At 58.1% G+C, this 57,671-nt stretch carries 51 protein-coding genes and 1 pseudogene (1 of these 52 running past the window's edge); 17 read left to right on the top strand and 35 right to left on the bottom strand.

Annotated features, from left to right (window positions below):
- Nucleotides 1-733: 733 nt before the first annotated feature.
- The 8 genes from K9U38_RS19280 to K9U38_RS19315 form a co-directional block, all read right to left on the bottom strand.
- Nucleotides 734-1,702, bottom strand: a complete 969-nt coding sequence (locus K9U38_RS19280; RefSeq protein WP_224495980.1) for a quinone oxidoreductase family protein — start codon at nt 1,700-1,702, stop codon at nt 734-736.
- 50 nt (nt 1,703-1,752) lie between these two features.
- On the bottom strand, nt 1,753-2,319 hold the full coding sequence (locus tag K9U38_RS19285) for a TetR/AcrR family transcriptional regulator (protein WP_224495981.1): 567 nt from the start codon (nt 2,317-2,319) through the stop codon (nt 1,753-1,755).
- 152 nt (nt 2,320-2,471) lie between these two features.
- Nucleotides 2,472-3,251 (bottom strand): alpha/beta fold hydrolase, encoded by a 780-nt coding sequence (locus K9U38_RS19290; RefSeq protein WP_224495982.1) that lies wholly within the window; start codon nt 3,249-3,251, stop codon nt 2,472-2,474.
- 72 nt (nt 3,252-3,323) lie between these two features.
- Nucleotides 3,324-4,160 carry an oxidoreductase gene (locus K9U38_RS19295; RefSeq protein WP_224495983.1) on the bottom strand — a complete coding sequence of 279 codons (837 nt, stop codon included), beginning with the start codon at nt 4,158-4,160 and terminating at the stop codon, nt 3,324-3,326.
- Nucleotides 4,161-4,193: 33 nt separating this feature from the next.
- Nucleotides 4,194-4,703, bottom strand: a complete 510-nt coding sequence (locus K9U38_RS19300) for a cytochrome P460 family protein (protein WP_224495984.1) — start codon at nt 4,701-4,703, stop codon at nt 4,194-4,196.
- Nucleotides 4,700-5,779 carry an alpha/beta fold hydrolase gene (locus K9U38_RS19305; RefSeq protein WP_224495985.1) on the bottom strand — a complete coding sequence of 360 codons (1,080 nt, stop codon included), beginning with the start codon at nt 5,777-5,779 and terminating at the stop codon, nt 4,700-4,702. The genes K9U38_RS19300 and K9U38_RS19305 overlap by 4 nt, the downstream gene beginning before the upstream one ends.
- Nucleotides 5,780-5,803: 24 nt before the next feature.
- Nucleotides 5,804-6,244, bottom strand: coding sequence for an organic hydroperoxide resistance protein (locus tag K9U38_RS19310; protein ID WP_224495986.1), 441 nt, complete (start codon nt 6,242-6,244; stop codon nt 5,804-5,806).
- 28 nt (nt 6,245-6,272) lie between these two features.
- On the bottom strand, nt 6,273-7,547 hold the full coding sequence (locus K9U38_RS19315) for an epoxide hydrolase family protein (protein ID WP_224495987.1): 1,275 nt from the start codon (nt 7,545-7,547) through the stop codon (nt 6,273-6,275).
- Between the two features lie 113 nt (nt 7,548-7,660).
- On the opposite strand from K9U38_RS19315, the gene K9U38_RS19320 reads away from it, so the two are divergent.
- The 3 genes from K9U38_RS19320 (at nt 7,661) to K9U38_RS19330 (ending at nt 11,430) form a co-directional block, all read left to right on the top strand.
- Entirely contained in the window at nt 7,661-10,519 is a 2,859-nt protein-coding gene (locus tag K9U38_RS19320) for an ATP-binding protein (RefSeq protein WP_224496055.1), read from the top strand.
- A gap of 63 nt (nt 10,520-10,582) precedes the next feature.
- Nucleotides 10,583-10,765: a hypothetical protein gene (locus tag K9U38_RS19325; protein ID WP_224495988.1), complete on the top strand. Its 183-nt coding sequence runs from the start codon at nt 10,583-10,585 to the stop codon at nt 10,763-10,765.
- 443 nt (nt 10,766-11,208) lie between these two features.
- Entirely contained in the window at nt 11,209-11,430 is a 222-nt protein-coding gene (locus tag K9U38_RS19330) for a hypothetical protein (protein WP_224495989.1), read from the top strand.
- 90 nt (nt 11,431-11,520) lie between these two features.
- Here the strand turns inward: K9U38_RS19330 and K9U38_RS19335 are convergent, their stop codons facing one another.
- From K9U38_RS19335 to K9U38_RS19345, 3 genes are all read right to left on the bottom strand, one after another.
- Complete coding sequence (locus tag K9U38_RS19335) at nt 11,521-12,006, bottom strand: Xre family toxin-antitoxin system antitoxin (RefSeq protein WP_224495990.1); 486 nt, start codon at nt 12,004-12,006, stop codon at nt 11,521-11,523.
- A gap of 108 nt (nt 12,007-12,114) precedes the next feature.
- A complete protein-coding gene (locus K9U38_RS19340; RefSeq protein ID WP_224495991.1) occupies nt 12,115-14,682 on the bottom strand; it encodes an AAA family ATPase in 2,568 nt (855 codons plus the stop codon).
- 32 nt (nt 14,683-14,714) lie between these two features.
- Complete coding sequence (locus K9U38_RS19345; RefSeq protein WP_224495992.1) at nt 14,715-15,062, bottom strand: DUF6634 family protein; 348 nt, start codon at nt 15,060-15,062, stop codon at nt 14,715-14,717.
- Nucleotides 15,063-15,185: 123 nt separating this feature from the next.
- Between K9U38_RS19345 and K9U38_RS19350 the strand changes: the two genes are divergently transcribed.
- Nucleotides 15,186-15,593, top strand: coding sequence for a helix-turn-helix domain-containing protein (locus K9U38_RS19350; RefSeq protein ID WP_224495993.1), 408 nt, complete (start codon nt 15,186-15,188; stop codon nt 15,591-15,593).
- 274 nt (nt 15,594-15,867) lie between these two features.
- Here the strand turns inward: K9U38_RS19350 and K9U38_RS22050 are convergent, their stop codons facing one another.
- Nucleotides 15,868-15,996, bottom strand: coding sequence for a hypothetical protein (locus K9U38_RS22050; RefSeq protein ID WP_255607434.1), 129 nt, complete (start codon nt 15,994-15,996; stop codon nt 15,868-15,870).
- Between the two features lie 39 nt (nt 15,997-16,035).
- Between K9U38_RS22050 and K9U38_RS19355 the strand changes: the two are divergent.
- Nucleotides 16,036-17,337: pseudogene (locus K9U38_RS19355) on the top strand (YifB family Mg chelatase-like AAA ATPase); the annotation flags it as partial.
- 143 nt (nt 17,338-17,480) lie between these two features.
- Here K9U38_RS19355 and K9U38_RS19360 read toward each other — a convergent pair.
- The 8 genes from K9U38_RS19360 to dnaK all read right to left on the bottom strand — a co-directional run bounded on the left by K9U38_RS19360 (nt 17,481) and on the right by dnaK (nt 25,887).
- Nucleotides 17,481-18,095 carry a transglutaminase-like cysteine peptidase gene (locus tag K9U38_RS19360; protein ID WP_370632014.1) on the bottom strand — a complete coding sequence of 205 codons (615 nt, stop codon included), beginning with the start codon at nt 18,093-18,095 and terminating at the stop codon, nt 17,481-17,483.
- Between the two features lie 335 nt (nt 18,096-18,430).
- Entirely contained in the window at nt 18,431-19,708 is a 1,278-nt protein-coding gene (locus tag K9U38_RS19365; RefSeq protein ID WP_224495995.1) for a polyhydroxyalkanoate depolymerase, read from the bottom strand.
- Between the two features lie 189 nt (nt 19,709-19,897).
- Entirely contained in the window at nt 19,898-20,185 is a 288-nt protein-coding gene (locus K9U38_RS19370; RefSeq protein ID WP_224495996.1) for a DUF1330 domain-containing protein, read from the bottom strand.
- A gap of 130 nt (nt 20,186-20,315) precedes the next feature.
- Nucleotides 20,316-21,014 (bottom strand): orotidine-5'-phosphate decarboxylase, encoded by a 699-nt coding sequence (gene pyrF / locus K9U38_RS19375; protein ID WP_224495997.1) that lies wholly within the window; start codon nt 21,012-21,014, stop codon nt 20,316-20,318.
- A gap of 92 nt (nt 21,015-21,106) precedes the next feature.
- Nucleotides 21,107-21,691, bottom strand: coding sequence for an NADPH-dependent FMN reductase (locus K9U38_RS19380; protein ID WP_224495998.1), 585 nt, complete (start codon nt 21,689-21,691; stop codon nt 21,107-21,109).
- Between the two features lie 46 nt (nt 21,692-21,737).
- Nucleotides 21,738-22,334, bottom strand: coding sequence for a phospholipid N-methyltransferase PmtA (gene pmtA / locus K9U38_RS19385; protein ID WP_224495999.1), 597 nt, complete (start codon nt 22,332-22,334; stop codon nt 21,738-21,740).
- An 83-nt stretch (nt 22,335-22,417) separates the two neighbouring features.
- Nucleotides 22,418-23,545, bottom strand: a complete 1,128-nt coding sequence (gene dnaJ / locus K9U38_RS19390; protein ID WP_224496000.1) for a molecular chaperone DnaJ — start codon at nt 23,543-23,545, stop codon at nt 22,418-22,420.
- 422 nt (nt 23,546-23,967) lie between these two features.
- On the bottom strand, nt 23,968-25,887 hold the full coding sequence (gene dnaK / locus K9U38_RS19395; protein ID WP_224496001.1) for a molecular chaperone DnaK: 1,920 nt from the start codon (nt 25,885-25,887) through the stop codon (nt 23,968-23,970).
- 226 nt (nt 25,888-26,113) lie between these two features.
- Between dnaK and K9U38_RS19400 the strand changes: the two genes are divergently transcribed.
- Nucleotides 26,114-27,274: a zinc metalloprotease HtpX gene (locus K9U38_RS19400; protein WP_224496002.1), complete on the top strand. Its 1,161-nt coding sequence runs from the start codon at nt 26,114-26,116 to the stop codon at nt 27,272-27,274.
- Between the two features lies 1 nt (nt 27,275).
- Here the strand turns inward: K9U38_RS19400 and K9U38_RS19405 are convergent, their stop codons facing one another.
- Nucleotides 27,276-28,262, bottom strand: coding sequence for a Gfo/Idh/MocA family protein (locus K9U38_RS19405; RefSeq protein ID WP_224496003.1), 987 nt, complete (start codon nt 28,260-28,262; stop codon nt 27,276-27,278).
- A gap of 301 nt (nt 28,263-28,563) precedes the next feature.
- Here K9U38_RS19405 and K9U38_RS19410 point away from each other — a divergent pair, with 301 nt between their 5' ends.
- A complete protein-coding gene (locus tag K9U38_RS19410; RefSeq protein ID WP_224496004.1) occupies nt 28,564-29,376 on the top strand; it encodes an aspartyl/asparaginyl beta-hydroxylase domain-containing protein in 813 nt (270 codons plus the stop codon).
- Between the two features lie 93 nt (nt 29,377-29,469).
- Here the strand turns inward: K9U38_RS19410 and pheT are convergent, their stop codons facing one another.
- From pheT to infC, 7 genes are all read right to left on the bottom strand, one after another.
- Nucleotides 29,470-31,884, bottom strand: coding sequence for a phenylalanine--tRNA ligase subunit beta (gene pheT / locus K9U38_RS19415; protein WP_224496005.1), 2,415 nt, complete (start codon nt 31,882-31,884; stop codon nt 29,470-29,472).
- Between the two features lie 20 nt (nt 31,885-31,904).
- Nucleotides 31,905-32,315, bottom strand: coding sequence for an ASCH domain-containing protein (locus K9U38_RS19420; RefSeq protein WP_224496006.1), 411 nt, complete (start codon nt 32,313-32,315; stop codon nt 31,905-31,907).
- Nucleotides 32,312-33,394, bottom strand: a complete 1,083-nt coding sequence (gene pheS / locus K9U38_RS19425) for a phenylalanine--tRNA ligase subunit alpha (protein ID WP_224496007.1) — start codon at nt 33,392-33,394, stop codon at nt 32,312-32,314. The genes K9U38_RS19420 and pheS overlap by 4 nt, the downstream gene beginning before the upstream one ends.
- A gap of 117 nt (nt 33,395-33,511) precedes the next feature.
- Complete coding sequence (gene rplT, locus K9U38_RS19430) at nt 33,512-33,913, bottom strand: 50S ribosomal protein L20 (protein ID WP_224496008.1); 402 nt, start codon at nt 33,911-33,913, stop codon at nt 33,512-33,514.
- A 77-nt stretch (nt 33,914-33,990) separates the two neighbouring features.
- Entirely contained in the window at nt 33,991-34,191 is a 201-nt protein-coding gene (rpmI, locus tag K9U38_RS19435; RefSeq protein WP_106713409.1) for a 50S ribosomal protein L35, read from the bottom strand.
- A gap of 192 nt (nt 34,192-34,383) precedes the next feature.
- Nucleotides 34,384-35,001, bottom strand: a complete 618-nt coding sequence (locus K9U38_RS19440) for a methyltransferase family protein (protein WP_224496057.1) — start codon at nt 34,999-35,001, stop codon at nt 34,384-34,386.
- Nucleotides 35,002-35,076: 75 nt separating this feature from the next.
- On the bottom strand, nt 35,077-35,613 hold the full coding sequence (gene infC / locus K9U38_RS19445; protein ID WP_100000798.1) for a translation initiation factor IF-3: 537 nt from the start codon (nt 35,611-35,613) through the stop codon (nt 35,077-35,079).
- 228 nt (nt 35,614-35,841) lie between these two features.
- Here infC and K9U38_RS19450 point away from each other — a divergent pair, with 228 nt between their 5' ends.
- The 10 genes from K9U38_RS19450 to K9U38_RS19495 all read left to right on the top strand — a co-directional run bounded on the left by K9U38_RS19450 (nt 35,842) and on the right by K9U38_RS19495 (nt 45,109).
- Nucleotides 35,842-36,633, top strand: a complete 792-nt coding sequence (locus tag K9U38_RS19450) for an alpha/beta hydrolase (protein ID WP_224496009.1) — start codon at nt 35,842-35,844, stop codon at nt 36,631-36,633.
- Nucleotides 36,634-36,654: 21 nt separating this feature from the next.
- Complete coding sequence (locus K9U38_RS19455) at nt 36,655-37,800, top strand: benzoate/H(+) symporter BenE family transporter (protein WP_224496010.1); 1,146 nt, start codon at nt 36,655-36,657, stop codon at nt 37,798-37,800.
- Nucleotides 37,801-37,916: 116 nt separating this feature from the next.
- The gene (locus K9U38_RS19460; RefSeq protein WP_224496011.1) at nt 37,917-38,369 is read left to right on the top strand and encodes a DUF2852 domain-containing protein; all 453 of its coding nucleotides are present in this window, start codon (nt 37,917-37,919) and stop codon (nt 38,367-38,369) included.
- Nucleotides 38,370-38,489: 120 nt separating this feature from the next.
- Nucleotides 38,490-39,248, top strand: a complete 759-nt coding sequence (locus tag K9U38_RS19465) for a M48 family metallopeptidase (protein ID WP_224496012.1) — start codon at nt 38,490-38,492, stop codon at nt 39,246-39,248.
- Nucleotides 39,249-39,264: 16 nt separating this feature from the next.
- Nucleotides 39,265-39,906 (top strand): YdcF family protein, encoded by a 642-nt coding sequence (locus K9U38_RS19470; protein WP_224496013.1) that lies wholly within the window; start codon nt 39,265-39,267, stop codon nt 39,904-39,906.
- A 58-nt stretch (nt 39,907-39,964) separates the two neighbouring features.
- Entirely contained in the window at nt 39,965-40,624 is a 660-nt protein-coding gene (locus K9U38_RS19475; protein WP_224496014.1) for a phosphoribosylanthranilate isomerase, read from the top strand.
- Between the two features lie 54 nt (nt 40,625-40,678).
- Nucleotides 40,679-41,929: a tryptophan synthase subunit beta gene (trpB, locus tag K9U38_RS19480; protein WP_224496015.1), complete on the top strand. Its 1,251-nt coding sequence runs from the start codon at nt 40,679-40,681 to the stop codon at nt 41,927-41,929.
- Nucleotides 41,930-41,931: 2 nt separating this feature from the next.
- Nucleotides 41,932-42,771: a tryptophan synthase subunit alpha gene (trpA, locus tag K9U38_RS19485; RefSeq protein ID WP_224496016.1), complete on the top strand. Its 840-nt coding sequence runs from the start codon at nt 41,932-41,934 to the stop codon at nt 42,769-42,771.
- Between the two features lie 45 nt (nt 42,772-42,816).
- The gene (gene accD, locus K9U38_RS19490) at nt 42,817-43,740 is read left to right on the top strand and encodes an acetyl-CoA carboxylase, carboxyltransferase subunit beta (protein WP_224496017.1); all 924 of its coding nucleotides are present in this window, start codon (nt 42,817-42,819) and stop codon (nt 43,738-43,740) included.
- A 76-nt stretch (nt 43,741-43,816) separates the two neighbouring features.
- Nucleotides 43,817-45,109, top strand: coding sequence for a bifunctional folylpolyglutamate synthase/dihydrofolate synthase (locus K9U38_RS19495; RefSeq protein WP_224496018.1), 1,293 nt, complete (start codon nt 43,817-43,819; stop codon nt 45,107-45,109).
- 52 nt (nt 45,110-45,161) lie between these two features.
- On the opposite strand, the gene trxA is transcribed toward K9U38_RS19495, so the two are convergent.
- From trxA to ahcY, 7 genes are all read right to left on the bottom strand, one after another.
- Nucleotides 45,162-45,485: a thioredoxin gene (gene trxA, locus K9U38_RS19500; RefSeq protein ID WP_224496019.1), complete on the bottom strand. Its 324-nt coding sequence runs from the start codon at nt 45,483-45,485 to the stop codon at nt 45,162-45,164.
- A 77-nt stretch (nt 45,486-45,562) separates the two neighbouring features.
- On the bottom strand, nt 45,563-49,066 hold the full coding sequence (gene addA / locus K9U38_RS19505) for a double-strand break repair helicase AddA (RefSeq protein WP_224496020.1): 3,504 nt from the start codon (nt 49,064-49,066) through the stop codon (nt 45,563-45,565).
- Complete coding sequence (gene addB / locus K9U38_RS19510; protein WP_224496021.1) at nt 49,063-52,212, bottom strand: double-strand break repair protein AddB; 3,150 nt, start codon at nt 52,210-52,212, stop codon at nt 49,063-49,065. The genes addA and addB overlap by 4 nt, the downstream gene beginning before the upstream one ends.
- Nucleotides 52,213-52,295: 83 nt before the next feature.
- Nucleotides 52,296-53,027 carry a nucleotidyltransferase family protein gene (locus K9U38_RS19515; protein ID WP_224496022.1) on the bottom strand — a complete coding sequence of 244 codons (732 nt, stop codon included), beginning with the start codon at nt 53,025-53,027 and terminating at the stop codon, nt 52,296-52,298.
- A 4-nt stretch (nt 53,028-53,031) separates the two neighbouring features.
- The gene (tsaE, locus tag K9U38_RS19520) at nt 53,032-54,540 is read right to left on the bottom strand and encodes a tRNA (adenosine(37)-N6)-threonylcarbamoyltransferase complex ATPase subunit type 1 TsaE (RefSeq protein ID WP_224496023.1); all 1,509 of its coding nucleotides are present in this window, start codon (nt 54,538-54,540) and stop codon (nt 53,032-53,034) included.
- Between the two features lie 15 nt (nt 54,541-54,555).
- Nucleotides 54,556-57,033, bottom strand: coding sequence for a sensor histidine kinase (locus K9U38_RS19525; protein WP_370632019.1), 2,478 nt, complete (start codon nt 57,031-57,033; stop codon nt 54,556-54,558).
- 273 nt (nt 57,034-57,306) lie between these two features.
- Nucleotides 57,307-57,671, bottom strand: the end of a protein-coding gene (ahcY, locus tag K9U38_RS19530; RefSeq protein WP_224496024.1) for an adenosylhomocysteinase. It continues 1,036 nt past the right edge of the window; 365 of the gene's 1,401 nt are visible here — the last part of the coding sequence; its start codon lies off the right edge, out of view; it ends in the stop codon at nt 57,307-57,309.

Raw genomic sequence — 57,671 nt, forward strand, 5'->3', positions numbered from 1 at the left:
GGCAACGTCTCACGGCAGTAACGGTTCCGTGGCTGCAGTAGTGGCCCTAGCGCTGATCATCGCGAACATTTTATCTAGGATGTAGAAGTGGTGCCTGAGGGCCACGGCGGAAGTTTTTAAGCGTGGAAGCCGCAACCCCGACTTCACCGAAAAAATGCAAACTGGGCATAAGCTTCCAGTGATTGACCAACACTTTCAAGAGCTCTTAAACAGGCTGGAAGAAGCAGAGGAAAATCAGTCTAAGAAATAAAGAGAGGCGCCCGCTAGCCTACTTCACCAGCAATGAACTTTGCAGCGCGGTTGCCAGCGATCTGGCGCTCGCAAAAACCTGTACTCTGTCGCGGTTTGGGCAGATTAGGACTCGCTCCAAATTTGGTTTAGAGGCCGATAGATTCTGCCGCTGCCGCTGCCGACGCGAACCGCTTGCGGAGCGAAGCCTTGCGCGCTTAATGCGGCACGTGGCTCGTCAAGATGTTCGTGAGCCCCTGTGCCGAGTCTGCCGCCGCTCCGTGCTTCGAAAATCGCATAATGCCTCATTTGGAACTGCAGGTTGTGGGTCACAGTTTCGCCATTGGGTCAGGCGGGCTGTCTGGATGCCAGCCACGCCGTTCTTGTCGAACTCGAACACAAAGTTGCTGCCGCATGGACAGCTACGGCGATTTGTCCACATCGGGAACGACGCTCTTCGGATTGATCGAAGACCAAAGCCGACCGTGGACCTGTTTATCGTCCATTATGGAATCAACAGCAGCTTGCCGGTTGTGGCCCGGCTTTCCATGTCGGTATGCGCCCGAGCGGCTTCAGCAAGCGCATAGACGCCACCGATCTTCAACGTCAGCGAACCGTCTTCGATCCAGCCAAAAAGCCGCTGCACGCGGGCGCGAAAGAGTTCGGGCGTGTGGATGTGGTCGAAAAAGGTCGCGTAGCCGATCTTGATGCTTTTGGGCAGGCTCATGATGTCCAGTGGACCGGGGCCACCGAGCACCGGCCCGTACCAGCAGAACGTACCGGAGCGGCGCAGCGAATCGAGTGAGCCCTGGAACGTTCTGGGGCCCGAACCGTCATAGACAACATTAACGCCTTCCCCCCCGGTCAGGTGGAGGACGTCCTCTGCGAACTGGCCCCCGGTATCGACGATAAGGTGATCGGCACCAGCTTCCTTTGCTGCCGCTATCTTGTCTTCCGAAGAGACCCGTCCGATCACGCGTCCGCCCCTCAACTTTATGATCTGGGTCAGTAGAAGGCCTAACCCACCGGCAGCCGCATGAACGAGAGCGATGTCCCCCGGCCTCACAGGATAGAAGTCGGTGGCAAAGTGACTGGCGGTCAGACCCTGCATCATGACTGATGCGGCCGTACGATCGTCGATGGCGTCGGGAATTCTAACAAGTGAATCTGCCAAAATTGAATGGCGCTCGGCATAGCTTCCGGGTGCGTAGACCCAGGCAACCCGATCTCCGACTGCAAACCCGTCGACCCCATTGCCGACGGATAACACGCGCCCCGCGCCTTCAACGCCGAGAATTTTCGGATTCGTCATCTCAGTCCACGCCATGCCTTGGCGCACCCCAATGTCCATAAAGTTCACACCGGCGGCGGCGACTTCGACGACGGCATGTCCCGGCATCACCACCGGATCTGGGCGATCGACGAATTCCATCACGTCGGTGCTTCCGACTTTTTTCATAACCACGGCTTTCATGACTTCTCCTTTTCTTGACTGATTGTTCCAAAATTGGCCAAAATTTTTACCTATTCAATCGCGCGAAGCGCCAGGCGTTCGAGGGATTTCAACTGCTTCCGGCTTGCCCCGCTGCGTGCGGCGATGCGGATGCCCGCGACGCTAGCAAAAAGGAAATCTGCCATCTCGTCGGAGGACAACGTTCCGGTTACATCGCCTGCGGCTTGAGCCTCGTCCAAGCGCTCGCGCGTGGCGTGTGTCAGACGTCGGTCCGCGGTTTGATAAATGTGTGTGAGTTCTGCTCGGCTTTGGCCGAACTCGCAAATCGAACTGATGCCGAGGCAGGCTTGCTCCGCCGTTTCTACCACGCGGTCCATCATCGCCTGGATACTATCGACTGCGCGCGGTTCCTTGCGCAGCATTACGAGGTGTGCATTGGTTTCCTCTGTCGAATAGCGCTCCACGGCGAGGCAGTAAAGCTTCCACTTGTCGCCGAAAGTGTCATAGAGGCTCTGCCTCCCGATCTTCATGGCGCGCACAAGCATGTCCGTGGATGTGCCGTCGAAGCCATGCTCGCGAAACACGCCGATTGCCGCGTCCAGCGCCATTTCTTTATCGAATTCCTTAGTCCGTGCCATACTCTTATCTAGAAATAATGGAACGATGTGTCAAGAATGACTCTGTGAAGTAAATTAGTCCGGCATGGAAACGCCGCATGGCCCATCATCAGGCAAGCAGAAGGAAGCATCACGATGCTGCCCTTCTGAGATGGTTCGCGCCGGGACGTCAGCTATTTGCCAACGGCTGCGCTTTCTATCAGCCGCGCAACTGGTTCTGGATTTGAGACCATCACCACATGCGAAGCACCTTTGACGATGACGGTATGGTGCGAATGCGCCCGCTCTGCCATGAATGCCAGCGACTGCGGCGGTATATTCTTGTCTTTGTCGCCGTAGACGAACCACGAGGAAATATGTTTCCAGGCTGGATCGCCCGATGCCTCATTCAGGGCGGCTTCTGTAACCGGCCGCTGTGTTGCGGCCATTAGTTTGGCATCGGCCTGGGGGACGTCCGCTGCAAATTGATCGTGGAACTTGTCCTGCTGTATGTAGAGATCGGTCCCACCGCCAGAGAGCTTGACGGGCGGCGCGAGTGTCGGACCGAGCGTGCTCCCTGGAAACTTACCTGTCAGGCCAACGGCGGTTTCGCCCGCTTCCGGCGCAAACGCGCTGACATAGACGAGGGCTTTCACGTTGTCATGGCTGTTTGCCGCCGAGCTGACGACACTGCCACCGTAGGAATGGCCCACCAGAACCACCGGGGAGTTTATACCGGACACGATATTGCCGATATATTCCGCATCGTTCGCGACACCGCGCAGGGGATTGGCGGCCGCCACGACCGGGTAGCCATCTTTTTCTAGTATTTTGATGACGCCGTTCCAGCTCGATGTATCCGCGAACGCACCATGCACAAGGACGATAGTGGGTTTGGCAGGCTGCTGTGCCTGTGCCTGCAAACCGCTCAATAGGACGCTCGCGGACGCGAGCGCCGCCAATAAAAGTTTCATCCGAATTTTCCTTTCTGACATTTTTATCGAGCCGCTTCAGTTTGTGAACGCTTGGTCGGCCGTGGATCAGCCTCATGCTTTCTGCAGATAGTCGGTGGATACACTAAGGGTCCGCCAGTGTTCCAGTTCTTCCAGCTTCGTCCGATCAGCCTGCTCGATGGCGGCCACAGCATCGCTGCCGAGCGGCAGCCGCAATGGCGGCCGGTCCATTGCGGCGACCTCAAGTATGACTTGGGCGGCGCGTGACGGATCGCCCGGCTGCCGTCCGTTTAGTTCACGCTGCACGCGCGCGGCCTGAGCGACGACGGCCTCGTATTCGGGCCGGCCTTCATTCAGTTCGGTTGAGGACCCAGCGAAATCGGTGCGGAAACCTCCGGGCTCAACGATAGTGACCTTGACGCCGATGAGCGCCATCTCCCGGGCGAGAACTTCAGAGAAGCCCTCGACACCCCATTTGGCAGCGGAGTAGGGGCCTCGGCCCGGCGCACCAATCCGGCCGCCCACCGACGAGAACTGGATGATATGACCGGAACGCTGCTCCCGCATTAAAGGAATAGCGGCTTTGGTAACGATGATGGTTCCGAACAAGTTGGTTTCGATCTGCCTGCGAAAATCATCAAGGTCGGTATCTTCGACAGAATTGATGTTGCCGTATCCGGCATTGTTCACCAGGACATCAATTCCGCCGAAATTATCACGGGCGATGCGCATGGCCTCTTCAGCGGCGACCGGATCCGTCACATCAAGCGCGACCGTTTTAACAGCATCACCATAACGCTCTTCGAGGTCAGCTAGCAGCTTCGTTTCCCGCGCGCTGGCGACGAGGCGATGACCGGCGTTGAGCACAGCTTCCGACAGGGCCCGGCCGATACCGCGCGAGCTGCCCGTTATAAACCACCGTTGCGACATGAATCCTTCTCCTCAAATAAACGCTTTGCGTCACTAAGGTGCAAACCGCGTAAAGACGAAGTCGTGATCTTTTACGCGGGCCTCATGGCAGGCGAAGCACGTTTCGTGCTGGGCTGCGTCTACTGGTTTGCCATCCACAAACCGGCCAAATCCCCAGCCGCCGGTGGCCGGGTATTTCTTTGTATCCTTCACCATGATCTGGACCGTCGTCGCAGCGCCGGGAATGGAGGCCGGTTCGAATTCGGGCGACTGAACATGCTTCCAGGCGAGCTTCGTCAGGATGGTTCCGTCGGGGAAAGGAAGTTTCCCTTCGCGATACGCATTCACCGCAATCGTGTTCCCGAGGACCGCCCGAAGCTCATTGAGAGGTTCGCCTTCCTGGGCCGGTGCGATCAAATCCCATTGCCGATAACCTTCGGGAATGGTGACGCCGTAGATCGGCGACGCTGCCCGCGCATTGGGATCGCCGTCGGCGGCGGCCGCAACTGCCGCGATTCCTGATCCCGCTGCGACGGCAAGAAACACCAGATGACCAGCTTTCATGGGGCACGCTCCTCAAAACCGTCGACGTCGATGATAGCCTCGGCGAACGCGCGAGGCGCTTCTTGAGGCAGGTTGTGGCCGATGCCGCCCTTTATCACGCGGTGTGCATACTCGCCGGAAAACTTCTTGGAATAGGTGCTGGCGTCGGGATGGGGTGCCCCGTTGGCATCGCCCTCGAGGGTTATGGTTGGCACCGTAATGATTGGACCTTGGGCCAGGCGCTTTTCAAGATCGTCATACTTGGATTCGCCTTCAGCCAGGCCGAGCCGCCAGCGATAATTGTGAATTACGATGGCGACATGATCCGGATTGTCAAAGGCGGCAGCGCTGCGGTCAAAGACGGCATCGTCGAACTTCCACCGCGGCGATGCAAGCCGCCAGATAAGCTTGGCAAAATCCCGCGTGTATTTCTCGTAACCGGCCCTGCCGCGCTCGGTGGCGAAGTAGAACTGATACCACCATGCGAGCTCGGCTTCGGGCGGCAGTGGCATCTTGTTGGCTTCCTGGCTCCCGATGAGATAACCACTGACGGAGACCATGGCCTTGCAGCGCTCGGGCCAAAGCGCCGCGACGATGTTGGCCGTCCGTGCGCCCCAATCGTAGCCGCCGATCACCGCTTTTTTAATCGCGAGTGCATCCATCAGGGCGATGACATCGGCCGCGATCACCGCTTGCTGGCCGTTCCGGACCGTTTCAGCCGATAGAAAGTGTGTGGTGCCATGGCCGCGCAAGTGGGGGACGATGACCCGGTACCCGGCCGACGCCAGGATTGGAACGACATCGACGTAGCTGTGGATGTCGTATGGCCAGCCATGCAAAAGAATGACCGGAGATCCGTCGGCGGGACCTTCTTCGGCATATCCCACGTTCAAATCGCCTGCATCGATCTGTTTCAGCGAGCGGAAAGACGTGCGCGGCGCAGGGACGGTAGCTGAGAGCTTTGGCGGTGTCTTCTCGGCCTGGGCGTTTGCAGTCCCGGTGATAGCGAGTTCGGCAACGGCAAAAGCTGCGGCCGCTGTTCCAAAAAAGCGGCGGCGAGTGTGATTGATAGGTTCAGAGGTTTTGCTGGTGGCCATATCAGGATTTCCTTCAAGTATGCATCAGGCTTGATGGGGGGTAATTTTGACCAGATTGATTGCGACATCTATGTTGCCGCGCGTAGCCTTGGAATACGGGCAAGTCTGATGGGCGGCATTCAGCAAGGCGCGGGCGACGTCGTCCTCGACGCCAGGCAGGCTGACGTTCAGGCGGACACGGAGAAAATAAGCGCCGCCCGAGACATTCAAATCCACCTCGGCGTCAATCGCCAGGTCTGCCGGAAGTGCGACGTTCGTTCGCTTGGCTTCAATCTGAATCGCCCCTTCGAAACAAGCCGACCAGCCGGCGGCAAACAGCTGTTCGGGATTGGTGCCGCTGCCTGGGATGCCGGGCACCGAAAGCCTGATGTCGAGTCGGCCATCAGAACTGCGGGACTTGCCGTTTTCACGCCCGCCGGTGGTGCGGACCCTAGCGGTATAGAGCAACGTCTCATGCCGGCTCATCATATGATTTCCTCAGAGATACCGTTCATCAGCGCAGCGACCTGAACGCGTTCCGCACCTCTTGGGTGAAGAGCTGTGGCTGCTCCCAAGCGGCAAAATGACCGCCGTCTTCGACTTCATTGAAATAGACTAGGTTGTGGTAACACCGCTCAGCCCAGGTCCGCGGCGCGCAATAAATCTCTCCAGGAAAGACGCTCACTGCCACGGGCATCGTCGCGATGTCGACGGCGTTGAAATTGTTGGAATGGTCTTCCCAATAGATTTGCGCCGCAGAGGCTCCGGTACCCGTCAGCCAATAAAGCGAGATATCATCGAGCATTTCGTCGCGGGTCAATACCTTCTCCGGATTCCCGTCGCTGTAAGTCCATGTCGCGAACTTCTCATACATCCATGCAGCGAGGCCGGCGGGTGAATCCACCAGCGAGTAACCGATTGTCTGCGGCCGCGTTACCATCATGGCGGCATAGCCGGAGCTGTCTTTGTAAAAGGTATCAAGCGCCTTGAAAGCCGCTTTTTCCTTTTCGCTCAGATTGTCTGGAGCCGGTGCACCTGCAGAAAGGATGGACGCAATCTCTTTCGGGACAGTCCCGGGCATATTGACGTGAATGCCAATCAGGCCCGGTACATTCTGCAGCGCCATGCGATGCGAGATGACCGAGCCGCAGTCACCGCCCTGTGACACGTAGCGGTCATATCCCAACCGCTGCATGAGCGTCGCCCACGCATGGCCAATATGGTCTGAGCCCCAACCCGTCGCAGTTGGTTTTCCGGAGAATCCGAAGCCGGGGATCGAGGGCACGACAAGATGGAACGCGTCGTCGGCGCTGCCGCCATGCGCTGTTGGGTCAGTGAGTGGCCCGATCACCTTAATCATCTCCAGGATCGACCCGGGCCAGCCGTGCGTCATAATCATCGGCAGGGCGTTCTCATGGGGGGAACGGACGTGGATGAAGTGAATGTCGAGGCCATCGATTTCGGTTACGAACATGGGGAGGGCGTTGAGCTTTGCCTCGACCTTCCGCCAGTCGTAATCCGTCGCCCAGTGGTGCAGCAGCTCCTGAAGCTTGGCGAGTTGCACGCCCTGGGACTGGTCGATGACGGTCTCCCGGGCAGGGAAGCGCGTCATCACCAGTCGCTGGCGCAGATCGGCAAGCGCTTGATCCGGAACGTCGACCCGGAAAGGACGGATCGCATCGCTTTCGACCGATGCACGCACGCGCGTCGGAAGAATGCTCAGGGCACCCGCGGCGGCAGAGCCGATCAGAAAATGACGCCGCGTCGGCAATAATGATGTTACGGGCATGACGATACTCCTCGAAAAAAGCGACTTCTGTGGGCATATTTAGATTGAGAGCGCAGGAAACGCCCGTTATGCGCTGTTATGTTCTGTTAGCTGCCGCGAGCGCGAGGAATGGCATGAGAGACGAGACGGTGACAGCCGGGGATGAAATAGTATTTGGCCCATTCGTCCTGGCCCCAAGGAAACGGCTCCTGTCGAGCGAAGGGGTCCCGGTCGAGCTTGGCGCGCGAGCCCTCGATATCCTGATCGCTTTGACCGCCAAGCCCAACCAGATTATCAGTAAAAAAGACCTGTTAGCCCGCGCATGGCCCGACATCACGGTGGAGGAAGGAAGCCTGCGGTTTCATATGGCCAATCTGCGCAAAGCGCTGGCTGACGGAAAGGAGGGTGCCCGGTATATCGCAACCCTGACAGGACGCGGCTACTGTTTCGTTGCACCTATTTCGCGTCCAAGCGACCAGAGCGCAATACGCGGTGAGGGTCGCGCTGATTTTACTCATGCCAACTTACCAAGCCGATTAATACGAATGGTGGGGCGGGATGATGTGACCTGTACCCTGTCCGCTCAACTGCTGGCTACGCGTTTTGTCACAATACTGGGCGCTGGCGGCGTCGGCAAAACCACGGTTGCGGTGGCCTTGGGCCATGATTTGATCGAAGCCTTTGCGGGTGCTGTCCAATTTATTGATCTTGGCGCGCTCAGTGACCCACGTCTGGTGGCGACGACGATAGCTTCCATATTGGGGCTGTCGGTGCAGTCCGATGACGCGATACCGGGTTTATGTGCCTACCTGGCGGACAAGCGGATCCTGCTTATTCTCGATACCTGCGAGCATGTCATAGAGGCGGCAGCCGCATTGGCGTCACGCATCTACACCGCTGCACCCCAAGTTCACATTTTGGCAACAAGTCGTGAAGCGCTGAGAGTCGAAGGAGAGCACGTCCACAAATTGACGACGCTCGCCTGCCCACCGGACGATCCGCTGCTCACCACAGCGGTTGCCGAAACGTTCGCTGCAACGCAGTTGTTTGTGGAAAGGGCGAATTCCAGCGGTGCGCAGCTCAAGCTTCGCGACGCGGAGGCTGCAATCGTGGCAAGCATCTGTCGGAAGCTCGATGGGGTGCCGCTGGCGATTGAACTAGCCGCTGCGCGGGTCGGCGGCCTTGGCCTTGAAAGAACGGCCGCGCTTCTCGACCATCGCCTGACATTGTCGTGGCAGGGACAGCGGACCGCACCTCAACGCCAGCAAACCCTGCAGGCCGCGATCGACTGGAGTTATCAGCTCCTCTCCCAATTGGAGCGTATAGTGCTTCACCGCCTTGCTGTGTTCGTAGGGCATTTTACGATCGAGGCTGCCCTGGCGGTCGTGACAAGTCCGAGCATAGATCAAACGCTGGTTTTTGGCATCATCGACAGCCTTGTGGCCAAGTCGATGGTCGCGACTGCGCCGGTTGGGGCTACGATAAGGTACCGTCTCCTGGACACAACGCGGGCCTACGCCCTCGAAACAGGTACTGACGAGACAGAACTGTCGGACTTGGTAGAACGTCACGCGACTTACTACCTTGGGTGGCTGGAAGAAACCGGGGACGAGTGGCCGAGTTTGGAAAGCGCGGCACAGCGGGCGCTGCATCTGGCAGGTCTCGCCAACGCGCGAGCGGCACTCGAATCTTGCTTTGATTCCGGCGGCAGCACTGAAATCGCGGTACGTTTAGCAGTTGCAGCCGCTCCGGTTTTTCTGTCGATGTCTCTACTGACCGAATGTCATCGCTGGTCAGAGCGGGCGCTTCTGGCCTTGGACTGCACCGTTGGCCACGAACGAGACGCGATGCATCTTCTTGCAGCCTCAGGAGTATCCCTGATGTTCACACTTGGGGGAAAGGATGCAGCGCGTGTTGCCCTGAAACGGAGCTTCGCGATCGCCGAAGAATACGGCGGGCCGCTTGATCAGCTTCAGGTACTCGGTCCGCTTCAGATGTTTCACTTACGCACTGGAGAATTTAAAGCCGCACTGAACTATGCGAAACACTGCTCGACCGTGGCTAGAGCGCTTGAGGACACAGTGTCTGTTACCCTGGCTCATTCCCTGATGGGGATATCCCTTCATCTTGGCGGACAGCTTGACGCGGCCCACACAGAGCTTGAGTCGGCACTGGTTCCTGGTCCGCTCATTCGACACAACACCACCCTCTATCTTGGCTTCGATAGTAAAGTTCTGGCAGGTGCTATTCTTGCAAGGAACCTGTGGCTGCAAGGTTTTGCCGATCAGGCACTGGAGCGGGTGAACCTGACGCTCTCAGAGGCTGCAAACAAGGACCATCCGTTGACGCTATCAATAGCTTTGATATGGGCTGCTTCGTTGTTGCTGTGGACGGGAGACCTCGACGGTGCAGATCAATACATTGATTGGCTCTTGTCTCGAGCCGAACCTCACTCACTCGGACCATATCTTGCTGTCGCACGTGGCTTAAAGGGGGAACTAGCGGTCCGGCGCGGCCACGCAAGGGATGGTATAGGAGCTCTGCAGGAGGCGTTGGAGAAACTCCACGCAGCGCCGTATGAACTTCTGACCACCCCCCTCAACATCGCACTCGTTCAGGGCCTTGCTGCCACGAATCGATTTGATGAAGCCTTCTCGCTGATAGACACAACAATCGAATTGGTGGAGTCACGAGGCGATCTTTGCTACATGCCTGAGTTATTGCGCGTGAGGGGCAATCTTTCTCTGAAAACTCCGCAAGCCAGCGTGGATGAAGCGGAGCGGTGTATCCAGTCATCAATCAAACTAAGCCAGCGTCAGGGTGCACGCGCGTGGGAACTGCGTGCCGGAACCGATTTGGCTCAGCTTTACGTTGACCGTGGCCAGACAGACCATGCGCAAGCGTTGTTGCAGCTGTTGTGCGAACAAGTTGTTGATGGTCTCTCCACTGCTGATGTTAGAGCGGCGACCGACCTTTTGGCTACACTGCGCTAATAGGGAGAATTTCAGGCAACAATCGCTATCGCCGCCAGCGACACCTTCTGGCTGGGCATCGGCATGGGTGGCCGTGTCATTGACTGGCTGGACCAGGTTCTGTCTGATAACACCGGCAAGGTCAGCCTTGCAATCAGCGATATCGACACTCTGCTGGCGAGCCTTTCGATCTCGGTGCGAGCCGGCGATGCCAGGGCGCCGGACCTCGGAGTTTGCCTTGCCGGCTTCAAGGGGCGTCGGCGGTAGACTTGTTTTCTTGGCTGACCCAGCCGCGATCACGTTCTGGCCGACCAAGACAAACGGCAGCTTTGGGAAAATTGCCAGAGCGATCTGAACGTCCGGTATGAAGGCGCAAAGCGGTCAGTCGCGTGACGATCGCCAAACGGCAGCGTCGCGCCAGAGATGGACATTAGTGCCTGGCTAGCAATCAAGTTTTTGGATCCGTTCCACTCTTTGGATAGTCGGCGTTGCGCCGGCCACGGGGACCGGCAATCCTTGAATGGTCCCTACACACCAGCACAGGACCCAGAGACCAAATGAAAGAATCCAATTCGCGACAGATCCGCAAAACTAAAGGCGACTATATAATCTACGTATCGGAAGCTTACAGCCTCAACGCGAACTGGATGCCGACGCCGCGCTTCTACGCTGGAAGAATCTTGTTCAAGGAGCCGAGTGGAAAAACGCACATGACGGAGATCAACTCAGTCGCTCTGAAGTTGAGGAAACGGCATTTCTGCGTATCGGACGACGCGAGCGCCGACGCCAAGGCCCGCGCTGCTGAATACAAGCGCTATATACATGTGCTGGAAGCATATCGCGAATTCTACCAGCGGACTGGGCAACGCTACGAACTGGTACGCGAGGCAGACCGCTCACTGCCGTATGTGCCGAAAGTTCTCAGAGCCTGACAACACTCCGCTCGCGGCTGCCCTTCCTTCATGGTTCCGGAAAAACAGGTGGCGAGCGGAATGTAGATATCCTTACAGCCGCGTGAGTTATTACGCGTAAACGCCATATTCAAGCCGCCCCAACAACTCGTGGAGAATCTCGATGCCGGCTATGGTGGCGAGCAAATCGATGGGACGGCGTCGGTTCAAACCGATCGCTGGCTGTTCCAACCAACATTCAGCATCCGCTTGCGAGCCGAACACAATTGTCGCTTCAGACAAAATCTCAGCGAACTTCCATACGCGACTACTTTGCTCCCGATTGAGTGGTTTCAGCGGATCAACCCTGCGCCGCTGGAACGTCTGCGAGCTCATGCCAATCGCTTGTTCCAAGAAGACTGTCTTGCGGATGACTGAAAGGTTGCCGATCAAGTGGGCGAGACCCTGAAACGGCAATCCCTGCAACAGCATATCGTGAACGTCGAGGGAATCCTTCGGTAGGCTCGCAAAGGATTCCTTACCTCCAAGCAAATCTGTCACACGACGAATTTCCGATGGACGGTCAATGCGAGGATCGTTTATTGCCAAGGCTGCCATCGCTTGCTTCCCACGCTATTGACGCTTCCGGAATAGAACCATTTCACCGCTCAGTACTTATTTCCCAGTGATTTTCGCGACATCCACCGGCGGTTTGCTCGACCCACGTCAGGATATTACGAGGCCTTCCAGTGTCTTGCTCAGGATTGGGCCCTCCAGGGTTTCATGCTTCAAAAGCATGTCGGCCAGTCCCTTGACCGCATAGAGGTTTCGTCCAATCAAGTCCTTCGCTATCGCGTAACAGGCTTCAAGACGCTCATTGACGGCAAACGCGATATCCTGGCGGCCCGCCAGCAGGCTGAATGGTTCGATTGAACCGAGATAGAGCAGCGGGTGTTGCGAATTGCAGCCATATGACGTCTCGAGCATGCAAGCCATTTCTGTGGCTTTCGCCAAATCGCTTTCGCCGCTGCCGCCGGACCCTCGGCTCACGCCGCCAAGCAGCACTTCCTCGGCGGCTCGTCCCGCTAGCCAGGTCACGATACCATCGCACAACGCTTGGGCTGACCCATCGTCGATGGCATCGCTTGTTTCTGTATATGACCTTCCCTGACTGTCGTTGATGGTGATCATCTCGATGATCTTCCTGCCGAAAGCCAGGCATGCAATTGCATGGCCAGCTTCATGGATGGCCGAGAGTTGCAGGATCGCTGCGGTCTTCGCTGGCTTGTCCTCACCCAAATTTGCTTCGACATCGGCGATGGTGAACGGTCGCTGGTCCCGTCGTGCGGCTTGCCGTGCTTCGCGGACCACGCGTTCGATGTCAGCCCCGGTCTTGCCGATTGCGAGACCAGCCAGGCGTCGGATAGCCGACTTGTCAGGCTCCGGTGTCTGGCACTTCAAGCGGGTCTCAGCGTCACAGGAATCGTCTGCTTCAGCCGTTAGATCGCCAGCAATATGAAAACGGATGATCTCGGTAAGTGCATCGACGTCAGGCAGGGCTATGGTGATCTGCTTTTCCAGCCGCCCCGAACGAAGCAAGGCGGGATCGATCAATTCGCGATTGTTGGTCGCGCCGACGACGACGACACCCGTAAACTTTACCGCGCCGTCAAGGAGTTCAAGCAACCTGGTGACGACGTTGTTCCACAAGTCGGACGAACCGCTCACCGCGGATCGCCGCCTGCCCACACCGTCAATCTCATCGATGAAAAGAACGCACGGCGATGCAGCCTGGGCTTCGGCGAACACCGCGTGCATCCGCCCAAGTACATCTTCGAGATGACCGGCCTCAAGCCAAATTCCGACCGAGGTGACATAGAGCGGAATGCCGAGGGAATTGGTCAGTGCCTTGGCAAAGAGTGTCTTACCGGTTCCGGGCGGCCCGCACAGGAGTATCTTTGACGACAAATCTGCCCATGGCGTTTTGCCCGCTGTCCAAAGATCAAGGTCTACTTTCAGGTTCATCGCCCAGATTTTCGCCTCGCCGTAACCGGCCAAGGTTTCGATGCTGGGAACGGTATTCTTTGCACCTGCAATCTGCTGCGGCTGGATGATTTCCGATCCCGAGTGGATTGGTTTTCGGTAGCGTCCGCCAGAAGCGAGCGTTTTCGGAACCTGTGCGGCTCCCGGTGTTCCCGATCCACCGGATTTTGCCGAGCGATCGCCGGTGCGGGAGAGCGCCAGTTCACGCAGAATGCTTATCGCAAGGTCGGGCGCTGTGCCCGGCCGGATCGCCAGGGCGAGATCGGTCAATGTCAACAATGAACAACACCGGTCATCCAGCGTGTCCTGTGCCGCGGCTCCCAACACCAAAGCAATAGTGTCTCCAACAATGCAATAGGTCAGCGGCCCAGTGATCAAGGACAAGCTCGAGGCTGGCAGCATGCGTTCCGGCAACAGCGCCGTCCCCTCGGTCACCCCAAGCACGGGGACGCCGAGTTCGGCGGCCTTGCCCAGTTGCCAGTCGGCGAGGTCGGCATATTGCGCATTGGTCTCGCTGCCAACGAATGTGATGACCCGCCGGGAAACCGCAGTCCGATTTGGATAGACGAAAGAACCGCTTTTGCCGATCGTCGTGCCATCGACAAGGGCAACCGACGGCGGACCGAAAATCCCGCGTTTCAGCAGCGACATGAAACTCGCCTCGAATCCTTCGACGCCGCCGAACACGCTGACAACCAGCCCTGGTTCTGAAAGCCTTGCAGACAATTCCGTGGAGGCACCACCTGAGCGTTCGACCGCCTTGGTGACCAGAAGGATCGTTGCGACATCGACAGGACTCAGCAATCGCCCGGCAGCCCGAATGCGTTGAAGGATTGAATTCTCTCGAGCGAAGTTCTCGCCAATCGGTCGAGAGGTATTTCGTTTCACAACTGTTGACATATCCGCGGTATCGTCACGTGGGCTTTTCGATCCCGGGCGATAGCCCGTGAGCTTTCTGGATCCGGGATCGGGTTCCTCCCACCTTCCCGACCAGGCTTCACCATCTGGCAGTTCATCGTCATCGAATCCTGCGGTGGCCGTGGACTTGTTTCGGTTGACGTTCAGACGGCGCAATATCGATTCAAAATTGCGCATGCGACCATCTGGAATAGCGGTGCAGGAGTGGAACATTCGCGTTGTGAACCCTTCGACGGATCTTTCCACTTCGCCCACGAATCCTGCATCGACTGCGACCCGGATTGATCGCCGCCACGCCTCGTGGCGCAGACGGGCGATAAGATATCGAAACATGCGGCTTTCCATATCGAATCCTTGAACGTGAACTACTGAAGGTTTCCGCCAGCGTTGGCCTTCTGGCCCAGTCGGTACCAGCGTGATCTCGTTCTGGCGAAACCTGCGCTTTCCGAGAAGAGCACGAGATCGGACGTCATGATCGGCCTGCCTTCACCCGTCAGCTTCGGGTGTCCGGTGGAAAGCCCGATCAGGCAGGGCACGCTTCTGCTCGCCGGCTGCCAGTGGTCAAGCAAGGGAGCATCATGAATGTCAAAACGCTTCAGGATGGGAATTAGCGAAACCCGCCACAGATCATCGACAAGTTTCTCCATGCGCTGGATTTCGCGCCCTACGGCGTCCAGATCCGTCTCACCTTTTTCGAGTCCGAAAAGAAGCATCACTGAATCCTTTCATTTGTAATGTGTTGGCACAAATTGGCGGTAATTATGCGGTGGTTTGGCGGGCAACAATTTGCCTGCGCGAACGAATCTTCGCATTCAGTTTTTTAGAAGTGATTCGCTGTGTTAAGACAAACTATGTCATGTTGGCGAAAAATTCGCAAATACTTATCAACGACTCGCGATTATTTGCGTATCAATCGCCAATTGTTGACATTTATGGATATTGGGCGGGTTTCATGCCAAAAACTCGGCATGTACGCGCACATAGATCTCTTGAAAGCAGCCCGCGTGGCGCTAGGCCTGAGCCAAAGCGAACTGGCCATTTTAAGTGGAGTCAGCCCGCGTACCCTGTTTCGCGTTGAGAAAGGTGATGGTCCGATCGGGTCTATCCATAAAGTGCAAAATGCATTGGAGGGAATTGGCGTCAAGTTCTTGCCGGAGCGCCCGGAAAGAGGCCCAGGGATGTTCCTCCCGCATGAATGGAGGCAGCGAACGCTCGAGAAACTGGCCGAGGCCAAAAGGCGCTAATGCACCTTGTTGGCAAGGATTCGCTACTCTTCGATATCCAAAGAGCACTCTAAGTGGCTAAAGGTTTGGGGCCAATATCCACGAGCTATCAAGCATGAAACCAATTTAGCAAATTTGAGACACCACAATGCTTCAATACGGCGTCTGTAGCCATATATCTGACGCCTGCCGCTTAAGACCCTTGAAAATTCGGCTCGCTCTACAAGCCCGTGACCTGAAGGTCCCGGGTCCAAGGGAACGTACCCGTTCGTCTCCCAGCATCGCGACGGGCTAGCTACGGCTCGATATGATGGAGCGCGTCGCCCGTCGCGCCGGAGCCGTCGTCAAGTATTTCATTCGGGCGGTACAGGCCCGTGACCTGAAGGTCCCGGGTCCAGAACCCTATGACTCCGGCTTCAAACAACTTTCACTCAGGAATACAAAAATCTAATTCCGCACTCGCAGCCACTATGACTTGCCGATAGCCGTTGGCCTTATGGCGGGGCTCGGCGCAATGCCGGCCGACGCGCTACAGTCCTATGTCGTGCTGGGCGAGCTTTCCCTCGATGGAACGATCACGCATGTTGCCGGCGTCCTGCCCGCAGCGATTGCTGCCAACCGCCAGGAGAAAGGTTTGATCTGTCCAGCCCCTTGCGGCCCTGAGGCGGCCTGGGCGGGTTCCGATATCGATATTCTGGCCCCGCGAAGCCTGATTGCGCTGGCCAACCACTTTCGTGGCACCCAGGTTCTGACACGGCCAGAGCCCGCCATGCAGGCCAATGCGGCGGGCTTGCCTGATCTTGCAGACATTCGTGGCCAGGAAAGTGCCCGGCGCGCGCTGGAAGTAGCGGCCGCTGGAGGACACAATCTGATGATGATCGGGCCTCCCGGCTCGGGCAAATCCATGCTGGCACAGCGACTGCCCTCCATTCTTCCGCCGCTATTGCCGCGCGAATTGCTGGAGGTGTCGATGATAGCCTCGATTGCCGGCGAACTGACGGGTGGAAAACTGACCGACCGGCGGCCGTTTCGCGCTCCCCACCATTCTGCTTCCATGGCCGCAATGGTGGGCGGCGGCATCCGCGCAAGACCCGGTGAAGTGTCGCTTGCCCATCACGGCGTGCTGTTTCTCGATGAGTTTCCCGAATTCACGCCGCAGGTACTCGATTCACTGCGCCAGCCGCTGGAAACGGGCGACTGCATGATTGCGCGCGCCAATCATCGCATTTCCTACCCCGCACAAATCCAGCTCGTCGCGGCCATGAACCCTTGCCGTTGCGGCATGGCCGGCGAGCCCGGCCATTCCTGCGCCCGTGGGCCGCGCTGTCGTCTGGATTATCAGGCACGCATTTCCGGGCCATTGCTCGATCGCATCGATATCAGGATCGATGTGCCTGCGGTTAGCGCTACGGATCTCATTCGCCCATCCGTCTCGGAGGACAGCGCCTCCGTCGCGCAACGGGTGGCGCGTGCGCGCAGCATCCAGAAAAGGCGGTTCGAGCAGCTGGGCTTTCCATCTATCACAACCAATGCGCAGTGCTCGGTTGCTCTCATCGAGCAGGTGGCACAACCGGATGGTCCTGGATTGGCGCTACTGCAGCAGGCAAGCGAGCAGATGCGCTTTTCTGCCCGCGCCTATCATCGCGTGTTGAAAGTTGCCCGAACGCTCGCCGATCTTGAAGGCCAGGAGACCGTTGGACGTATCCATCTCGCCGAGGCAATTTCCTATCGAATGTCGATGGATTCATCGACGCTGGCTGCTTAACCTTAGGCCGGTTGGAATTTATCAAACCGACATTCCATAAGGTGCCAAGATGCTCCACTCGCCAATTGTCGCGAGCCTGTCGCATATTATCATCGTTCTGGGAACAATAAGCTTCGCCAAACTCCGGGCAACACGCCCTGTGTCTACTCCACCGAGCCGACCAGAATATTGGTCGGTGCCTCAATGCTGACCCAACGGCCAGTATTGTTGGTCGCCTGGCGCTTGAGGTAGGTGTATTCCGTTTCCGACCAGTTCTTCACGCCATCGACAAGATTGTCGAGAATGAAATCGCCCTTGTCGGTCCGCACGGTCAAGACCGCGTGGCCCTCGCCATCGGGCTTGCGAACCACGGTGATCAGGAGATTTGCCGGCGATATGCCGGCCTGCATCAGATCACGGCGCTTCAGGAGGACATAATCCTCGCAATCGCCAACCTTGTCCGGATAGGACCAATATTCCTCGACGCCATAGATTTCCATGTCGGTCAATGGCTTGACCTTCTGGTTGTCATTGCTGTTGACGTTGACGACGAGTTGCCAGAAATCATGGTTCATCTTTTCCGGCATGACATTGCGGCTGCGAACCGAGCACTCGTCCGGCTGGCGCTTGCAGAATTCATAGTGGCCAATCGGTTGTGAGGTCAGGCCGCCTGTGGTCATGAATGCTTCGGAGGCGAAGGCAGAACTTGATCCAAGCGATGCCACGAACACCGTCATGGCAAAACCCATGGACTTCACAACCCCTGCCATTCCGAACATGCCCCACTCCAAACCCGATCAGCCATCGTTAACAAAACGTTAATGGCGGGAGGGGACATGAGTCAATCACAATGGCGCCACGGTCCCGCCATTGTTAATATATGGTTAAAATTTGAAATTTCGCATTCGCCAATATTATTGAGCGCTCGCGGCCATTGATCCTGAGACGAACCTTGTGCCAAAACTACGAGGCAACGTCGCTGCCATTCGCCAGGACAGCGTGCGCAAATCATTGATTATATTGTTGGTTTGGATATGGCGCTCACGCGGCATACCGCGAATACGCGTCAAGCTGCGCGATTTCGCTGCCTGTCCATACGCCTACGTCGAACGGGTTACCCCTGGGCCCGCTTCCCGATCGGTGTGACGTTGCTCTTGCGGTTCACCTGTGCGTGATCGTTTACAAACTGGACGATACGCGGCGCAATTTCCGAGCGGAATCTCGAGCCGTTGAACACGCCATAATGACCAACTTTAGGCTGCAGATAGTGCATGCGCATCTCCTGCGGAATGTTAACGCAGAGCGTCTGGGCCGCTTTGGTCTGGCCGACACCGGAGATGTCATCATTCTCGCCTTCGACCGTCAAAAGCGCAACATTGCGAATGGCTTTGGGATCAACCGGGGTGCCGCGATGGGTCATTTCGCCCTTCGGAAGGGCCTGGCGAACAAATACCGTATCGACTGTCTGCAGATAAAACTCCGCAGTCAGATCCATGACGGCCAGATACTCATCATAGAACTCCCGGTGCTTGTCGGCGGAATCCCCGTCCTCCTTCACAAGGTGCATGAAGAATTCCTTGTGCGCCGTGATATGACGATCGAGGTTCATGCTCATAAATCCGGAAAGCTGCAGGAATCCAGGATAAACATCCCGCATGAACCCGGCATGCGGCCACGGAACCGACATGATGACATTGTCACGGAACCAGCCGATGCCTTTTTCCTCGGCCAGCTTGTTGACGGCGGTGGGATTCTTGCGGGTATCGATCGGCCCGCCCATCAACGTCATGGTCGAGGGAGCAAAGCGATCGCCCTGGGCTTCCATGATCGAGACGGCAGCAAGGACGGGAACTGATGGCTGGCATACGGCAACCACATGGGTATCCTCGCCCAATGCATGAAACATTTCAATAATATAGTCGATGTAGTCGTCGAGGTCGAAATTACCGTCGCTCAGCGGCACAGTGCGTGCGTCGACCCAATCCGTGATGTACACCTCCGCGTGCGGCAACAGCGCTTCGACTGTCCCGCGCAACAATGTTGCGTAGTGGCCGGACATGGGCGCAACAACAAGAATCCTGGGATCAGCCGGTCGTTTTGCTGACAAGGACCGCTTGAAATGAATGAGTTTGCAGAACGGCTTCGACCAGACAATCTTCTCGCGAACATCGGTTTCCACACCATCGACCACGGTTGTCGGCAGGTCGAAGACCGGCTTGCCGTAGGTGCGCGTGGTTCGCTCGAACAGCTCGCACATGGCGGTTATCGATCGCCCGACCACCGTTTGAGATAGCGGATTCAAAGGGTTATCATAAAACAGCTTGGTGGCATCGGCGAGGGCCCGATAAGGCTGTAGCGCGGCATGGTTGAGTTCATAAAGCTGGTAGAACATTCCATTTTCCGATCGATCAACACAACAGCAATCCAAGGACACCACCCCTTACAGGTGAAAATATTCTTGATTGGTCAGTGACCCTAGCCGGTTTATGCAATATTGCAATGCAACAAAAGGATAAGCGAACAGAAATATGTTCACAATCTTTAGTTGTATGGCGCAATAATTGATCAGTATCGGTGGCAGTCAGATACCTTCGACTACCAGCATCTCCGCATCTGCGACTGTGATGCGGATCGCTTTTGCTGCCTGGTACTCTGGTGAATTGTAACAGTCCACCGCCGCTTGAACCGAAGGAAACTCGATGACGACGTTGCGGGCGCGTGCCTGACCCTCCAGGACATGGTAGGAACCGCCGCGTGCCAGGAAGTTGGCCCCATACTTTTCAAAGGCAGCCTTGGCCGTCGACACGTAGTCCTTGTAGCGTTCCGCATCCCTGACATCGACACGCGCAATCCAGTATCCCTTGGTCATCGCACCCTCCACCTATCACAACCAAATTGCCCGATATGGTTGAAATTCTTGTACCATTCTCGCGAATTCCTGTCCGGTTTTTTCAATTTCCCTGTCCAAAACCGTGCCAAATCCTTCATGACGCTTCGTGTCAGGCGCCTGCCATTTCGGCAAGGATGGCCTCGGCGGCACTCCTGCGGTCCGTAGCGCCGACAATGGGCCTGCCTACAACCAGATGGCTTGCCCCGGAACGCAGTGCGTCCGCCGGCGTCATGACCCGCTTCTGGTCGCCGTGGTCGGCACCGGCCGGGCGAATGCCGGGCGTGACGATGGCAAGATCGGGTCCGACGATCTTTCGGACTGCGGCAGCTTCCGTCGCCGCGCAAACAATCCCGCCCATGCCCGCCTGAAGCGCCTGTTCCGACCGGGTCAGGACCAGTGTGTGCGGATCGTGTTCATACCCTGCTTCAATCATGTCCTGCTGGTCCATCGATGTCAGGACGGTCACTCCGAGCAGACAGAGGTTCGATCCCTTGGCCGCCGCTACGGCCGCTCTCATGGCCTTGGGATAGGCATGCAGCGTCAACATCGATACGCCCATACTGACAATGTTCTCGACACCCTTGGCGACCGTATTGTCGATGTCGAGCAGCTTCATATCGAGGAAGACCTTCTTGCCGGAACCCACGAGTTCGCTGGCAAATCCAAGGCCACCGGCGAATGCCAGCTGATAACCGATCTTGTAGAACGAGACCGCATCGCCGAGCTCACTGACAACCTGCTCGGCCATCTTCAGCGTCGGCACGTCAAGGCCGACGATCAGCCGTTCGCGCAAAGCCGCATCCGTCATGACAAACCACCCTTATTTGTTGATCGTTTCCCAATTGCACAGAAGCGTAATTTAGGAAACAGGCAATCGGTGTCCGGATGCAAGAATCGCGATCAACTGCGCAACATGGACATTCTGGCGTGGTCAATGAGAGACTGGCAAACCCGCTCCATCGAGCGTGCGGTACGCGCATCCCGCAAGGATCCATCTTCCGCGAACGCCTGGTGAGCGTGGATGACCGAGCATTGCTCTGTAATGATCTGGGTGCCGACATTCATCATGACCGAGCGCAGATGGTAGAGACCGCGGGCGCCCCCATAATTGCCCTCCGATGAAGAACAGAGCGCAACGACCTTGCCTGCATAGGGCTTGAAGGGCTTGCCGCCGTCCTTCGAAATGCGACTTACCCAATCGATCGTGTTCTTCAGAAGCGGCGGGATCGACGAATTATACTCGGGTGACGCGATCAGGATGCCGCTGTGGGCAGCGAACAACCGTCCGAGCCTCATGGCATTTTCGGGAATGCCGGACTCCAGTTCAAGATCCTGGTCCATGATCGGCAGCGGATAGTCGACCAGCGCAATGCGGGTCACCTCGGCACCAAGTTCGGCAAGCGTTCTTGCGGCAATATCGGCCACCTGCCCGCTATAGGCGCCAGTGCGGTTGGAGCCGGCAAAAACCAGAATTTTCGGCAGCATTCATTTCCCTTTGCACGAGATCAGGAACGTTCGAGGGGAATGATGTTCAATCGACCCGGCGGTAGACCCAGAGCCGGGCCGGCGGAACGTTCCGGATGATGAAATCCAGATGTTCGATCTTGTAGTTGCCGCGACCGGCCGGCACCGGCGACATGGGACCATAGGTGATCTGAACGATCGGACGTCCATGCGGGATGCGGCGCAGGAGATCTTCGATGATCCGTACGCGGTCACCCACTGGGAAATTCAGGAGCGGAACGGCGGATATGACGGAGTCGAACTTCTGGTCCCGCTTGTCACCAAGCGTCGCATCCAGATTGAACGCATCGCCCTCGATGATATTCACACCGGGGAAATCATCACGCAGGTGCTCGGCAAAATCAGGCGAGTACTCGACACTGTAGAGATTGGAAGGGGCAACGCCGCGATTGAGAATTGCACGGGTAATGACGCCAGTGCCCGGTCCAAGTTCCAGCACGGGAAGTCCGGAATGCGGATTGACCACGCTGGCCATGCGGCGTGCAGTGATCGAACTGGTGGGCAGAATTGAGCCGACGGCTTTAGGGCCGTGCATCCACCCCTTGAAGAAGCGAATCTCCTCGCCGAACTTTTCGGCCAGTTTCTTTCCCAGGGGTCGTGACATGCTCATCCTCCGTCGCAGCCAGACAAGTTTATGACGCAACCGGTGGCGGAAGCAAGGCCACCGGCAGCGAATGCATTCATATATTACTCGCTCAGACCTTCGAAAAAGTCCTTCATGCGAGCAAAGAAGCCTGACGATTGCGGGCTGTTGTCCTGGGAAGACATCCGCTCGAACTCCTCAAGCAGCTCGCGCTGGCGTTTGTTGAGGTTCTGCGGCGTCTCAATGGCAATCTGGATATAGAGATCACCCATGGCCGGCTGGCGCAGGACCGGCATACCCTTGCCCTTCAGGCGGAACTGCTTGGCATTCTGGGTGCCGTCGGGGATTTTGACCCGTGTCTGTGTTCCGTCAAGTGTCGCCACTTCGAATTGCCCGCCCAGCGCAGCCGTCGTCATCGATATCGGGACCTTGCAATAGAGATCCGCGCCATCCCGCTGGAAGAATTCATGCGGCTTCAACGAAAGGAAAATGTAAAGATCGCCAGCCGGACCTCCGCGCAACCCAGCCTCACCTTCACCGGTCAGGCGAATCCGCGTACCATCTTCAATGCCCGCCGGGATATTGACCGACAGGGCGCGCTCTTCAGTAATCCGGCCCTGGCCGCTGCATTTCGCGCAAGGGTCCTTGATGATCTGACCGCGGCCGTGGCAGGTCGGGCAGGTGCGTTCGATCGAGAAGAAGCCTTGGGCAGCGCGCACGCGCCCTGAACCGCTGCAGGTACTGCAGGTGACAGGCTGCGTGCCAATCTTGGCACCACTCCCCGAGCATTCGTCGCAAGTGATCGAAGTGGGAACCCTGATCTGCGCGGTCTTGCCGGTATAGGCTTCCTCCAGCGTGATTTCCATGTTGTAGCGGAGGTCAGCGCCCCGCTCACGTCCACCAGACCGGCGCTGCCGGCCGCCACCCATCATCTCGCCGAAAATATCTTCGAATATGTCGGCAAAACCACCGGCGCCAGTAAATCCGCCACCGCCATTCATGCCGCCATTCTCAAAGGCAGCGTGACCGAAACGGTCATATGCGGCCCGTTTCTGCGGGTCCTTCAGCGTTTCGTAGGCTTCGCCGATTTCCTTGAACCTGTGCTCCGCATCGGCGTCGCCCGGATTCTTGTCAGGGTGAAATTGCATTGCCAGTTTACGGAAAGCGCTTTTGAGCTCTTTCTCATCAGCGCTTCTCGCTACGCCGAGGGTTTCGTAATAGTCAGCCTTCATCCAGACACTCATTCCATGAAATATGCACATGCTTCCCAGGAAGCCCTTTTAAAGGCGGTATTTAGGTGTTCGTAGCCATGAATGCCATAGCCAACTTACATTGATTCGCCCGAAATGGCGCATATTTGCGCATTATTGCGATAATGTGGCAAGTCTGCTTATGATTTGGCGCTGGTCGGCCGCGCAATTTGTCACCAAACATCGAACTCGTCGTAGCGCCAGTCGCCATCAGCGATTGAGTTTTCCCAACTCCTTATGCTTTCCCAAGCCTCATCTTCGTCAAATGAACGCGGTAAGCAATAACAGCGCTCGTCAGATCGTCAACTATCCGAAAGCCTGGTTTCGTCCATCGCTACACCGAGCATCGAAAACAAAAAACCCGGCACTGCGGCCGGGTTTTTCATCGTTAGAAGCGAACGAAATCAGGCAGACTTCTTCTTGCCGTCTTCGTCGATTTCCTCGAAATCGGCATCGACGACATCATCATCGGCCTTGGCAGTCGCATCAGTTTCGCCGCCTTCGGCAGCAGCTTCAGCCTGCGAGGCCTCGTACATGGCCTGACCAAGCTTCATGGAAACTTCCGCCAGCGTCTGCGTCTTTGCCTTGATGGCTTCCGCATCGTCGCCTTCGGCCACGGACTTCAGTTCTGCAAGTGCCGTTTCGATTGCCTGCTTGTCATCGGCCGAAACCTTGTCGCCGTAGTCCTTGAGCGACTTCTCGGTCGAATGGATCAGGGCTTCGGCCTGATTCTTCGACTCGACGGCCTCACGGCGCTTCTTGTCGCTCTCGGCGTTGGCTTCGGCATCCTTGACCATCTTTTCGATGTCGGCGTCCGACAGACCACCGGATGCCTGGATGCGGATCTGGTGTTCCTTGCCGGTACCCTTGTCCTTGGCCGAGACATTGACGATACCGTTGGCGTCGATATCGAACGTGACCTCGATCTGCGGAACACCGCGCGGTGCGGGCGGAATGCCGACAAGATCGAACTGGCCGAGTGCCTTGTTATCGGCCGCCATTTCACGCTCGCCCTGGAAGACGCGGATCGTCACGGCGGACTGATTGTCCTCGGCCGTGGAGAAGGTCTGCGACTTCTTCGTCGGAATCGTCGTGTTACGCTCGATCAGACGGGTGAAGACACCACCCAGCGTTTCGATGCCGAGTGACAGCGGCGTTACGTCGAGCAGGAGAACGTCCTTGACGTCGCCCTGCAGGACGCCGGCCTGAATGGCTGCACCCATGGCAACGACTTCATCCGGATTGACTCCCTTGTGTGGTTCCTTGCCGAAGAAGGCCTTCACGATTTCCTGGATCTTGGGCATGCGGGTCATGCCGCCGACAAGAACGACTTCGTCGATCTCACCAGCCTTGAGGCCGGCATCCTTGAGAGCCGACTTGCAGGGATCAACCGTGCGCTGGACCAGATCGTCGACGAGGCTCTCGAACTTGGCACGCGACAGTTTCATCGTCAGATGCTTCGGACCGGAAGCGTCAGCCGTAATGAATGGCAGGTTGATTTCGGTCTGCTGCGCGGATGACAGTTCGATCTTTGCCTTTTCGGCAGCTTCCTTCAGACGCTGCAGCGCGAGCTTGTCATTCTTCAGGTCGATGCCCTGTTCCTTCTTGAACTCGGCTGCGAAATATTCGACCAGACGCATGTCGAAGTCTTCACCGCCCAGGAACGTATCGCCATTGGTAGACTTCACTTCGAAGACACCATCGCCGATCTCGAGGATCGAAACGTCGAACGTGCCACCGCCAAGATCGTATACAGCGATAGTCTTGCCTTCCTTCTTGTCGAGGCCATAGGCAAGGGCAGCAGCGGTCGGTTCGTTGATGATGCGCAGGACCTCAAGGCCGGCGATCTTGCCCGCATCCTTGGTTGCCTGGCGCTGGGCATCATTGAAGTAGGCCGGAACGGTGATGACCGCCTTCTCGACCTTCTCGCCGAGATAGGCTTCCGCGGTTTCCTTCATCTTCTGCAGGATCATTGCAGAGATCTGCGAAGGCGAATATTTCTTGCCGTGAACCTCTACCCAGGCATCGCCATTGTCGCCTTTGACAATGTGGTAGGGAACAAGCTTCTTGTCCTTTTCAACGGTCGGATCGTCAAAACGGCGGCCGATAAGCCGCTTGACCGCGAAAACAGTTCCTTCAGGATTGGTGACAGCCTGACGCTTGGCCGGCTGGCCAGCAAGGCGCTCATCGCTATCCGTGAAAGCGATGATCGAAGGCGTCGTACGAGCACCTTCCGCATTTTCGATGACCTTCGCGTTCTTGCCATCCATGACGGCGACGCAGGAATTGGTCGTACCCAGATCAATACCGATAACTTTAGCCATTACTCTATCTCCATTCAGCAGGCTGCCGGGACCTCTGCCGAGCATTCCATTCAGCAGCCCCTAGGGGGTTTCAACAATTCAGGACCGCTGAGGCGGGCGGTACTTACAGTGTTGAGCGCTATATAAGAAGGGGGAAATTACCATGCAAGTCAGAAGAGGCTGCATTTGCACGCATAATTACCTTAAAAGACTCGGCAAACCTTGTTTTTAGCCCCATATATCCTCCATGACCGACGGCACCCTGCACCTCCATGCACCCGGACACCGGCGAAGCCGGCTGATCAATACGCTGCACACATGGCTGCTCCTGGCCGGCAGCCTCACCCTGCTTGTCGTCTGCGCCTGGACGCTGGCGGGACCCGCAGGGATCATTTATGCCTTCGTCTTCGGCGCGATCAGCCTTTTTGCCATACGACGCATCAGTCCGCAAATGGTACTGAGCATGTACAAGGCCCGGCCGGTCACGCAAGCCGAGTTTCCACAGGGGTTGGCGATCGTAGAGGAACTTTCGCGACGCGCCGGCCTGCCGAAATCACCAAAGCTTTACGTGATCCCTTCCCGTATGATGAATGCCTTTGCTGTCGGGCGCCGCGATGATGCGGTGGTTGCCGTGACGGACCAGCTGGTACGGGCGCTGACGGCACGCGAACTGACCGGCGTGCTGGCCCATGAGGTCAGCCATATCCGCAATGATGACCTCAAGGTAATGGCGCTCGCCGATACGGTTTCTCGGTTCACGTCACTGATGTCGACGATCGGGATAGTTTCGCTGCTGTTCAATATCACCTGGCTTGCCAGCGGTGCGCCGCCGCAAGTGCCATGGCTGGGTGTTCTGGTCTTGCTGTTTGCGCCCACTGTCGGCGGCCTCCTGCAGATGGCGCTGTCGCGCACCCGCGAATTCCATGCCGATCTTGGCGCCGCCATGCTGACAGGGGATCCCGACGGACTGGCGCTCGCATTGCTGAAACTCGAGAAGGCGCAGGGCAAGGTCTGGGAAAACCTCATCCTGCCCGGCGGACGCATTCCCGACCCCTCCATTCTGCGGACCCACCCGCTGACCGAAGCGCGCGTCGCCCGGCTCCATGCGCTGAAAGAGGCCTGCGCCATGGTGGCCCGGGGCGACACGATGCCGGACGACATCCTGGCGGGCCTCGCCCTCAAGCCACAGGAACACATCCGGACCCGCCCGCGTTCAGTGCCGCAAATCAGTCAGCAGTTCGGACGCTGGAACTCAGACAATCTGGAAATCCTGTCCCTGATCAACACGCAGGCAACCCTGCCAGTCATTGCCGACGTCGATGCGGACAGTGAGGCCTATCCGGACAGTCTTTACCTGCCCGATGGCGATCCGCGCGTGCATGTCACGCGCGGCGGCGTTTACTGGTAGTTCAAACGGTCTCCCACTTGCCCGTTTCGTCGGCGCGGTAGATCGCATCGATCAACTTCTGGTTCAGGACGGAGTCCTCCAGCGTGAAGACATCTGCCTCCTCGCCCCTTGCCGCGCGGGCAAAGGCTTCAACCTGCAGACGGTAGTGATTTACATCACTGAAATTATACTCCGTGGCACCACTGTGATTTCTGTTGTGTAGCGTGATCTTGGCGTGGTCGTATTTGCCAGTGTTGAACGGCGCCAGCACTTCGATATAGCCCTCATCGCCGTGGAAAACGATCGACTGGCGGGCTGCAAGCTGCGTCGCCACATAGAACGTCAACTCGAAGCCGTCGAAATCGGCGCGCACACTGGCATAGCGATCGGTGCCGAAATCCGGATCGCGCTCGACCGTTGCCGCCACCCGCACGGGTTCCTTGCCGGTGACAAACCGGGTTGCCACAGTCGGATAGACGCCGATATCGGGCAGGGCTCCACCGCCCAGCGCCGGCTGATTGCGCATGTTGCCGGCATCCTTGTTGTAGTAAGTAAATGCGGCCTGGACCTGGCGCAGCTGGCCGATGGCGCCGCCAGCGACGAGCTCGCGAACCTTCAGCCATTGCGGATGGTAGGTGACCATGAAGGCTTCGGAGATCAGCACGCCGTTGCTGTCGCGGGCGCGCTGCAGGGCGGCAATCTCGCTGGCGTGCAATGAGATCGGCTTTTCGCACAGGACGTGTTTGCCGGCTTCCGCCGCCTTCAGCGACCATTCCACATGCTGCGATGTGGGCAGGGGAATATAGACCGCATCGATGTCCTTGGAGGCCAGCATGTCTTCGTAGGACCCGAAGGCGTGCGGCACGCCAAACCGATCCGCCACGGCACGGGCCTTCGCGAAGTCGCGGCTGGCGATGGCGGAGACGACCGAATTCTCCGCGTCGCAAATGGCGGGAATGACCGCCGTTACCCCGATTTTTGCAGTCGAAAGAATACCCCAGCGAAACATGATGCCATCTCCTTTGCGTCGGCGCGCAACCTAGAGCAATTTGCGCCTCGATGAAAAGTCTTATCGGGATGAGGGCCTGAAGAAATCGATCAAGGTGTGCAAGTCAGATGATAAAATACGCAAACGGCGGATCCATCGGCGCTTTTCACACACTTGACAGACGAATTGCCGTGAGGCCTATTCCTGACCGCCAATGGCGACTTTAAAAAATTCTCCGTCGGCGCTATATCGCGCAAGATTGATTTTGTCTCAACAAGCTGCGCCGCCCTGTCAACATCGCTGGCGCCGAACCTGGAATACCATGGAAAAATCTACGAAAAAGTCCCTTCGCCGTTGGGCTGTCGGTTTGGTACTATTGGGCGTCATCGCCTATTTTGTACCTTATCTGGTCATTTTCTACCTGATCTGCGGTCTTTACGATTTGTCGCGCAACAAGAATTTGAACTTGCAGGTTGTCGAGCAGTATTTCTTCGGCAACGGCATGTTCACCTGGCTTCTGTCCCCGGTGAACATCGTACTCGATATCCTTTCCCTTCCCTACGTCAACAAGGGCGTCTACCGGCTGCAGGACCTGCCGGCCGACTATCAGGCCGAGGTGAAGCGCCTTATCACGGCGACGCAAAAGGAAAATATAGTCGGCCAGTTGCAGGAACGCGCCGAACAGCAGGCGCGCAGCATGTTCTTTTTCAAATGGTACGGAAAAGACCAGCCGAGTTTCGCCAACGTGCCGTCCTTCTACGAAAAGTACAATTTCGTAAAGACGATCGGCGTATCGGTTTTCAACAAGAAGAACTCGACGTCCAAGCATTTCGGCCCGATGCGTGCCACGATCCGCGTGCTTTACAACATTAACGACATGAATGATCGCACCGCCTATATCTGGTGCGGCGACACGACGAGCTACTGGAAGGACGACAAGCTGTTTATCTTTGATGACACGCTGATGCACCAGTCGGTCAACCAGACCGACCAGACGCGCTATTGCCTGTTCGTCGACATCCTGCGGCCATCCTACCTGCCGGGGGTGTTTGCGGCCATCGTTTCATTCATGGGCGTCGTCCTCAAGGGCAGCAATTCGATCTTCTACAAGAACTGGAAGGTCATACAGAAATAAGACTCACATGTTGAACCAATTAAAAAAGGGCGCTGTTGCGCCCTTTTTCATGATCGGATTCCGGATCGCCTGGTCATAAGGCAGATTGGCAACCTACCCTCTCAATACGCCACCCGTCTGCTTGCCAACGCTTTCAACAACACGTTTGGTCAACGCTTCAAGATCCTCATCGTTCAGAGTGCGCTCCACAGGCTGAATTGCTACCTCGATCGCAACGGATTTCTTGCCTTCGCCAAGCGAAGCACCTTCAAACAGGTCAAAGACCTGCACACCGGTTATCAGCTTCTTGTCGCCGGCAAGTGCCGCGCGGACAATCGCCCCGGCTTCCACCGACTTGTCCACGATGAAAGCAAAATCGCGCCGTACCGCCTGGAAGTCCGAAAGGTTGAGCGCCGGCTTGGTGCGGGTGGCCTTCTGTTTCGGCTCGGGAATGGCGTCGATGAATACCTCAAAGCCGCAAAGGCTGCCTGAGACATCGAGCGTTTCCAGGGTCTTGGGATGAAACTCGCCGAATGTGCCGAGTACCACCTTTGGTCCAAGCTTGATCGTCCCCGAACGCCCCGGATGATACCAGGCGGGGCCGCCGCTCTCGATCTGCAGCTTGTCGACAGGTGCACCGGCAGCTTCGAGCACGGCGAGTGCATCGGCCTTGGCGTCGAACACGCTCACCAGACCAGCATTGCCGCTCCAGTGTCGACCGGAACCTTCCGGCTTCGCGGTGCCACGCCGCACGCCGGCGGCTACCCGCCGCTGTGCTTCCGGCGTGTTGCCTTCATAGGTGCCGGACACTTCGAACAGTGCCAGGTCGTTGAAACCGCGATCGGCATTGCGCTGCGCCGCGGCCAGCAGGCCGGGTAGCAGCGAGGGACGCATGTCGGACATGTCGGCAGCGATCGGATTGGCAAGTTTCAGCTCCGGCTGACCACCGCCGAATGCCTTCGCGGATGTTTCGGAAATGAACGACCAGGTGACCGCCTCCATCATTCCGCGCGTGGCAAGCGCCCTGCGGGCATTGCGCGTGCGCAACTGCAGGGTGGTCAGTATCTTGCCATTGACGGACGCGTGGCTGACAAGTGGCTGTGGTTCAATACGATCAACCCCATGAATACGCATGACCTCTTCCACGAGATCCGCCTTGCCGTCGACATCGGGACGCCATGACGGCACCACGACATCCACCAGTTCGCCGCTGCCCTGCGGCCTGAAGCCCAGGCGAGACAGGATATCGAGGCTGGTTTCCGCCGGAACATCGATACCGGTCAGGCGCTTGACTTCCGACGCGGGGAACCGGACCATCTTGGGCGAGTGCCCCTTGTAGCCAATAAGCTGTGCCTCGGATGCCGCGCCGCCGCAGAAATCGAGAACCAGCTGCGTGGCGAGCTCGAGACCCGGCACCATGAACTCAGGATCGACACCGCGTTCGAAGCGATAGCGCGCATCGGTGATGATGCCGAGACTGCGGCCCGTGCGCGCAATATTCATCGCATCCCAGAGCGCGGATTCGATCACGACATTGGTCGTGTTCTCATCGCAGCCGGAATGTTCTCCGCCCATGATGCCGCCGATCGACTCGACTCCATCAGCGTCGGCGATGACGACATTGGCAGGAGTTACGGTGTATTCCTTGCCGTTGAGGCCGAGGATTTGCTCGCCTTCCAGCGCGCGGCGCACGGTGAGATTGCCCTTGACCTTGTCCGCGTCGAAGACGTGCAACGGCCGGCCGCGGTCGAAAGTCAGATAGTTGGTGATATCAACCAGCGCATTGATCGGGCGCAGGCCAATGGCAATCAATCGCTGCTGCAGCCATTGCGGGCTATGCCCATTCCTGACGCCCTTGACCGTGCGCCAGGCGAAGCCAGGGCAGAGATAGGTATCCTCACCGAGATCAAGATTGACACTCACCGACGCAGGTCCAGAGCCCCTGACCGGTTCTATCGGCTGCGATTTCAGCCGGCCGAGACCAACTGCAGCAAGGTCGCGAGCGATGCCATGAACGCTGGTGCAGTCGGGGCGGTTCGGCGTCAGGTTGATCTCGATGACGGGATCATCCAGGCCGGCATAGGCAGCAAAGCTGGTGCCGACTGGCGCATCTGCGGGAAGATCGATGATGCCATTGTGCTCATCCGACATCTGCAACTCACGCTCTGAGCACATCATGCCATGGCTTTCGACACCGCGGATCTTGCCGACCGACAGCGTAAGGTCGATGCCGGGGACATAGGTACCGGGAGATGCAAACGCACCGACCAGGCCCGCCCGGGCATTTGGAGCGCCGCAAACCACCTGCAACGGCTTGCCGTCACCCGTGTCCACGGTCAGGACCTGCAGCTTGTCTGCGTCGGGATGACGGGAAGCCGTCAGTACCTTGGCGATCACAAATGGCTTCAGCGCCGATTTGTCATCAAGCGATTCGACCTCAAGACCAATCATGGTCAGGGTCTCGACGATCTCTTCGAGCGACGCTTCCGTCTCGAGATGATCTTTAAGCCAGGAGAGTGTGAATTTCATGATTTCACTCGTTCTTACGTTTAGCGTTCGAGGATTTCGACCAGGCGAAACCGCTCACACAAAAGTTCCATGTCGGGCGAGAAACCGCCATTGCGCCTAAAGTAGGTTTCGTGGTCACGCCGCCATTGCTCGAGGTTAGCCTCACCCTCCCCTTCGTCGCGGGCGAAAGCAGCGTCAACTTCGTCAAACCGGCGATAGGTGACCTCGACCGTCTCGATGACGGCCGCTGGGCGGCCCGCGCCATCGAGCACCATGTCACGCCTGCCGACGACTGGCTTGTCAGCGCTGTCTTCGGCATAATCCTTGGCGGCCGCGCACGTCGCTGTCTTCTTGCCGGCGAGCACGAGGGCCAGCAATTCATCCGCAAGCGCCGGCGAGTCGCCGAACGCGAACGTGACAGCATCCCGGTACCGGTCTGGCAATCCGCTCACGCGCTCAGACCTCCAAACAAGGTCGGCATGTCGAGCGGGCGGAAGCCATAATGCTGCAACCAGCGGACGTCAGCATCGAAGAACGCACGCAGATCCGGCATGCCGTATTTCAGCATGGCGATGCGGTCTATGCCCATACCCCAGGCGAAGCCCTGATACTCGTCCGGATCAAGACCGCCATGGCGCAGCACGTTTGGATGGACCATGCCACAGCCGAGAATCTCCATCCAATCGGTCCCTTCGCCGAACTTCACTTCCTTGCCCGAACGGTCGCACTGGATATCCACTTCCAGTGACGGCTCCGTGAAAGGGAAATAGGACGGGCGGAAGCGCATCTTCAGCGACGGCACCTCGAAGAACGCCTTGCAGAACTCCTCGAGTACCCATTTCATGTTGGCAACATTGGCCGATTTATCGATGACCAGCCCCTCGACCTGATGGAACATCGGCGAGTGGGTGGCATCGGAGTCCATGCGGTAGGTCTTGCCGGGAATGACGATACGGATCGGCGGACGCTGGGTCTCCATCGTGCGGATCTGGACCGGGCTCGTATGCGTACGCAGCACGCGCCGCTCACCGTTCTCATCCGGATTGAAGAAGAACGTGTCGTGCATCTCGCGGGCGGGGTGGCCTTCGGGGAAATTAAGGGCCGTGAAGTTGTAGTAATCGGTCTCGACATCAGGGCCTTCCGCGATCGAGAAGCCCATATCGGCGAAAATGGCCGTGATCTCATCAACCACCTGGCTGATCGGATGTATACGGCCGCGTTCCGCCGGGGCAGCGCGTACCGGCAGCGTGACGTCCACCTTCTCCCTCTCGAGGCGCACAGCGATTGCGGCGTCCTTGAGTGCAGACTTGCGCGCCGTAAGCGCTTCCGTGATGCGGTTCTTCAGCCCATTGATGGCCGGTCCCTGGGACTGGCGCTCTTCCGGCGACATTGAACCCAGCGATTTCAGCTTCTCGGAAATCGACCCCTTCTTGCCAAGGGCAGCAAGGCGGACGGCCTCGATGGCCGCTTCATCATTGGCTGCCTCAATCTGCGCGGCAAGCACGCTTTCCAGTTGTACCAGATCGTCCATGGTTCTCATCCGTTTCGCGAAGATCGTTGTCATGCAGAAAATCGAAAAACCCGCGCCAGCCGAGCCAGCGCGGGTTTCCCAAGTCTAGATTTCCGAAAATGCTTTGGGAGCGCTGGTTTAGTGGACAGCGCCTTCAAAAGCGTTCGGAGTGGTGTCTTTCAGGTACTCGAGCGCCTTCTTGGCGGAAGCAACGAGCGCGCCGAATGCTGCCGGCTCGTGGATCGCGAGATCCGACAGAACCTTGCGGTCAACCTCGATACCCGACTTGGTGAGACCGTCGATAAAACGGCTGTAGGTCAGGCCATGTTCACGCACAGCGGCGTTGATTCGCTGGGTCCAGAGCGCGCGGAACGTGCGCTTCTTGTTCTTGCGGTCGCGGTAAGCGTACTGCTTGGAACGATCGACAGCTGCCTTGGCGGTGCGGATGGTATTCTTGCGGCGGCCACGGAAACCCTCGGCCTGCTTCAGAACTTTTTTATGCTTGGCGTGGGACGTAACGCCCCGTTTTACACGTGCCATGATATGATCTCCTTTCTTAGAGGCCTCCTGTCATTTCTTTCGAAATAACCGCCTCTTGGGTAAAAACGTTGCCCGGCTCAGAGGCCGTTCGGCAGGAACTTCTTCACGATTTTCGCATCTGGCTCGGAAAGAACCATCGTGCCGCGTGCGTCACGAATGAATTTGTTCGAACGTTTGATCATGCCATGGCGTTTGCCAGCGGCGGCGGCTTTGATTTTGCCAGTCCCGGTGATCTTGAACCGTTTCTTGGCAGCAGATTTGGTCTTCATCTTGGGCATTTTGCTACTCCTAATCTTGTGAGTCCCGTTCGCTCCACGGAGTTTCGGGCCTCTTGTTTTCTTTTCAGGCCGACCAAAGCCTGAAAGCATACAAAACCGCCACGGCATGCCCTGCCGGGCGGTTTGAACGGGTGCTTATTACCAGAAGTCAGGAAAAGCGCAACTGTTGAATCGCCCGCGCCGGCGAAAAGCTCAGTAAAGCCGCAGCAGGACCGGCAGAACGTGCGTTGCCTGCAGGTATTCGACGAACTCCAGCAAGGGATAGGCAACGAAAAACACCAGCCCGTCGAAGAAGGTCTTGTAAAGCATCGAAGCCCGGACGCTCAGAACGTCGGCTTCCTTATAAAGCGATACATTCGGGAAGAAGCGCGGCACCTCGCGCTTGTAGGCAATGTAGGTTTCTCCGAACGTATTCTCCAGATAGCCCTCCTCGGCAGCAATGACAAAGCGGAAAGCCGCATAGCACAGGACAGCAAGGGCAAATGCCACGGTGAGGCTGCCCGTCAGCATGCCGATCCCCGCCGCTCCAAGCGTGCTGAACACGTAGAGCGGATTGCGTGTCATCGAATAGGGTCCAAGACGGACGATCTCGGCACTTTTGCGGCCACCGATATAGAGCGTGCACCACATCCGGCCGAGGATTGCCAGGATGATCACTCCAATGCCAACGTCTTCGATATATTCATGCGTCCAGTCATCGCTCCAGGCGGAGCGTATGGTGAGCAAGGCGACGAGGATCACGGCGAGAATGATCGCAATGCCGATACGCCTGCGCCGTTGGAACCGGGACATGTCAGTGCGAGAGGTCAGCGCCATAGCGATCTCGAATGTTGGATTGCATTGAAAAAGCCGCCCGAAGGCGGCCCTTTTCATCAGTCGCGGGTTTCAGCGCGGCGCCAGGACCATCATCATCTGGCGGCCTTCGAGTCTTGGCTCGGCCTCGACCTTGGAGATCTCGACCGTGTCTTCCTTGACCCGGTCCAGAAGCCGCATGCCGAGTTCCTGATGGGCCATCTCACGACCGCGGAACCGCAGCGTCACCTTGACCTTGTCACCCTCGTCGAAGAATCGCTTGATGGCCTTCATCTTCACGTCATAGTCATGCGTGTCGATGTTCGGGCGCATCTTGATTTCCTTGATTTCGACCGTCTTCTGCTTCTTGCGCGCTTCGGCAGCCTTCTTCTGTCCCTGGTACTTCAGCTTCCCAAGGTCCACGATCTTGCAGACCGGCGGCTCGGCATTGGGCACGATCTCGACGAGATCGAGTCCGGCCTCATCGGCCATGGCCAGTGCTGCCTGAATGGTGACGATGCCGTGGTTTTCACCTTCGGCATCAATGAGCTGTACCTGGGGTACCCGGATATCACGGTTTGAACGAGGTCCATCTTTCTGGACCACCTGTGCTCTAAAGGGTCGGCGAATGGCAGTAGTCTCCTTGAATTATTTCGGTCACGCAAATAGCACCGTCAGGCCGCAGTCGCAATGCTTCTATGCGCTGACCCATGCCAATATCATCTTTTTCGGGATAAATCACTCCAATCAAACATAGGATTATTTCAGATTAATGCAATGTCGCAGGCTTTATCGATTTGATCCGGCGTGGCAAAAGGCTCAGGGTCACGACCTTAACCGCCGCTGGAAGTCACACACATGATTGCATCCCCGCCACAGTTCCTTGACGTCGCTGGCACGAATATCGCGCTGCGCCGCCGAGCGGGAGGCGAACCCGGCATTGTCTGGCTCGGCGGTTATCGCTCCGACATGCTGGGCACAAAGGCCGAGTGGCTGGACCAGTATGCGTCCGCCAACGGACTGGCGTTTCTGCGGCACGATTACTCCGGCCATGGCGAGTCCGGAGGAGAGTTCCGGGATGGAACCATCTCCCTTTGGCTGGAACAAAGTCTTGCCGTCTTCAGGCAATTTGCATCGGGACCGCAGATTCTGGTGGGCTCCTCCATGGGGGGCTGGATTGCCCTTCGTATGATCCAGGAGTTGCAGAGGTCGGGCGAGCGCGAACAAGTCGCCGGTCTCGTCCTGATCGCGCCAGCGCCGGATTTTACGTCGGAGCTGGTCGAACCGCACCTCACGCATGACCAGCGCCGGCAAATCGCCGAACAAGGCTATATGGAAGAGTCCTCGGACTACGCGCCAGAACCTTACATCTATACAAAGGCACTGCTTGAGGACGGCAAGGCCAACCTGGTTCTCAAAGGCGTGATCCAGACCGATTGCCCGGTTCACATTCTGCAGGGCATGGAAGACAGGGATGTGCCTTACACGCACGCATTGCGGCTGGTGGACCACCTGCCCGTCGACGATGTAACCATCACGCTTGTACGGGACGGCGACCATCGCCTCTCACGCCAGCAGGATCTTGAACTTCTCTCCCGTACGATATCTTCGATGATTGAGCGGTCAAAACCCCGCAAATCCCTCCAGTAGGCCTCCCGCCACAGGTTTGTCATGCGCTTTTCCGTGATTGCATCTGCCGTCGTCGCTGCCGTCGTTGGATTTGGCGGGACGCTTGCCCTCATCATTGCTGCAGCGCAGGCGCTCGGCGCGACCCAGGCCGAAACTGCAAGTTGGGTAACAGCAATCTGCCTCGCTATGTTCGTCGCTACCGGCTATCTGAGCTGGCGCTACAAGATGCCGATTATCGCTGCATGGTCGACGCCCGGCCTTGCCCTCATCGGCGGATCGATGGGATTCACCATGCAGCAGGCTGTCGGCGCATTCATCGTAACCGCCATCGCAATCATCCTAACGGGACTGGTGAAACCGATTTCGGTTCTCGTTTCGAGAATCCCGGCATCCATCGCCTCGGGCATGCTGGCCGGCATACTCTTCGCCTTTCTCACCGGTGCAGCCAAGACGATACCCATTGATCCATTCTTTGTTCTGCCGCTCATTGCGCTGTTCTTCATTATCCGCTTGTTCAATCCGGCAATGGCCGTGCTTGCCGTGCTGTTTGGCGGTGTTCTCTATGCCTTTCTCAGTGGACGCGTGGCTAGCGTGCCCGGTATTGAACTCTCGACGCTTGCGATCATCCCGCCGGTTTTCGATGCAAGCGCGATGATCGGCCTGGCATTGCCGCTTTATCTCGTCACCATGGCATCGCAAAACTTGCCGGGCTTTGCCGTGCTGCGCGCGGCTGGCTACGAGCCACCGACCTCAGCCGCGTTGCAAGTCACCGGGCTTGTTTCCCTTATGACTGCCCCCTTCGGTGCACACACCAGCAACATGGCCGCGATTTCCGCCGCGATCTGCACCGGACCTGATGCCCATCCTGATCCGGCAAAGCGTTGGCTGACAGGTCCCATCTACGCCCTCTGCTATCTGATCTTTGCCCTCTTTGGGGCATCGCTGGTTGCCCTCTTCGCAGTGCTGCCTCCACCGCTGATCGCCCTCGTCGCTGGCCTCGCGCTGATCGGCGCATTCACCAATGCGATGTCACTTGCTCTGAAAGTTGAATCCGAACGGCTGGCAGCCATCGTTACCTTTGCGGTGACCGCATCGGGCATCAGCATTGGCGGAATCGGCGCTGCATTCTGGGCGTTGGTGGCCGGCTTGATCGTTGTTTGCATCGATCACGCAAAGAAATATCTCTGATTTCAACACTTTGGAGCATTTGAAATCACACTTTCTTGAAAAGGCGCAAATCCCATCCCATGTCGATATCAATCGACCAATCGGGGTCGGGGCTTTCTTGATAGGAAGGGCTTTCGATGAACAATGCTGCTTTGATCCGGCCAGGCTGGACTCCGGCAACCATCGCTCTGATGATTATCGGTTTCATGCTGTTCTGGCCACTTGGCTTGGCCATGCTTGCCTACATAGTCTGGGGCAACCGCTTCAGCGGCTTCAAAAGCGAAATGAACAACGCGGCCGGAAATTTCTGCGGTGCATTCCGCCGCAACGGGCGGTCGCACCAATTCGGCAGAGGTCCGTTCGGAACCGGTAACATCGCATTTGACGAATGGCGTGAAAAAGAGCTGGAGCGTCTCGACGAAGAACGCCGCAAGCTCGATGAAATGCGTGGCGAGTTTGAAGAGTATGCGCGTGAGTTGCGCCGCGCCAAGGACCGCGAGGAGTTCGACCGCTTCATGGCCGAACGCAACGCTGCACCAAAGAAGCCCTCCGGCTCGGTTCCCGGCGTAAACGATACGGACGCAGAGTAACGCCATTTCGCATTCAGTTCCCTCCAGTCCTGATTGCGATGCGATCACCAGCGGCGGCGCCTTGCGGCGCCGCTTGTGTTTTGTCGTACCGCTTTCGTTCGAATCAATTATTGTGAGGGCATGATCCTGTCGCTGTTCCGGAGCCCGCCGAAGAAATCCGCAACGCTCAAAGCCGAGCGCAGCTATGAGGTTGCGGGCCGCATCCTGCCCTTGCGCGTGATGGAAAATCCGCGGGCAACCCGGTTGACCCTTCGCATCGATGCCGGCGGCAAGGGCCTGCGCATGACGGTACCCCCGGGCATGCCGACCAGAGAAATCGACAAGTTCCTGACGCGCCATGAGGGTTGGATCGAAACGCGCATTGCCAAGATGCCGGACCAGCCGAAGGTGCGTCCGGGAGTCAAGATCCCCGTGCGCGGCGTTCCGCATCTCATCGTGCATGAGCCCGCCAAGCGGGGAACGGTGCGGCAGGAGAACGGCCCTGACGGTCCCTTGCTGATCGTCTGTGGCGACCGGCCGCATCTGGCACGGCGGGTTGGCGACTTCCTGAAACGCGAGGCCCGCCGCGATCTTGAAATGCTCGTGGCGCGACACACGGCAACGGTCGGCCGGCGCGCCAAGGTCATTCGCCTCAAGGACACGAAGAGCCGCTGGGGCTCGTGCACGACGGACGGAACGCTCGCTTTCTCCTGGCGCATCATGATGGCCCCGCCACCAATCATCGACTACCTGGTCGCCCATGAAGTGGCACACCTGAAGGAAATGAACCATGGGCCAAGGTTCTGGAAACTGTGCGGCGAGCTTTGTCCTGATACGGAACGTTGCAAGGCGTGGCTGAAGCGCAATGGCAGCGCGTTACAAGCAATCGATTTCAGCTGATGTGCGGTCTCCTCCCATGACACTGGCGCTTCCGGTCGCCGTGGAGCAAGCGGCACGCACCCTGTGGGACTTCCATTTGATCTATGATGATTTGGCAGAAAGCGACCTGATCGTCTGCCTCGGCAGCTACGATCTTCGCGTTGCTGATCGTAGCGCCGAATTGTTCCATCAGGGTCTGGCAAAGCGCGTCTTGTTCACGGGCAAATCCGGCAACTGGACGAGCGGACTGTATGAGGGAACCGAAGCGGACACTTTTGCGGCACGCGCCAGGACTCTGGGGGTACCAAACGAGGCGATCCTGATCGAACCGCAAGCCACCAATATTGGCGAGAACATCCGGTTTGCGAAGGCTCTGGTGACAGACGATGTCCGCCGCATCATCATTGTGACCAAACCGCAGACGCAGCGGCGTGCTTATGCGACTGTTCGGGCGCAATGGCCGCAAGTGGATGCACTCGTGACGGCGCCCTTCACCCGTTTCGAAGATCAGCCGACCGAAGCCTACCCGCTCGAACTGTTCATCAATGAAATGGTCGGCGACGTGCAAAGAATGATCGACTATCCGGCCAAAGGCTTCCAGATTGCGCAATTCATCCCTGCAACTGTCGCAGATGCGTTCGAATTGCTTGTCAAAGCAGGCTATCACCACCATCTCTAACCCTTGATCCGTGCGCAAAATCCTCGACTTTGACGCATTTTCGTGCGAGTGGCGGCTGATGAGCCTTGATATCAAGATATGTGGAGTGAAAACCGACGATGCCATTGCGGCAGCGCTGGACGGCGGCGCGTCCCATATCGGCTTCATTTTCTTTCCAAGAAGCCCGCGCTACGTCGAGCCCGTCGAGGCCGGACGCTTGCGCCAGGCCATCAGCGGCCGTGCCAAGGCGGTTGCCGTTACGGTAAACGCAGACAACGCATTTCTCGACCGTATCGTTGCCGCGATGAGTCCCGACATGCTGCAGCTGCATGGGGATGAGAGCGCTTCCAGGCTCCAAGAAATCAAGGCGCGCTATGGACTGCCCGTTATCAAGGCCTTGTCCGTGCGCGAGCACAATGATCTCGACCAGATTAGCCCATATCTCGGTATCGCCGACCGCCTGCTTTTCGACGCCAAGCCACCAAAGGGGTCCGAACTCCCCGGCGGGAATGGCGTTTCTTTCGACTGGCAGGTGCTCAGCGGCCTTGACGCCTCCATCGATTACATGCTTTCCGGTGGTCTGAATGCGGGGAATATCGGCGAGGCGCTGAAAGCAACCGTGCCCGGCGGTATCGATATTTCGTCCGGCGTGGAGACTGCGCCGGGCATAAAGGATGTTGGCCTGATTGAGGAATTTTTCCGGGCGGTGCGTGCTGCCAAACGCGCTGATGCGGCCTGAACCAAGACGCGGTTGTTCACTGAAACGACCGGAATACAACGAACGGAGCGAGCAGTGAACACGGTGGTTGAGCCCAATTCATTCAAGACAGGTCCAGATGAAGAGGGCATGTTCGGTATTTTTGGCGGGCGGTTTGTCGCCGAAACCTTGATGCCGTTGATCCTCGAGCTGCAGCAGGCCTATGACGATGCGAAGAACGATCCTTCCTTCAAGGCCGAGCTCCAGGCATTGTCGACCCATTATGCCGGCCGGCCTTCAAAGCTCTATTATGCCGAGGGCCTGACCAGGCATGTGCGCCAGCTCGCCAGGGAGCAGGGCCTTGACGGCGGCGCGAAGATCTATTTCAAGCGCGAAGACCTGAACCACACGGGCAGCCACAAGATCAACAATTGCCTTGGCCAGATCCTGTTGGCCAAACGCATGGGCAAGACCCGTATCATTGCGGAAACGGGCGCCGGCCAGCACGGTGTTGCCTCCGCCACCGTCTCGGCGCGGTTCGGCCTGCCTTGCGTGGTCTATATGGGCGCAACAGACGTCGAGCGGCAGAAGCCGAATGTCTTTCGCATGAAACTGCTGGGTGCAGAGGTCAAGCCGGTCTCTTCCGGCCACGGCACGCTCAAGGACGCGATGAACGAGGCGCTGCGTGACTGGGTTTCGAATGTCGAGGACACCTATTATCTGATCGGCACCGCTGCAGGCCCGCATCCCTATCCCGAACTGGTACGCGACTTCCAATCTGTCATCGGAACCGAGGCCCGCGAACAGATCCTGGAGCGCGAGGGCCGGCTGCCGGACACGATCATCGCCGCTGTCGGCGGCGGATCGAATGCGATCGGCCTGTTCCATCCTTTCCTTGACGACAAGAATGTTGAGATCATCGGCATTGAGGCGGGCGGACGCGGTCTCGACGGTGACGAGCACTGTGCTTCCATGAGCGCCGGTCGGCCGGGTGTCTTGCATGGCAACCGCACTTATTTGCTGCAGAACAAGGATGGCCAAATCCTCGATGGCCACTCGGTCTCCGCCGGCCTCGATTATCCTGGTGTCGGTCCGGAGCACTCCTGGCTGCGTGATACCGGCCGGGTATCCTACGTGCCAATCCTCGACGACGAGGCACTAGATGCCTTCCAGCTCACGACACGCACGGAGGGCATCATTCCGGCACTGGAATCCGCGCATGCCATTGCCTATGCCGTGAAGATTGCGCCCAAGATGGCCCAGGACAAGATCATGATCGTCAACCTTTCAGGCCGCGGCGACAAGGATGTCCACACGGTCGGTCAACTGCTTGGTATGGATATCTAATCATGGCAACACGCATCGACAGGAAGTTTGCCGCGCTGAAGGCTGAAGGCCGTCCTGCACTCGTTACCTATTTCATGGGCGGTGATCCGGATTTCGACACATCGTTCAAGATCATGAAGGGCTTGCCCGGATCGGGTTCCGACATCATCGAACTCGGCGTTCCCTTCTCCGACCCCATGGCCGATGGCCCTGCCATTCAGGCAGCAGGTCTGCGCGCCCTGAAGAAGGGTATGTCGCTGACGCGAACGCTCGAAATGGCCGCTCGGTTTCGCGAGACCGACGAGACCACGCCCATCGTGCTGATGGGTTATTACAATCCGATCTACATCTACGGTGTCGAACGCTTCCTGAAAGATGCCGTGCGCTCGGGTATCGACGGCTTGATCGTTGTCGACCTGCCGCCGGAAATGGACGAGGAACTGTGTATTCCCGCGATCAAGGCGGGCATCAACTTCATCCGCCTCGCAACACCTACCACTGACGACAAGCGTTTGCCGAAGGTCCTGCAAAACACATCCGGCTTCGTTTATTACGTGTCGATGAACGGCATTACCGGTTCGGCGCTGCCGGACACGAGCAGGGTTGCCGCTGCTGTTGAGCGGATCAAGAAGCACACGGATCTGCCGGTTGTCGTCGGCTTTGGCGTCAAGACCGCAGAACAGGCAAAGGTGATCGGTTCCGCTGCTGATGGCGTTGTGGTTGGAACGGCCATCGTCAATGCGGTGGCCAATACGATCAATCCCGATGGCTCGCTGGTAGCGGATCCCGCTGAAGCAGTGGCAACCATGGTGCAGGGTCTTTCGAGCGGCGTGCGCGCATCCCGGCTTGCCGCAGCCGAGTAGAAGCCCTAAATCAGCGAAACCCAGAAGAGAAGAACAGGACCGATCATGAACTGGATCACGAATTACGTCCGGCCAAAGATCAATTCGATGCTTGGCCGCCGTGAAATGCCGGAGAATCTCTGGATCAAGGATCCAGAATCCGGTGAAATGGTCTTCCATACGGATCTGGAGAAGAACCAGTGGGTCGTTCCGTCATCGGGCCACCACATGCGTATTCCGGCCAAGGACCGGCTGCGATTCTTCTTCGATGATGGTGTGTTCGAAACGCTTGAGCAACCGAAGGTTGCGATCGACCCGCTGAAATTCCGCGATGAGAAACGCTATGTCGACCGGTTGAAGGAGCACCGCACCAAGACCGGGCAGGACGATGCTATCATCAATGCGCTCGGAAAAATCGAAGGGCTGCCGATCGTCGTCACGATTCATGATTTCAGCTTCATGGGTGGCTCGCTAGGGATGGCCGCTGGTGAAGCGATCATCAAGGGCTTCGAGACGGCAATCGCCCAAAAGAAGCCGCTGGTTCTCTTTGCAGCATCCGGCGGCGCGCGCATGCAGGAGGGCATTCTCTCGCTCATGCAGTTGCCTCGCACCACCGTTGCGGTGGAAATGCTGAAGGAAGCCGGGCTTCCCTATATCGTCGTCTTGACCAATCCCACGACCGGAGGCGTCTCGGCTTCCTATGCCATGCTCGGCGATATTCATATTGCCGAACCCGGTGCATTGATCGGATTCGCCGGGCAGCGCGTCATTGAGCAGACCATTCGCGAAAAGCTGCCCGAAGGTTTCCAGCGAGCAGAATATCTGAAGACTCATGGCATGGTGGACATGGTTGTGCCGCGTACCCAGCTGAAGTCGACCATCGCACGCCTGTTGAAGATGATGATGGGCGAGCCAGCGACCGAGGTGCCTGAAGAACTTCCGAATGGCTTGGCAGCTACCCTGCCGGCCCCTGTCGAAGCTCAGGCTTGACTGTTCTTGAAGCATTCCAATCTTTGAGTACCGTATTTTGACCTCATCCCGCGCGACGCAAGAGATAGAACTGCTGTTGGGCTTGTACCCGAAGGGCTTCGATCTGTCCTTGGGCCGCATTACCCGCCTTCTGGATACGCTCGGTAATCCGCATCTGCGCCTGCCGCCCGTGATTCACGTTGCGGGCACCAATGGCAAGGGATCGGCCGTCGCCTTCTCCCGCGCGCTGCTCGAAGCGGCCGGCTATACGGTGCATGTGCACACATCGCCGCATCTGGTGCGCTGGCACGAGCGCTTCCGGCTGGGTGATCCGGGTGGAGGCAGGATCGTCGATGATGATGTCCTTGCCGACGCGGTCCGTCGCGTCACCGAGGCCAATGCCGGACAGGCAATCACGGTGTTCGAAATTCTGACCGCCGTTACCTTCGTGCTGTTTTCCGAACACCCGGCAGACGCGATTATCCTTGAGGTTGGCCTCGGCGGCCGGTTCGACGCGACCAACGTAATTCCGGAGCCTGCCGTCAGCGTCATCATGCCCATTTCGCTCGATCACCAATCCTATCTTGGCGACCGGGTCGAGCTCATTGCTGCGGAAAAGGCCGGCATCATCAAGCCGCGCTGCCCGGTGGTCATCGGCGCGCAGGAGGAGGAAGCGGCGCGCATGGTCCTGATCGAGACTGCGGAACGGCGTGATTGCGCTTATTCGGTCTACGGCCAGGATTTCCTCAGTTTTGAAGAGCGCGGCCGGATGATCTACCAGGACAATACCGGCTTGATGGATCTGCCATTGCCCGCCTTGCTCGGCCGCCATCAGTTGGCCAATGCCGCAGCAGCCATCCAGGCGGTCAGGACTGCCGGATTTACCATTCCCGAACATGTTGTCGAAACTGCGATGGCATCGGTGGAGTGGCCCGCACGCATGCAGCGGCTCATCAAGGGCAAGCTGGTCGATCTGACGGTTCCCGGATCGGAAATATGGCTTGATGGCGGACACAATCCAGGAGCTGGACTTGTCATTGCCGAGGCAATTGCCACCCTCGAAGACCGTAACCAGCGGCCTCTGTTCCTGATCACCGGAATGATCAACACCAAGGATCCAGTGGGCTATTTCCAGGCTTTCACGGGAATGGCGCGCCACGTCTATACCGTGCCGATCCGCTCCAGCGGCGCGGGCATTCCGCATGATGAGCTGGCGATTGCGGCCAACGAGGCCGGGCTTTCGGCAGAACCGGTGCATTCGGTCGAGAACGCCCTGAAGATCCTGCGCGACAGCTGGGACAAATCAGAGCCTGCCCCGCGTATCCTCATCGGTGGGTCGCTCTATCTTGCAGGCGACGTCCTTTCGGACAATGGCACGCCGCCGCAATAAGCAATAAAAAAGCCCGGCACATGACCGGGCTCTTTGTGAATAACTGGGTTGATCAGGCGGCCGAATTCCGGATCCAGTCGCTCAGCTTGCTCTTGGGAGCAGCACCAACCAGATTGGCGGCAAGTTCGCCATCCTTGAACATCAACAAGGTCGGGATCGAACGAACGCCGAACTGGGCAGCCAGTTCTGGATTCTCGTCGATATTGACCTTGGCGATCTTGACCTTGCCTTCCATCTCCGAAGCGATCTCCTCAAGGGCTGGCGCGATCATCTTGCACGGACCACACCATTCGGCCCAAAAGTCAACGACGACGGGCTGACCTGACTGGATTACATCGGACTGGAAATTGCTGGTGTCAATCTTGACGGTAGCCATAGGCTTTTCCTTGTATGTTGGTGAATGTGTTGCACATCATGTGGTGAGTCTGCTCACGCTCGTCAAGCTCGGTCATGTCACGTTGCGGTGAGACGGGCAAGTGCGTCGTTCATGTGGCTCACGGGAATGTCGATCAAATGCGGGCCCTCCGTGAAGAGCAATACTGCTGCCACGGTTTTACCGGGATAAAGCGGTTCCAGCAATTGCCTATAAAGGGCTAGCTGCGTCACATAGGTGCCAGGTACATCACCGAGCGTTTGTGGCGCCGTGCGGTTTGTCTTGTAGTCCACGATGAGCACCCTGTCGCCCACCACCGCCAGCCGGTCAATGATGCCGGAAACGGCATGCTCCTTGCCGCGCAGATGGAGCGTTCCCATGATGGGCACTTCCGCCAGCGATTCCGACCCGAACACAGGAGCAAAAACCGGATCTTCCATGATTGCGAAGACCGATTGCAGGGCGCCCTCAACTTCCTCCTCCGTCCAGTCGAAAGCAGCCCGCGAAAGGTAGCGTTTCGCCGCAAGAATACGCTGATCGGCAGCCAAACTGGGGAGCATTTGCAACAGCGCATGAATGACGATGCCGCGCCTTATAGCGAAGGTGGGATCGCCGCGCTGATCACCGAGTACCGGCGAGCCCATCACCAGAGGCGCTTCATCGTCCGGATCGATCAGGGCGGAAACGCCAGAGGGTGCGAGCGGGCGCGGCAAGCCGACCTCGCGCGCCATCGGCGTGCGATAGGAGGGAGGGAACGGCGTTTCGGGGGCCTCGGTTGCCATTTCAGGCTCAACGTCTGCAGCGGGCGCAGCCTCGGTGATCCGGTAACGCCTGGCAGTAACGCCCTCGACGGGATGCTCAAACGGCTTGCTTCCATCGACCAAGGCGGCATCAACCAGATCGTGCCAGGTATCGCGTGCGGGCCGTGTTCCGCGATAGCCACAGATGATCAAGCGATCCTCCGCTCTGGTCATGCCCACATAAAGCAGGCGCCGATACTCCTCCTCCGCCCGCCTTTTCAGACTATCGATAAGGTTGCCGCTGAACCGCGTCGCGTGAGCTTTGGATGGAACAAACAGGAACCCCTTGCCCTCCCATCCATCTTTCTCCTTCAATTCGAATGAAAGCAGGCTGGGTGCACGACCGCCAGCCGAAGCGGCGCTGCCGGAATCGACCAGGAACACAACAGCTGCCTCCAGCCCTTTCGAGGCATGGACGGTCATGATCCGCACCTCGTTGCGGCTCTGGTCGAGTTCTCTTTTGATTTCGGGCGCTGCCGCATCCAGAGTTTCAAGAAATGCCTGCAGGCCTGGATGCCCGGTCTTTTCCGTCGCGACAGCATAGTTCTGGAACTCGTCGATGACGTCTCCGGCTTCGTTGCCCAGGCGGGCCAGGATGTCACGTCTGGCACCCCCAGGTCCCAGGATATCCGCGTAGAACTCGAACACCGGAACCGTATCGGCGCGACTACGCCACTCCCGCAACCGGCTGGCAATGGAATAAAGCGTGAGGTCATCCGCGGAACGATCAACCAGCCGTTCGTATAGTGTTTCGTTTTCCGCCCGGCCGTGGGCAAGGGCGAACAGCTGATCGTCGCCCAACTTGAACAGCGGGCTCTTGAGAACTGCTGCAAGTGACAGATCATCGGACGAAAGCAGCATGAAGCGGCCGAGTGCCATCAGATCCTTGACCGCGATATGGTCGGTGAGTTTCAGGCGGTCGGCGCCGGCAACCGGCACTTGGCGCCGCTTCAGTTCGCGCGACAAGGCCGGCATGAACTGATCGCGCTTGCGAACGAGCACCATGATGTCACGGGCCTCTAGCCGGCGATGCTGCCCGGGAAGGACTTCACCGTTCTTGAGCCAGAGCTCTATGGTTTTCGCGATCTGCTCGGCGAGCCGGACTGGCGGCGCTGGCAGGCTGTCTACGGGCTTGCGCCAATCGTCCTCTTGCGGCGCCGTTTCCGGTGTCAGCATATCCCAGATCTGCACCTCCCCGGGATCCCTGTCGCGGATCGCCGTGTGTACAGTCGCGCGTTGGTCCACACCGAACCCTCGATTGGCATCCGGTCTTGCGAAGACCTTGTCGACAGCGTGCAGTACATCCGGTGCGGAACGAAACGAGAAATTGAGATTGACCCGCTCAAAACTCAACTCGGATTGCCGCGTCATTCTTTCAGTCGCCCGGCCGTGCTCTGCAAAGTCCTCAGGCACAGCACCCTGAAAGGAATAGATCGACTGCTTTTCGTCACCGACCGCGAACAATGTGCGCCGGTTGTTTCGTGCCGTTTTTCCCGCGAAGAACTCCTCGCTCAGCAGCCGGATGACGCGCCACTGGTTCGGGCTGGTGTCCTGTGCCTCATCGACGAGGATGTGATCTATGCCCTTGTCCAGTTTATATTGCACCCAGGGTCCCGCGTCCTGGCGCGCAAGCAGGGCCACCGTGCGGATGATAAGATCATCGAAGTCGAGAAGGCCGTGTACCTTCTTCATCTGCTGATAACGCCCGATAAGGTCATCGACCAAAGTCAGTGCGGAAAGGGTCAAGCGAACGAGGCGCAATTGCTTGAGTCGGTCCAGTCCTTCAAAGGCGCGCTGTGCTGCTCGATCAAAGCGATCGGGGAAATCCGGCACCCTGTCAGTGACCGCCTTGGATGAGACAAAACTGCCGCTCTTCGGCTCGCCGCCCGCCTTGAGAAACGCCGCCTTCAAAGCGGATTCGCGCTGGTCGATCTGATCATTGAGATTGGCGAACCGCAGAATCAGCGCAAATTCCTGAGCTCGTGTAGCGTTTCGCGGTATGTCCAGAATTTCGCCAAGCACTACACTGTCAAATTCCCGCAACGGCCAAAGCGTCGCCAGGATGCGGTCTTCCGTCTCATCGCTGGTGAAGCCGAAATGCGCGTAGAAGGTTTCGCGCCGCAACTCGTCATGGCCGATATCGTCAATAAAACGCATGAGGTCGTGCCGCCTGGCGACCGCTTCATCGAGCAGACCCTGCAGGCCGAACTCACCTGCCGCATCGAGAACATCGGCGAAGGCGGCGGCCAGTTCCGTGTTCTTGTCCAGGCGCGCCGACTGCAACAATTGGCGGCGCGCTTCGCCGACGAGAGCAACCTGCATCAGGTCGTCCATCAATTCGAAGTGGCCGGCAATATTGGCCTCAAGCGGGAACTGGTGGAGAATGGCTTCGCAGAAGGCGTGGATCGTCTGGATCTTCAGCCCGCCCGGCGTTTCCAGGGCGCGCGCGAACAAGCGGCGCGCCTGCGCCAGACGTTCCTGATCAGGCGCCTTGCCGTCGATCTGCTCAATGGCTTGTGCAAGCTGTTCCTGATTGGTGGTAGCCCAATCCGAGAGCCGCGCGAACACGCGGTTCTGCATCACTGCCGCCGCTGCTTTGGTATAGGTGAGGCACAGGATCTTCGATGGGTCCGTTCCATCAAGCAGCAGCCTGATCACGCGCTCGGTCAAAACATGGGTTTTGCCGGACCCGGCATTGGCCGATACCCATACTGAATCTCTGGGGTTGGCCGCACGATTCTGATCGACAATGGTTTCCCGGGGAATGACGCGCGGTTTTCTCATTCGTCGCCGCCATCGTCTATGCCGCCGGCCGACCATTCCAGGACACGGGCGAGGTGATCGTAATCGCCGGTCAGATCACTTTCCTTGAAAGGCAAGGCACGCGACAGATAGCCCTTTTGCGGGTCGCGATAGGCGGTCAGCAACTCGGTCAGCCGGATCCAGGACAATTCGCCGAGCTCGGGCGCGCTCTTCTCGCTGGCATTCGCGGATGTTCCGATTTTCAGAATCGATTCCGGATCGACCCTGCCATTGGGGCGTAGACGCACATAAAGGAGATCGGCAGCGGCGCGGCTGCCAACTTCATGAAAGGCACCGCGCGCCAGAAGGGCTGCCTCAAGAGCCAGTTGCGGCGAGAGTAGTACATGCGCCTGCCGCTTCGACGGGGTCGACCCTGTCTTGTAGTCGATGATGTCCACCGTGCCATCCCGCCTGAGGTCAACCCGGTCGGCGCGCCCGGAGAGTGTGACGCCAGTCGTGCCCACGGAGATCTTCTTCGAGGCGACTTCCGGGTGGCGATTGGCGATCAAAGGGGCGCGCGTGCGCTCCCAATCAATATAATCGGGCACGAGAGACTTGAACCGCGGCCACCAGACCGCATCAATTTCCTCGGGCAACGCGATGCTGTCGAAATGGGTCCTGCCTATCTCCAGAAGAACCGCCGCCGCGTCCTGGTGCGTGGGATCAATTGCCTGCTCGGTGAAATGAGCCAGAATGTCATGGAACAGCGAACCGCGCTCCGCCACGTCGGGGTCGCGGATCAACGGTTCTATCGGGCGAAGACGCAGGATACGGCGCGCAAAGATCGCGTAGGGATCGCGCCTGAGTGTCTCGATTTCCGTCACTGAGAAGTGCTTTGGCCGCGCTTCGAGCGGCGGCTTTGGTTCGGGCCGCCTGACGAAGTCTTCGTCGGCAGCGTGATCGATCTGACGCGCCCAGTTCAGATATTTCGCGCCGCGCGCCCGCAATTCCGCGGCAGCTGCGCCTCCAAGCACGGTTTCCAGCCGTTGCAGCCAGCGGGAGGCGACCGTTGGCGCATTGGCGGAACGTTGGGACCGCGTAAGGATGACGCGGTCCATGCCCATGGCCATCTGGAAGTCATGGGCCGCAAGGCCGGTGCGGCGCTCAGGTGGTTCGAGATTGATGATGGATTTCATTGGACGCGACATGAAGGGGTCATTGCGGGTCTTGCCCGGCCACGAGCCCTCATTCAACCCGCCGATGACGACCGTGTTCACCGTTTGCAGGCGCGCTTCAAGTGCACCCCAGATAAACAAGCGTGGATGCGCACCAGCCTTTGGCTTGACGACCTCTCCTGCCATGAGTGCTTCAATCATTCCCGGCCATTCCGATGGCAGGAAATCAAGGCCGGAATCGGCAGCGACCAGGTTTCGCAGGAAGGCCGCAAACTGCTCTCCAGCAGCGCCGGTGTAGAGTGCCGCAATGTCCCCCTTTCCGTCACGCGCCAGATTTTCAAGACTCGTGACGCTCGCATGTATTACGTCAACCATCTGGACCGGTTCGGTCTTGCCGACAAAGGCAAGGAGCGGTTCCATGCAACGACCCAGCGCGGAACACGCCGCCCGCGCTACCTCGATCTGGGCGACCGAGACGTGCCGCAGCCAGACCGGCTCGAATGGTGAATTCGACCCCTCGCCCAGCCGCTTCTCGAAGAATGCTGCAAGCCCGGCAAGCGAAGCGCGGCCGGTTCCGCCACGCAACGATACGAGCTCGATCGTTTCAGCGGCCTGCCGCAAAGCTGATCGATCCATCCCGAGTCTGGTCAGCGGATGTTTGAGCAGGGCAAGCAGCGCTACCGGATCGCCCGGATTGAACACCGCCTCCAGAGTCAACCGCATCAGGGTCGCCGGCTGCGTCTCGCGCAGGGCGCGGCCGCCGGAATCGTCAGCGGCAATGTTGAAACGCGCAAGCTCTGTCGAGACCCGCCGTGCGAGATCCCGATCGGCGGTGATCAAGGCTGCGGTCTTGCCTGGCTGGTCGATGGCGTCACGCAATGCTACCGCCACGCAAAGCGCCTCTTCGCGCTCGTTTGTCGCCTCGACAAGCGAGACCGGTGCAATGGCGGCCGAAAACGGATCACTCTGCCGATCAAGCGTGCTCCACGCCTCACTTGTTTCGGCAGGACGCATGGCTTCGGCCAGCAAACGCTCGCGGGAACGCTTCTGGGGCATGACACTTCCCAGGGGAATCACATCCTGGCGCAGGACACCGAGCTCAGCCAAGAGCTTCCGAAGGCCGTATTGTGGATGACCAAAGATCGATGGATTGTCAGTAGTGTTGGCCAGAATGTCCCAGCTTGCTGCATCCATGTCGCGGTCAAGACCGGGCACGACGACAGCGCCCTGCGGCAGTGACGCAATTGCGGCCAGTAGCTTGGCGGTGGCTGGAATCGAGCCCGTGGACCCGGCCGCAATGACGGGTCCTTGCGGCGGACTGCGTATCAAACGTTCGGCCTCGAGCTCGATCAGCCGGTTGCGATGGGCGGCAGGATTTGATCTGTGCCGCTCGGCCAGAATTTCGGGCCAAAGGCTGGTGACAATTCCGAGGAAATCGAGCGTCACCTGCCACCAGTTCGGCAGCTCGTCCGACACGATATTGGAAAGGCTCCCCCACCCGCTGGCTTCAGTTTCCACCTGGTCCATCAGGCTTGCAAGGTCACGTGCCAGCCATATTGCATCGGCGGTCGTGGCCGGGATGGCGATTTCCTCATTTCCAAACAGCGAGCGAACATGATCCGGCAATCGCTCGCGCCATGGCCGAACCATGCGCGCCAAAAGCAGCAGCCGCTCCGTCGAACTGATTGGCGGCAACAGATCGAAGAAAGCGTCCGACCCGATGTCGAACATTGCCGCATCCTCGTCCACGTCACCCAGCGGCCGTATCACCGGCAGAATGGCCGATTTGACCGGGCTTCTTTCGACGAGCAGTGAGCGCAGTGTACGCGCCGCGCGCCGCGTCGGAACGTAGATCGTAACGCGTGCCAGTGCCATGGGATCCGTCAAATCGACGGGGAAGCCCGGCACGAGACTGCCCGATTGCAGCGCGTCTACGAGCGCGGGCAGGAATGGCACGCCGGGCGCTATGGAGAACACGCGGCGATGTGGGCTCTTAGGGTCGGTTACGGCCATTTCAAACCGTTCTGCGGGATCGTATCCGGTTCAAGGTCGAGCAGTTCGGTGCATGGAACGATCCGACATGGCTGCAAAGCGGTCTAATCATGAATCTCCAGTCCGGCCCGGGCTATGGCGGCTTCCGCATCTCCAATGGCCGCCGGTGTCCCCACTGTCAGCCACAGGCCATCCATCAGCATCCCGTATAGCCGGTCGGCCGCAATTGCCTCATCGAAATAGCGGTTGAGCGAGGCTCTGCCTGCGGCGGCACCGGCAAAGATGCGAGGATGGAGGATCGCAGCACCCGCATAGATAAAGGGCGACGTTTCCGCGGGTCCGAGGCGGCGCAATTTTCCTTCACGATCCATGTGGAAATCGCCACGCCCGTCATAACCGGTCGCCTGGTCCTTCGTAGCAATCATGAGGAGCATGTCCATTCGCTCATCATCCCATCCTTCTGCCAGCAGAACAAGGTTGGGCCTTGCTCCATCGATCCAGAAAGTGTCGGCATTGACGACATAGAATGGCTCAGCTCCGATCTGGGGTAAGGCGTTCACGATGCCTCCCGCAGAATCGAGCAGTTCTCCACGTTCATCCGAAACCACGATTGCTGGCGATTTGCGCTTTGAAAGGTGAGTATCCATCTGATCGGCGAGATAATGGGTGTTGACGATGGCACGCTCGACCCCAGCGTGCTCCAACGCATCAAGGCCCCAATCGATCAATGATTTGCCGGCTACTTCCACCAGAGGCTTCGGTATCGTGTTGGTGATGGGAGCCATACGTTTGCCGAGACCGGCCGCCAGTACCATTGCCGCGCGCGGACTTGCCATTCAATCATGTCTCCGAAGTTAGAACGCCAGCCTTTTCGCACCAATCCTTGACCGGCGCCAGTGCTGGATGGTCGATCACGCGATTCAAATAGGCTCGAATACGGGACAAGTGCTGCAGATAGACAGGTTTGCCGTCGCGTTCATCCAATCGTACGAAGATGCCAAGTATCTTGGCGTTTCGCTGCGCTGCCATGATCGCAAACGCCCTGCGGAACATGGGCTCGTCAAATGGTGCCGTCAATGTCTTGCGTTCGTCGATATAGGCAGCAAGCAGGCTATCCTGCAATTCCGTGGCGATTGTTACGCGCGCGTCGAAGATCAATGATGCCACATCATAGGCGGACGGCCCGATCATTGCATCCTGGAAATCGATCAAGCCAACACGGCCCGCGCCCTGCACATCGTTGCGCCAAAGGATGTTGGGCGAGTGAACGTCACGCAACAACAAGCTCGTTTCCACATTAGTTAGTTGACTAATTACGTGATCCCACGCTGCGATGTACTGTGCCTTTTTTTCAGCTGTCAGCGGTCTGCCGCTGAAACGCGGTACGTACCAATCGGACAGGAGCTCCACTTCGATCATCATGGCATCACGGTCGAAGTTGTGGATATGATGTGGATAACCTTCGGCCGCATCGATGTCCTGCGGCCATGCATGCTGGTGAAGCTGCGCCAGCACGCGGACGGCCGCTTCATAGCGCTCCGGGATGGGAGCGCCGCTAACATCCAGCACACCGTCATTGCCCAGGTTCTCCAGCAGCAGAAAACCGTCATCAAGGTCCTGCGCATGGATTTCCGGGACCCTGAAGCCCCATGCCTGCAACAGCCTGTCGATGGCAACGAATGCGGTAACCGATTGTGAGAGGTGGGCAATCTGCATATAGGTCTTGCCATCGCGCAACACCGGCCCGCCAGGGTTGTACGGCGAGTTCATCAGGATGAGCGGTGTTTTCCCTCCAGCCGCTACGGTCTCGTATCCTCGCGCCGAGGCATCGCCCAGCAAATAGCGCCGCTCGGCGAACGGCAGGCCGGCGCGACCCAGAAATGTGCGGATCGCGAGGGATCGCTGGAGTCGCGCGACGGCAGCTCGCTCGCCGTCGATGATGGCCTTGCGCGCATCGCCCTCACTAAGCAGCGTCACGCGCAGACTCGGCTGCGGCAGTGCTTCGGCTCCCCTCTCTGGCCATTCCACCAGTACGACTCCATCGTCGAGAGCTTCGTCGAGGCCGAGTTCATCAAGTTCTTCAGCCGAAGACAGGCGGTAAAGATCGACATGGCTCACTGCGAGCCGCAGTTCCGGATAGGACTGGACGATCGTGAATGTGGGGCTTGGCACTTCGTAGCCATTGTCATCGGCAATGGTGCGGATGAGACCGCGCGCCAGGGTCGATTTGCCTGCACCCAGATCACCTGACAGGGTCACGAGATCACCCTTGCGCAAGGATAGTGCGAGATCCTGGCCTAGTCGCTCAGTCTCCTCCGTGGTCGCAAGATGGATGGTAATCGGTGCCATTACGCGGCCAGCGCTCTATTCGGCCGCAATGCTGAATGTCCGCGCTTCCAAGGGGAAGCGGCAGGTAACAATCGTGCCCTTGCCTGCGGCGCTGTCGATGTCGACCCGTCCGCCATGCAATTCGACGAAACCCTTGACGATCGAAAGGCCCAGTCCCGCCCCACGCTTGCGACCCCCGTTCGGATAGGGCTGGAAGCGCTTGAAAATGCTGTTGAGGACATAGTCCGGCATGCCTGGACCGTGATCCTGCACGCTGAAGATCATTTCGGCTTGCTCGCGCCAGCAGGCGAGTGTGACTGTGCTTCCTTCCGGCGCATAGTTGGCAGCGTTGCTCAGGAGATTCGCGAGGACCTGCTTGACGCGGCTGGCATCGGCACGGAAAGAGCCGGTTCCCGGTGCGACGCGAATATCCAGAAGGATGTTGTGCTCTTTCAACCGTTCAGCGACTTTTTCCGAAGCCGTCGCGACCGCATCGGTAACCGATACGTCGCTGATGTCGAGCTCCATGATACCCGCATCGACAGTCGCCAGATCAAGAATATCGTTGACGATCGTCAGCAGGACTGATGACGAGCTGCCTATATGATCAAGGTAGTCGCGCTGGCGATCGTTGAGCGGTCCTGTCATGGGTGCCTGCAGCAACTCCGTGAAACCAATGATGTTGGTCAAGGGAGAGCGCAACTCGTAGGACACGTGCTGCACGAAATCATTCTTCAGCTCATCGGTACGCTCGAGTGCCTCGTTCTTTTCCTTCAGGGCGCGCTCGACCTGCACGGAGTCGGTCACGTCGACGAAGGTGAGCATGGTCTGGCCATTCGGCAATGGAGCTGTGGCGTAAAAAAGTATCTTGTCGGTCGTAAGCTCGATATGACCGGAAAGCGACTGGCGCTCATCGTCAAAACCGGTGACTGTCGTGACGAAGCTTTCCCAATGCGCCGCGTCCGAAACCGGCTCGCAGAGCCGGCGGATAGCGGAGATATGCATGCCCTCCGCAATCTGTTCCCGCTTCAACGACCACAACGTGGCAAATGCCGGGTTGGACAGGCGGATCTTGCCGTCGGAACCGAAGACGGCAACGCCCTCGGCAAGATGATCCAACGTCTGCCCCTGTACCTTGATCAAGGTATTGTAACGGCTTTGCAGTTCCAGCTTTTCTGTCAGATTCTCGAAAACCCAGGTAACCCCGCCCTTCGGCTGCGGATTGACGATCACGCGCAGCGTGCGGCCGTCCGTCAAATACCAGATATGCTCCTGTGACTCGACGGAATGATAGGCGGAGAGCACGGTCTCCTTCCAGCGCCGCCAATCCGGCTGCTCCGGCAAGATACCGTCGCTGCGGAAGCGGTCGAGCAACATCCCGTTGTCGGGATTACTCTCCAGGAACGCTGTATCGAGGCCCCATAGCTTGGCAAATGCCTGATTAAAGAACTCCAGCTTGCGGTTGGCATCGAACATGGCAACTGCTGAATTCAACTGATCCAGCGTGTCGGAATGATTGAGGACCGTGCGCTTGAACTCTTCACGGATGAGTTCAATCTCGCTGATATCCGTGGCAAGGCCGGCACTGCCGGCACTTCCGGCGACCTCGGCGACACGAAAGACGTGGCGGTCGCCGCCGACCACGGTAGAGAGCTGATCGTGAAAGCGCCGGCTTGTTGCCTTGTCCCGCTCAATACGCTCGCGGGCCTGGGCACCGAACAATTCCCGTGCCTCCGCAACGGCACTGCGTGCATCGCGAACATCCACGGCCTTGGCATAGGCCATATTGACCCAGCTGAGGCGGCCATCCCCATCGCGGCTCCAGGCCGGCATGTCAATGAACTCCAGCAGTCCGCGCAGGGTGCCAATGGCCTCGTTCAGTTGATAATTCTCGGTCTTTAGCAGCGCCTGCGCCGCCCGAGCCTCGCCGAGATTGATGAAACGGACGATGGCATAACCGCCTGAGGTGCGGCCCTGAACTTCCAGCGGCGCGCCTTTCGAGGTTTCGATCGCGATGTCGAACGGCCGAGCCTTTTCGCGCAGGGCCGAGATCGAGCGATCCAGCAAGCTCGCCGAATCCATCTGAAGCCAACGACCAAACGCCAGGAACAGGGCCCGTGCCTCGGGCACGCCTATTTCTGGGGGCAGGCTGCCGATCAGGTTGGGCGTGCTTGACGTACCCTCCCAGACGATGATGCGCTGGTCCTTGAGATTGAGCAGCGACTCATTGCGCTGAACGGTTACGTTGAGATCTGCAACCTTGTCGCGCAACAGGCGGTTTTCGTGGGCGATGCGGCTGCGCTCGCGGATGAGCCAGCCTGCGGAAAGAAGAGCAGCACCCATGGCGCCGAGGAACATTGCAAACTGCACAACCTCGAACGTACCCACATCCACGCCAAATGGTGTGTTTATCCTGCCGAACGCTTCCTCGGCATGCGCGGGACCAACCGATGTTACCAGGAACGGTAAGGCCGAGCTTGCGCCGGCCAGCAGTGCCCGCAATTTCGTCAGCACGGATCGTCCCAATGCTGCATGCTTCCCGCGAACATCACCTGTATCAATCGTGTTCCAATATGGCCGCAAACCGTTCTCGCCCCATCCAGACGAATGCTGCTGTTCCCATCCTTGCGACTTTTCAATCACTTGGCCCACCTGGAAAACAGCGTCATCCCGAATCACTAGAATAAACCTTGCGCGAATCGACGGGAAGAACTGGGCGCAAAAAAGAAAGCCGAAGAATTTGTCAATCCTTCGGCTTCCATATCTTGTGGGTATATACTGATCAGATCAATATCTGTAGTGGTCCGACTTGAATGGACCGTTTGGCGTTACACCAATATAGGCTGCCTGTTCTTCCGAAAGAACCGACAATTTGGCGCCGAGCTTGTCGAGATGCAGGCGGGCAACCTTTTCGTCGAGGTGCTTCGGCAGAACGTAGACCTCATTCTTGTACTGCTCGCCGCGACTATAGAGCTCGATCTGTGCCAGCACCTGGTTGGTGAAGGAAGCGGACATGACGAAGCTTGGATGACCCGTAGCATTGCCAAGATTCAGCAGGCGGCCTTCCGAAAGAAGCAGCAGACGCTTGCCATCCGGGAAGGAGATCATGTCGACCTGCGGCTTGATGTTGTTCCACTTCAGATTGCGCAATG

The sequence above is a fragment of the Phyllobacterium lublinensis genome, assembly GCF_020164435.1.
Lineage (GTDB): Bacteria > Pseudomonadota > Alphaproteobacteria > Rhizobiales > Rhizobiaceae > Phyllobacterium > Phyllobacterium lublinensis.

Coding starts and splice junctions, on each gene's coding strand:
- K9U38_RS19340 (WP_224495991.1), bottom strand. CDS start 14,682: ATGTTTCGATATCTTATCGCCCGTCTGCGCCACGAGGCGTGGCGGCGA.
- K9U38_RS19470 (WP_224496013.1), top strand. CDS start 39,265: ATGACACTGGCGCTTCCGGTCGCCGTGGAGCAAGCGGCACGCACCCTG.
- rpmI (WP_106713409.1), bottom strand. CDS start 34,191: ATGCCCAAGATGAAGACCAAATCTGCTGCCAAGAAACGGTTCAAGATC.
- tsaE (WP_224496023.1), bottom strand. CDS start 54,540: ATGGCACCGATTACCATCCATCTTGCGACCACGGAGGAGACTGAGCGA.
- K9U38_RS19310 (WP_224495986.1), bottom strand. CDS start 6,244: ATGAGCCGGCATGAGACGTTGCTCTATACCGCTAGGGTCCGCACCACC.
- rplT (WP_224496008.1), bottom strand. CDS start 33,913: ATGGCACGTGTAAAACGGGGCGTTACGTCCCACGCCAAGCATAAAAAA.
- K9U38_RS19460 (WP_224496011.1), top strand. CDS start 37,917: ATGAACAATGCTGCTTTGATCCGGCCAGGCTGGACTCCGGCAACCATC.
- addA (WP_224496020.1), bottom strand. CDS start 49,066: ATGAGAAAACCGCGCGTCATTCCCCGGGAAACCATTGTCGATCAGAAT.
- trpA (WP_224496016.1), top strand. CDS start 41,932: ATGGCAACACGCATCGACAGGAAGTTTGCCGCGCTGAAGGCTGAAGGC.
- K9U38_RS19280 (WP_224495980.1), bottom strand. CDS start 1,702: ATGAAAGCCGTGGTTATGAAAAAAGTCGGAAGCACCGACGTGATGGAA.
- K9U38_RS19450 (WP_224496009.1), top strand. CDS start 35,842: ATGATTGCATCCCCGCCACAGTTCCTTGACGTCGCTGGCACGAATATC.
- K9U38_RS19365 (WP_224495995.1), bottom strand. CDS start 19,708: ATGTTCTACCAGCTTTATGAACTCAACCATGCCGCGCTACAGCCTTAT.
- K9U38_RS19370 (WP_224495996.1), bottom strand. CDS start 20,185: ATGACCAAGGGATACTGGATTGCGCGTGTCGATGTCAGGGATGCGGAA.
- K9U38_RS19410 (WP_224496004.1), top strand. CDS start 28,564: ATGGAAAAATCTACGAAAAAGTCCCTTCGCCGTTGGGCTGTCGGTTTG.
- accD (WP_224496017.1), top strand. CDS start 42,817: ATGAACTGGATCACGAATTACGTCCGGCCAAAGATCAATTCGATGCTT.
- addB (WP_224496021.1), bottom strand. CDS start 52,212: ATGGCCGTAACCGACCCTAAGAGCCCACATCGCCGCGTGTTCTCCATA.
- K9U38_RS19360 (WP_370632014.1), bottom strand. CDS start 18,095: ATGTTCGGAATGGCAGGGGTTGTGAAGTCCATGGGTTTTGCCATGACG.
- K9U38_RS19345 (WP_224495992.1), bottom strand. CDS start 15,062: ATGCTTCTTTTCGGACTCGAAAAAGGTGAGACGGATCTGGACGCCGTA.
- K9U38_RS19300 (WP_224495984.1), bottom strand. CDS start 4,703: ATGAAAGCTGGTCATCTGGTGTTTCTTGCCGTCGCAGCGGGATCAGGA.
- K9U38_RS19320 (WP_224496055.1), top strand. CDS start 7,661: ATGAGAGACGAGACGGTGACAGCCGGGGATGAAATAGTATTTGGCCCA.
- pmtA (WP_224495999.1), bottom strand. CDS start 22,334: ATGTCACGACCCCTGGGAAAGAAACTGGCCGAAAAGTTCGGCGAGGAG.
- K9U38_RS19335 (WP_224495990.1), bottom strand. CDS start 12,006: ATGGCAGCCTTGGCAATAAACGATCCTCGCATTGACCGTCCATCGGAA.
- K9U38_RS19405 (WP_224496003.1), bottom strand. CDS start 28,262: ATGTTTCGCTGGGGTATTCTTTCGACTGCAAAAATCGGGGTAACGGCG.
- trxA (WP_224496019.1), bottom strand. CDS start 45,485: ATGGCTACCGTCAAGATTGACACCAGCAATTTCCAGTCCGATGTAATC.
- K9U38_RS19465 (WP_224496012.1), top strand. CDS start 38,490: ATGATCCTGTCGCTGTTCCGGAGCCCGCCGAAGAAATCCGCAACGCTC.
- K9U38_RS19515 (WP_224496022.1), bottom strand. CDS start 53,027: ATGGCAAGTCCGCGCGCGGCAATGGTACTGGCGGCCGGTCTCGGCAAA.
- K9U38_RS19295 (WP_224495983.1), bottom strand. CDS start 4,160: ATGTCGCAACGGTGGTTTATAACGGGCAGCTCGCGCGGTATCGGCCGG.
- K9U38_RS19305 (WP_224495985.1), bottom strand. CDS start 5,779: ATGGCCACCAGCAAAACCTCTGAACCTATCAATCACACTCGCCGCCGC.
- K9U38_RS19400 (WP_224496002.1), top strand. CDS start 26,114: ATGACCGACGGCACCCTGCACCTCCATGCACCCGGACACCGGCGAAGC.
- pyrF (WP_224495997.1), bottom strand. CDS start 21,014: ATGACGGATGCGGCTTTGCGCGAACGGCTGATCGTCGGCCTTGACGTG.
- pheT (WP_224496005.1), bottom strand. CDS start 31,884: ATGAAATTCACACTCTCCTGGCTTAAAGATCATCTCGAGACGGAAGCG.
- K9U38_RS19285 (WP_224495981.1), bottom strand. CDS start 2,319: ATGGCACGGACTAAGGAATTCGATAAAGAAATGGCGCTGGACGCGGCA.
- K9U38_RS19330 (WP_224495989.1), top strand. CDS start 11,209: ATGACGGAGATCAACTCAGTCGCTCTGAAGTTGAGGAAACGGCATTTC.
- dnaJ (WP_224496000.1), bottom strand. CDS start 23,545: ATGAAGGCTGACTATTACGAAACCCTCGGCGTAGCGAGAAGCGCTGAT.
- K9U38_RS19380 (WP_224495998.1), bottom strand. CDS start 21,691: ATGCTGCCGAAAATTCTGGTTTTTGCCGGCTCCAACCGCACTGGCGCC.
- pheS (WP_224496007.1), bottom strand. CDS start 33,394: ATGGACGATCTGGTACAACTGGAAAGCGTGCTTGCCGCGCAGATTGAG.
- K9U38_RS19325 (WP_224495988.1), top strand. CDS start 10,583: ATGGGTGGCCGTGTCATTGACTGGCTGGACCAGGTTCTGTCTGATAAC.
- dnaK (WP_224496001.1), bottom strand. CDS start 25,887: ATGGCTAAAGTTATCGGTATTGATCTGGGTACGACCAATTCCTGCGTC.
- K9U38_RS19475 (WP_224496014.1), top strand. CDS start 39,965: ATGAGCCTTGATATCAAGATATGTGGAGTGAAAACCGACGATGCCATT.
- K9U38_RS19455 (WP_224496010.1), top strand. CDS start 36,655: ATGCGCTTTTCCGTGATTGCATCTGCCGTCGTCGCTGCCGTCGTTGGA.
- K9U38_RS19315 (WP_224495987.1), bottom strand. CDS start 7,547: ATGCCCGTAACATCATTATTGCCGACGCGGCGTCATTTTCTGATCGGC.
- K9U38_RS19290 (WP_224495982.1), bottom strand. CDS start 3,251: ATGAAACTTTTATTGGCGGCGCTCGCGTCCGCGAGCGTCCTATTGAGC.